The following is a 57,671-nucleotide window of genomic DNA, read 5'->3' as shown; positions in this document are numbered from 1 at the left end:
TATAGTTGACTCAGGGATTGTTATATGGAGACCAAGAGTGTGGATATAAATGCTTTTTTAGTAAAACACCAACTGCCGTTGAAATATCAGTATATTAGCGAGCAGTATTTTTCTGCTATTGCGCAGGACATTCTAACCAGTAAAAAAACAGCCCCTATATTTGTCGCGATTAATGGCTGCCAAGGCTCAGGAAAAACCACACTTGGTGATTATTTAGTAACTTGGTTTAGCCAAAATACCCACCTAAACTGTGTTGCGCTCTCTATTGATGACTTTTATTTATCAATTCAAAAACGCCAACAGTTAGCCCAAGATGTGCATTGTTTATTCGCCACTAGAGGTGTACCGGGTACACATGATGTTGCGCTGATGGATAACACCATTAGCCGTTTATTAAATGCAGAACTAAATGTACCGCTGCCGCGTTTTGATAAGCAACAAGATGAACCCGTAGCAAAAAACAAATGGTTAACCAATAGTCAGCCGGTCGATGTTGTTATTTTAGAAGGGTGGTGTGTAGCCAGTGAACCACAGCAGCCTTTTACGCTAGTTGAGCCTATTAACGAGCTAGAAAAATCATACGATCAACAAGGGTTATGGCGTCGCTGTATTAACAGCTGTTTAGCCAATGAATATAAAACCGTTTTTGATAAAATCGATTACACAATTATGCTCAAAGCCCCGAGTTTTGATGATGTGTTTGCGTGGCGCCAAGAGCAAGAACACAAGTTAATTGCCAAACAAGGGCAGGGCGCAGGCACTATGACCGATGAGCAGTTATTGTGGTTTATTTCTCATTTTGAACGCATCACGCGTGAAAACCTCAACACCCTTAGTGCTAAAGCAAATGCACTTATAGAGCTCGATAGTAATCGAGATGTAACTGCGATGGTGCTTACAAGCGATAGTATTGTACAACCTATCATTTTTACCGATTTAGATGGCACATTACTCAATCACAGAGATTACAACACCGATGCGGTAGATACCTTATTACAAGAGCTGCAATACAGCGGTGTACCTGTGGTATTTAATACCAGCAAAACATTTAGTGAAGTAGTGGCACTGCAACAAGCGCTTAATATTACACAGCCTTTCATTGTTGAAAATGGCTCGGCTGTTTATATTCCTAAAAATTATTTTAATCTCAGGCCAATTGGCTGCAGCGAATACCAAGGCTACTGGTGTTACTCGTTTGCTGCACCCATTAGCAATTTATGGACTGATTTAAAACGCTTAAAAAAAGACTACGGCGACCAATATAGTTTGTTTAGTGAGCTTACGAGTGAGCAGGTAATGAAAATGACAGGATTAAACCAGCTACAAGCAACGCAAGCACAAACCCGTCAATACTCAGATCCGCTCTACTGGCATGGCGATGAGCAGCAACTTAATGAATTTATCAATGCGATATCAGTATATGGCTACGAGGTTAAAGTAGGCGGGCGCTTTATTCACATTGGAAAGAATACCGATAAAAGCATGGCTCAGCAATGGTTAGTGCAGCAGTTTAATGCGCAGTTTTCTAAAGCGCTGAGCATTATTGCGCTCGGGGATAGCGATAACGATAAGCAAATGCTAGAAGAGGCTGATATCGCCATCATCATTACCAATCCAGAGAGTAAAAAGCCAGTTAAATTAACCTATAACAAAGCGCGCTATTCTCAATTGCCGGCACCGCTAGGCTGGGTTGAAGAAATTACAGCACTACCTTGTATTAACAGTATTTTACCCAGTTCTGAGGAGTATAGTTTGCATGGCTGATTTTTATCAAAATGGCATTATTACAACACTACATAACATTGCCAATAGACCCGTAGACGATTTAGAAAAAGAGTTACTTAGCTTTAGTAAACAGCGACCAATGGGGCTTATATTGCCTTCATTATTTAGTGAGTTAGAAGGCCCTGCTTTACAAAACATAGTTAAAGAGCTGCAACAAGTACCGTATTTATCGCAAATAACCATAGGCTTAGACAGAGCCGACGAAAGCCAGTATCGCTATGCATTGAACTTTTTTAAATCGCTTGATCAAAACCATAAAGTGTTGTGGAACGATGGCCCACGTTTGCAGGCGCTCGATAAAGAGCTTCAAGCTTTAGGTGTGGCGCCACGCGAGCTCGGTAAAGGCCGTAATGTGTGGTATTGCATGGGCTATAAACTCGCTACCGCGGAGGTTGAGTCAATAGCACTACATGATTGCGATATTTTAACTTATGACCGAGGCTTATTAGCGCGATTAATTTATCCAGTTGCACATCCTCGATTTAACTATGAGTTTTGTAAAGGCTTTTACCCGCGTACTGCCAATGGAAAAATAAATGGTCGAGTATCGCGTTTACTGGTTACTCCGTTATTACGCTCGTTTAAAACCATTTTAGGCAGCCGTGATTACCTTGAGTATATGGACTCGTTTCGTTACCCATTAGCCGGTGAATTTTCATTTAGACGCGATGTATTAAACGATATTCGTATTCCTAGTGACTGGGGATTAGAAATTGGCGTATTAAGCGAGATGTATCGTAATTATTCTCATAACCGCTTGTGCCAAGTTGATATTGCCGATAACTACGATCATAAACACCAAGAATTATCGTTGGACGACCAAACAGCTGGCCTTTCTAAAATGTCGATTGATATAACCAAAGCACTATTTAGAAAGTTAGCGACTCAGGGGGTTACTTTTACCAGCGAAACCATACGTTCATTAAAAGCGACTTATTACCGCATTGGTTTAGACTTTATTGAAACCTATCATAATGATGCGTTAATGAACGGCTTAACACTTGATATTCACCAAGAAGAAAAAGCGGTAGAAATGTTTGCACAAAATATTATGAATGCTGGCCAACACTTTTTAGAAAACCCAATGGAAGCGCCATTTGTGCCGAGTTGGAACCGTGTAGCTTCGGCGATGCCCGATGTACTAGATCGATTAAAAGAAGCCGTTGAGCTTGATAACGAACAATACAGTTAAATTGGTATACTTAAACGAGGCGCCTGTGGACATAGTTAGGGAACAGTTTTTTCAACGAGTCGAACAACATTTACATACTATTTATCAAGGGGTTGAGTTACCGATAGCAGTAATCGAATTGGCTGAGGAATTAATCACCTTGATATTGGGGAATAACCCACTTCGAGATCCTACGCCGCACACGAACCGCTGGGATGAACAAGATATTGTTTTAATTGCCTATGGCGATTCTATTATAAATCATGAAGACAGTGAGTTAGCAGTTGGAACTGCCTTAGAGGCGCCGTTAAAAACCTTGCACCGCTTTATAAAAGAGCAGTGCGATCATCAGCTTAATGCGCTGCACATTTTACCTTTTTATCCGTATAGCTCAGATGAAGGATTTGCGGTAATGAACTATGCGCAAGTTAATGAAGCGCTGGGCGATTGGCAAGACATTAACGCCATTGCCAACGATGTAAAGTTAATGGCTGATTTAGTGATTAATCATTGTTCTAGCCGAAGTCTTTGGTTTGAAAACTTTTTAACCGATACACACCCAGGGAAAGACTATTTTAAAACAGCTAGTTTAACTGACGATTTAAGCCAAGTCGTGCGCCCACGAACCTCGCCATTATTACATACGGTAGCCACAGCAAGCGGTGATAAGCATGTATGGTGTACATTTAGTCATGATCAGGTGGATTTTAATTTTGAAAACCCTGAGGTATTAAAAGAGTTTGTTGGCATTATTCGCCATTATTTAGATAACGGTATTCGCTTGTTTCGCCTTGATTCCGTGGCATTTTTATGGAAACAACTCAATACCAGTTGTATAAACTTACCGCAAACCCATGAAGTGGTACGTTTACTGCGAACGCTGATTGAGCATGCCGAGCCCAGTGTGGTGATTATTACTGAGACCAATATTCCTAATCAAGAAAACCTATCGTACTTTGGTAATGCCAACGAAGCCCATGCAATTTACAACTTTGCCTTGCCGCCGTTGTTATTGCATACCTTACTTAGCGGCGATAGTACCGCGCTTAAGCACTGGATGATGAGCATGCCGCCAGCGCAAAACGGTACCGCATATTTTAATTTTATTGCCTCTCATGATGGCATTGGTTTGAGACCAATTGAAGGGTTATTACAACCGAGTGAAGTTGCTTCGTTAGTAAGTACGACCATGCAATTTGGGGGTCGTGTTTCAATGCGCACCAGTCACGATGGTACACATACCCCCTATGAGCTAAATATTGCCTTGTTTGATGCCTTACAAGGGACGCATAACGGCGCAGATAAATATGGCCTTGAGCGTTTTTTGTGTGCTCATGCCATTATGTTTGCAATGGAAGGAATTCCAGGGCTATATATACACAGTTTACTTGGCACCACTAATGACTATGAGCGCTTTGAAAATTCGCAGCACAATCGTGCAATTAATCGTCATCGCTGGCAAGAGTCAAAATTATTAGCGGCAATTGAAGAAAAATACAGCCATCATCACCAGGTGTTCAAGGGAATAAAACAATTATTAGCAGTGCGTAAAAGGCAAGCTGCATTCCATCCTAATGCCACACAATTTACTTTGCACTTAGGAGAGGGGTTATTTGGTTTTTGGCGACAAAGTATAGACCGCCAACAAAGTATTTTTTGTGTTTATAATATTAGCAGTCAGCCACAAAGCTTAACCTTAGCCGACTTAAACTTAATAAATACCCAGCAATGGGTTGAGCTAATTTCTAAAACAACACTTGATGAATCCCAACAAACCATGCTGTTAGCACCCTATCAAACGCTTTGGTTATCCAATAAGGCATAGGGACATTTATTATGGTAGGCAAAATGCGTTCAGAGTTTTAAATAAGGGAATAGTACTGTAAAGGGGCTTTACAGTGCTACTTCTCAAGCGCTAACAGTAAATTCTCTATAGTAAATTCATGCCAGTCAGCGTGTGTTTTACTAAATTGCATAAAGTCTATTTCAGCTAGTCCTGCTTTATTTATCGCGTTGTATAACGGGATGTTCGCAGCGTTAAGCGGATCAAAAATATCAGCTGTACGATGAAGCAAAGGGCTATGTTTTGGTTGAGTATGGTTGTCGAACAAATTAACTAGGGCATAAGCGCCTAACAACACATGGCCTCCAATAGATACATCAAGCTCTGAACCATTATTAGGTGGAGCCTCCCAGTTAATACCACCCACAATAACTTGCGATTGCTTGTTTAGTTGCTTTAATGCCCTTTTTGCGCCAAACGCAATGGCGTCATTCGCACACCATATAATGTTAATTTCTGGGGCTTGCTGCATATACGCTAAGGTTTTTCTAAACCCTTCTTGCTCAGACCAATTGGCAACCTCTTTAGCGATTAACGTAACTTGCGGTGTTTGCGTTAAAAAGTCCATTAACCCTTGGGTACGCATAATAGAAGCAGGCGTTGCATAATCGCCTAATAACGCTAGGGTATGTGCTTGTGTTGTTGTTTTTTTAGAAAACGTATTATAAAGCTCTTGCATTAATAATTTGCCTGCAACGCGATTATTTGGGGTAATACTACCGACTATATTAGTGCCATTTTTGCGTAACTTATCAACTGACGCAGGCGAGGGGCGATTTAATAAAAAGTAAATAGGGACATGTTTACTGTCTATTATAGAGAGGTATTTACTGGTAACATTTTTTTCGTTTACGAGGATCAGGTAATCGGGTTTGTCATTTATAGCCTGCTGGATCAGCTCTTTCATTAAAATATGATTTCGGTTGGCGTATTTTATTGTTAATGTCACATCTAAATCAGTGGCTGCACTTTGCATGATTTTAGAAACATCAAACCAAAAATTTCCGGTGTTGTTATTTTTTGAATCAACAGAGTCGGAAAAACCCGGATTAATAAATCTGATCTCTAGAGCATGAGCATTATAACTAACTAATAGTAGGCAGGTAATCGTTAGTAGGCGGTATAATTTAAAAAAGGACATACATTTCTCTATAAACTTTTTAAAGCTCAATTTTATCCTTGCTAAAGTGCTCCTTGGTGACATCTAGGCGTTATGCTATATAATACCCCACTAAGTTTAGCATGTATGCAGCAATTATTTTTTAGGATGTATTAATGAAAGCAGTTTTGTTGTTAATGGTATTAATATTTAGCCAAACAGTTGCCGCTAATGAAATGAGCGACTTAGAAAAGACCATGAAAAACATTGGGCTTGCTTATAAACAAAGTGTTGAAGCAACCCAGTTAGCAGAATTTAATGGCGCTATCGATGAATTTATTAAATTGATAGAGCAAAGTAAGCAAGCCAAGTTTTATAAAGAAGCTGAAAAGTCGGTGCAAGGGTTAGATAAGGTGCTGATTCAAGCCCAGTTAGCCAAAAAAGTAGCGAACGAGCAGGGGCTTGAGTCGGCAAAAAAACCACTTAAGGCGATTGATAATTTGCGCAAAAAATATCACGAATTACACGAGCCTCCAGGCTTTTTTGAATTATTGTTTGGAAAATAAGGATTAGTAATGGAAATTTCGGTTTCAATGTTAGACGGTCAAAAATTAAGTGCTAAGTTTGGTGAGCATGAAGTTATAAGCGATCAAAGCATAAACGCCGGTGGTGATGCTGAGCATCCAGAACCGTTTGACTATTTTTTAGTAAGCATGGTGTTGTGTGCTGGTTTTTATGCGCGTAAATTTTGTCAGCAAAGAGAGATCTCGACTGAAGGGATGACACTGACACAAAATAACGAAAATGTAGATGAAAACGGTAAGAAGCTTTTTTCAATCGAAATTGGCTTGCCAGAAGGTTTCCCTGCTAAATATAAAAAAGCACTGATTGCTGCGGTAAATACATGTACTGTTAAAAAAGTAATTCAAGCAGTGCCTGAGTTTTCTGTTGTAGTTAAATAAACAGTTAAACAGACCTTAATAATGCCGGGTATAAACTCGGCATTATTATTTATCCCACTATTTTTTCTTCATACCCTGCACGGCTTTAAATCTAGGGTTGTTTTTACATATCACGAACACTCGCCCTTTGCGCTTTACAATTTGACAACCAGGTCGTTGTTTTGCACTTTTTAATGAACTTAATACTTTCATTTGCTTTCCTTATTAGCTGTAGAGAGGTTTTTAAAGCGACGATTAAATTGCGCAACGCGGCCATCAGTAGCGAGCGTTTTTTGTTTGCCGGTATAAAATGGATGTGAGTCACTTGAGACATCAATAGGAACATAAGGGTATGTTTTACCCTCAATTTCTATGGTGCGATTGGTTTTAATGGTTGAACCAATAATAAAGTAAGAATCAGCTGCAGTATCATGAAAAGCAACCACATGGTAATCAGGGTGAATATTGGGCTTCATAAAATGCCTTTAATGCTATGTGATAGTATATCATTTAATTTAACGTATTTATTTTCCCTTTGCAAATCATTTTAAATAGCCTTAAACGCAGCATAATTGCTGCGTATTTGCACAAACAAGTCAAAAAATAAGCACTTAGATCAAAAGTACTGGCTATTAGTATTTAGGCTGCTATAACTAGACTCAGCGAACAAAAATAATAAAAATTTAATAACGTTAATAGAGGTAGTTTTATGAGTGACGCTCAGGCACAACAAGACCAAATCGACCAAGGAGTCATGGACACTCTCAGAGAGCGCGATCATAGTGTATTGGCAAAACAAGTTGACCCACTCGCATGTTCTCATAACGATATCATTGAATTACTTGCTCATTATTTAGCATTAAGCGAACAAGAAGATGATGAATTATTTGATGATTGGTTTGACTCACTTTCAAAAGAACAACACACCGTATTAAAAGTATTTGAAGTTTATCGTGGGCAGTACGAGCACCAGAACTAATCCGTTTGGTTGTAATAGCCATTTTATCTAAGCTGATGCCGGCTGCTAAGGATGTAATTTAATGTTAACAAAAGTGTGTGTTTTTATCCCTAAGCAAAATAAATAATCACACTTTTTAATACAATAGTATGTACTTTTTCTCTTGATGATTTTTCATCTAACTAATTGATGTATAAAGCTTTGCAATGAGTTAAACTTATTTATATAAACAGTAGTCCTCACTATGTTTAATAAATATACTACTATTATTAGGTGAACAAAGAAAAGGATCATTCTAATGCCGCACTTAAATGAAATACGCAAAAGAAACAACGTCAAAATAATTGGCAAGGGTGATAAAACCTTGGTTTTGGCTCACGGATTTGGTTGTGACCAAAATATGTGGCGGTTTGTTACTCCAGTGCTTGAGCAACATTTTACTTTAGTGCTGTTTGATTATGTAGGCTCTGGTAAGTCTGATATTTCTCAATACAACAAAAAGCGTTATTCAACCCTTGATGGGTATGCCAAAGATGTACTTGAGATATGTGACGCACTTGATCTTAGCGATGTGACTTTTATAGGTCACTCTGTTAGCGCAACAATTGGGGCACTTGCCGCCATTGAGCAGCCAGAGTTATTTGCTCAGCTAGTTATGATTTGTCCTTCACCGTGCTTTTTAAATTTACCCCCTGATTATTTTGGCGGGTTTGAAAAACAAGACTTGCACGAACTACTTAACCTGATGGATAAAAATTACATTGGCTGGGCCAATTACTTAGCACCTTTGGTTATGGGGAGCTCTCACCCTGATGAATTTATAGCGGAACTATCGGGAAGCTTTTGTTCAACCGATCCACTGATTGCAAAAACCTTTGCAGAAGCCACTTTTTTATCTGATTATCGCGCTACGCTTAAACATATAAAACAGCCATCATTAGTTTTACAAAGTGAACACGATGCTTTAGCCGCGCCATCTGTAGGCGAATTTGTCGCAAATGAAATACCTAACGCGACGCTCCAAGTTATAAGCGCACATGGTCATTGTATTCATATGACTCATCCAGAAACAGTCGGCCGTTCGATTATTGATTTTGTGAGTTAGCCGTAATGCCACTGTATCAATTAGATAATAATAAGGTTGCGGATTTCTCTGCTGATTACTTTTTAAATGGCGTATTGGTGACCAATGCGGATAGCGTGATTGTTTATGTAAATGCTTATTTTAAAAAGGAACTACACTGGCATTGCAATGAACTTATTGGCAAGTATATTGACAAAATCCTAACTAAATCTTCAAAAATATTTTTACAAAGTTATGTGCTTCCTACCTTAATACACGAAAAAAAATGCCAAGAAATGCAGTTAATTATGCTCAGTGCTCAAGGGGAGCGGATTGCAGTTACCGTTAATGCACAGCTTGATGAAAAAGGGTATATATACTGGAGCTTTTTTAATGCTACGCAGCGAGATAAGCTCTACGATGAGCTGATAAAAACACGGGAAAAGTTAGAAGCACAAACCGAGCGCTTGCAATCTTTAGCGTCTACCGATGAGCTAACATCGCTATTAAACCGACGTGAAATGGATTACCGCAGTGTTTTATTACTCGAACAAGCAAAAAGAACACACCGTTCAGTTGCACTATTAGTGATTGATATTGATGATTTTAAACAGATCAACGATACCTATGGGCATTTACAGGGCGACAGGGTGCTAAAAGAGCTAGGTGAATGTCTTAAAAAAATAAGCAGACAAACAGATTTAGTTGCGCGTTATGGTGGGGAAGAGTTTTTAATTATGTTACCCGACACCCATAGCGCAGATACCTTAATATTTTGCCAAAGACTACACCAACTAATTGCTGAAATTAAAGTAGGTAGTGAAGGGCTAACAGTCAGTATTGGTGCATGTATGAGTGATAGTAACAGCACGTTTACTGAACTGTTTAAGCATGCTGATAACGCTGTTTATCAGGCTAAGGCAAACGGCAAAAACACTACTTACATGCATCCTTAATTCATTGTTGCTATTCGAGTGATTAAGCAACAATGTTGTTTGGCTCTTTATCTACAGACTGCGCTCGCTTAACCCTTAATTATGGCAGCGAGCAGTTATTTTTAGCCAATGGAGATGCCAGCGAGACGTCGGGTTGCCAAATTCGCTGCCAAATATTACTGGCATTGCTAAAACTAGGGCGCTGAGAGAGTCGCTCAAAACTACCCACCTTAATGCCTGACTCAGCTTGCTCACCCACCACAAAGTTAAATACATATTGGCATTCCATACCCATTCTTAAATCTGACAAAATCACGTTATCGGTTTGCTGGCGGATAGAGTAAAACCCTTTTGTAAACCATTGTAGCCTTTGAATGCCCCATTGGTTGTCAATAGGCTTAATTAAAGACGGTGTTGTATTGTAGGCATTTAAGGTCACATCACTGGGCGAGTCAAACACGGAGGCATAACCCTCGTAGTAGTGCCCGTCAGACATAACCACTACACGCCAAAGCAAAGTAGTGAGCGGGGCAGGCGTACTAATATAGCCGGTTGCGTCAATATCGCGATTGTTCAGTGCTGTTTTTACTGTGTCGTCAATATTGAGTTTAAACACAAAGGCAAGGCATAAATAGGCTGTGCTTAGGCTAAGTGTAATTGCATTGATTTTATAGGCTTTACTTGTGCTTATTTTAGGTAATAAAGTAAAAGCTAAGCCAATTAATAACGGCAAGGTGTAAAGGGGGTCAATAATAAACATGCTGGATACCGCAAAAGGGTATTCACTTAAGGGCCACATTAGCTGAGTACCATAAACGGTGAGTGAATCTAATAAAGCATGTGTTGATAAGCACAAAAAAACCAACCAAAACCAACGAACTTTATAAGCCTGCATGCCTGTGTGTATTTTTAATATTAGCCACACAATCAGCGGGCTTATTAATAAATGCACAAATAAAGAATGGCTAAAACCGCGATGATAGGTAAATGCCTCTACACTACCGCCATAGGGTAAAAATACATCTAGATCGGGTAAAGTGCCTAAAATAGCGCCCCACGCAACGGCTTTTCTACCTACTTTATTGCCTAGTACCGCGTAGCCTACGGCACTGCCTAATGCGACTTGTGTTAAAGAATCCATACTACCTCATCCAAATAATGCAACTGCAGTGTTTATACTCAGCTTAATCTTAAAACCGTCATTGTTATATTTTATTTCATTAAGTTACTTTTAAAATTGATGTAATAAATACCCTAATTTATAAATTTAGCTTTACTTGCATATAAAAAACTATGCAGTTCAGTATAAATAAAGCCGAACTCATATAGGTTAGTCTTGAAATAAAAATTAATGACCTCAGTATTCACATGAGGTCAAAATTTTAAATCAAAAAAGTAATAGGTGTATTTAGTAAACACATCGTTTGAATTTTAAACCTATTATTAAACAAGGATAAAGCTATGACACAACGTGTAATTGAAATGCCAGATTTAGGTATGGGTACTTTTCGTTTAGAAGGTAAAACAGCCTATGAATCAGTAAAAATGGCGTTAGAAGTTGGATTTCGCCACATTGATACCGCGCAAATATATGGCAATGAAGAGCAAGTTGGCCAAGCAATTAAAGACAGCAATATTCCTCGTGAAGAATTATTTATAACCACCAAAGTATGGAATAACAAGCTCAACAAAGCTGATTTTGTTGACAGTGTTAAAACATCTTTAGAGAAGCTACAGCTTGATTATGTCGACCTATTATTAATCCACTGGCCAGCACCCGCAAATAATGAACCCATGAGTGAATACTTAACCGAGCTGCTGTTGACTAAAAAGCTGGGTTTAACTAAACATATTGGTGTATCTAACTTCACCATTGCCAACTTAAATGAGGCAATGCAAACCTTAGATCCTCGCGAAATATTCACTAACCAAATTGAGGTTCATCCTTATTTAACTAACACTAAACTGCGCGCTTTTTGCGATCAACATAAAATTCATGTTACCGCCTATATGCCGTTTGTTGTAGGTAAGGTATTAACAGATCAAACCATTATTGATATTGCTAACAAGCACGATGCAACGCCAGCGCAAGTGGTTATTGCATGGGAAAATGCCAATGGCATGACCACCATTCCATCATCGACCAAGCGTAAAAACTTAGAAGATAACTTTAACGACAAAGTTAAACTTGATGATGAAGACATAGCGCGTATAGATGGCTTGACTGTAACGACCGCCAAGCATCGCCAGACTTTGCACCGCAGTGGGATCAATAACCAAAGAGCTAAAGCTAAAACAGGTGCAGTAAAGCTGCACCTTTATTTTTTAAACAAGGAACACCCATGTTAACGGTAATTGCCACACTATCGAGTGAAAATAGCGATGCAGAGCGCCTTTTAACCGAGCTCGAAAACTTACAACAGTCCTCTCGCCAAGAAGTAGGCTGCCTGCGTTACGAGCTATCAGTTAAAAACGATGCTGAGCAAACTAGCTATTTAGTGAGTGAGCAATGGGCGTCTAATGAGCATTTTGAAGCCCATAAAAACGCACCACACTTTAAAGCGTTTGGTGATGCAGTAGGTGAATTTATTACCTCTATTAATATTGATGTGTATAAAACTATTGGTTAAATGACACTCAGTTAATAGCAAAGCAGGAGCTGTAACTTACAGCTCTTTTTTTGAAATATCATCTCCAAATACCCCCTTCAAATATCATCCTTTCTCCGCTGTTCTTTTAAACCCAAAGCCGTTTATAAAGGCGATTTCATAATAGTTATCTTTAATAAGACACTGCTGTTTGCATCGGTAGTACAGGGTTGCCTGATATTACTGATTACACCCTTTTTGGTATAATTTTGCATAATCATAAACAGGTTAGGAGATAACTAGTTGTTTACAAATATTCTTTGATGGTTAATATAAATACAAAAGGAATGTATGGACATTTGACGGTTTATAAACCGATAGATGTCGTAGACTAAATTGTTATGTTCTACGGAGGAAAAATGATTAATATTGGTAGAAATGGCATCCAAATAGATCAAGAGCCAAACAGTTGTCCTGTTTGCAATCATTTAGTATCTCCAAACAGAACTGAGATATTTAAAGAAATTAATACAGAGAATTCGAATTGGAGTCGATATTTAGAGGGACTATACGAATGTCCATCACTTAAATGTGGGCATCTGTTTCTTGCTCACTTTGAGAGAAAGTCTAAAAGTAAAGGTGCAAGAGATGGCTATTTTACTTATACGCATTCGACACCTAATCTCTTTAAAACAGTTGAGTTTGATGAAAGAATAGCCACTATATCCCCAAGTTTTGTTGAAATATTCAACCAATCAACAAATGCAGAGCAAGCTGGGTTGAGTGAAGTTTGTGGTATGGGCTATCGAAAAGCACTTGAGTTCCTGATAAAAGATTACTGTGTATCATCACAAACTGATGATGCTGAAAAGATCAGGAAAATGATGTTGATGCAATGCATTAATCAATATATCACTGACATAAATGTCAAAGAATGTGCCACTCGTGCAGTTTGGTTGGGCAACGATGAAACACACTATCAACGCAAGTGGAAAGACAAAGATATTGGTGATCTTAAACTGTTGATCAACTTAGTAATTCACTGGGTCGTTAGCAGCCTAATGACTCAAGAGTATATGCAGTCGATGCAACGAACATAAAAAACGCATCAAAAATCGCCCTACGGGCTGGGCTTCGCTGACGCTCCGCCTTTTATGTGAGCGTTATAACAAAATTAACAAGACACCCATTTTTAATTTTGTACCTTCTATGTTTCAAACTAGATTTTGTTCAGTGCAGATAGGAAATTAACACATTAACAGGACTCCCATCTTTAATTTTAAGACAGAAGCAGAATGGTGGAAAATGAAGATTATCTCTAGATTTCTAAGCAAGACCGAAAGAGTAGAGTATTATTTTGCAATCATGTCAGACCATATGGAGCGTCCGTTTATTTTAGGTGCGCAAAGTGTTGATCCAAAGCTTCCTTCAATTGCTCAGTGGGGGGCATCTTCAAGATTTGGACTTGATAGTCTTGATACCATTGAAGGGAAACTATGGAAAGATTGGCGCTCTTCTTTAGAAATGCTTGGTGCCTCATGGGTAATACCAATTATTGAAGAGTCAGTAATAAAAGATGATGTATCTCATGCGGTTAATGAAATCATATCTAAATCGTAAATCTGCAATTAACAAGGCTTAGTTGTCGGACTGTTTGTCTCGTTGCACTAAAAAATAAGCCGCAAAGCACAGTGTTGGCATTGCTTAATAAAACCAACAATCCATACATAGCTAAATCCCCCAGCCAAACACTACCCTTTATTTAATCGATAAGTCGTATTTTAAAATAAGGGCATCAATATAGCGGCTACGTAATGTGAGTTGCTTTTCGTGATCGGCGCCATGGCTAAGGGCTTTATTTAAAAGCTTCATGGCAGGGTGAATACGGGTGCGCTCATCTTTATCTAAACTGGCTTTGCTGCGCAGTTCGGTTATATCGTCTACTAATAATCTGCCAATATCCACAGCCACAATTTCATCAATTAAGCCGTTTTGGGTGAGCACCCCATATTTACTGCATAAAAATTGTTGCCACACTTGCTGTAAATGCTCTTCTATTTCACAGCCAAACAATTCTTCGTTAAATATAAAGCCTTGCTGTGCAAGCTTTGCCAAACATTGGGTATAGTGCTGGGCAAACAGATTAAAAGCCTGGTTAGATGACTCAATTTTTTGCTTAACTAATCCTTGACCCCAGTTTACACAGCCACGGGGGTAATAATCGTCGTATTCTTCACATTCATATAACCCTGAATAAGAGCTGCAGCTCATTTGATTTTTAATACAATAACTGGGTTTAGGGAAAATGCTCTGTGCTTGCCAGTTTTCAAGGGTTTCAGTGTCTATGTTGAGAGCTTGGCATAACTCATCAGTGTGATAAAAGTGAGTGCTTAAATAGTCAGATAAACGCATAGTGGCTCGCTTAATAGTAAAAAATAAAATACTGTTTATTTATACAGTTATTTATTTTGTATCATCAAACTCAATAACACAAGCCATTTTATAATTAAATACTGGCTATCACTGCAAATAGCGCAGTAAATATGGTACAAATAGGCCAAGTATTAATAACAATGATTTTTTTATGCGCACCCTAGAACAAATTAAACAAGCAAGCCTTATTACTGCAATTAAAACACCTTACTTAGCCAATGGTGAAATCGATCTTGCGAAGTATGATGAACTCGTTGAAATACAAATTGCAGCGGGTGTTGACGGTATAGTTGTTGGTGGCACCACCGGTGAAGGCCAGTTAATGAACTGGGAAGAGCACTTAATGCTAATTGCGCACAGTGCCAATAAATTTGGTGATAAATTACTGATTGTAGGTAACACCGGCAGTAATAATACGCGCGAAGCAATTAAGGCAACTAAATATGGTTTTGCCAGCGGCATGCATGCTTCATTACAAATTAACCCTTACTACGGGCGCACATCAATTGCCGGTGTTAAAGAGCACTTTAAACGCGTGCTTGATATTGGTCCGGCGTTTATTTACAACGTAGCAGGGCGCACAGGCCAAGACCTCACTCCAGATATTATTGAACCACTGGCACAGCATGAGCACTTTATTGGTGTTAAAGAATGTGGTGGTAATGAGCGTATCGCGCACTATGAACAACAAGGTATTGCATGTTGGTCTGGTAATGATGACGAATCACACGATGCACGCCATACTCATAATGCACATGGCGTTATTTCTGTTACGTCTAACCTGATCCCAGGGTTGTTCCGTCAATTAATGGATAGTAAAAATGATGCGCTTAATAACTCATTACAACCATTAATGAACTGGCTGTTTTGCGAGCCAAACCCAATTGCGATTAACACCGCGATGATGATGACCGGCGCGGTAAAACCTGTGTTTAGAATGCCTTACGTGCCGCTTAACGATGAGCAACAGCAACAAGGTGAAACGCTAATTAATCAGCTTAATGAGCAAGACTTTGTCGGTAGCCGAGCGCAGTGTGTGGATATTAGTAAGGTTTTGATTTTATCTTAAACTATTAGACTATTTATTAACTACTAAATTTTCAAAGCAGCCTACTGTAAACACAGAGGCTGCTTTTTTATATCACTGCCAATAGTAGTTGAGTTTAAGCTGCCACATAGCTGAGTTGGCATGTGTTACCGCTAATCTAATATCAATATCTTGGTTAATAGGCACTGCCAGTTCTAGTTTGGTTTGCGCTGGGTTTTTAGCATTTAAGAATGACTTTTCATAGGATGCTCTGAGTTTAATACCTGAGTCAGTACCAGTAATAATACCCACCTCTACCGACGAATCATAAAATTGACTATTTTTAGCTAAATCACCCAAGTAACCATTAACTAAGCTATAGGCTAAGGTGTTGTTGCTAAATTGCCAAGCTTGTCCGGCTCCCCCCATAACAAAACTTCGTTTACAGGTTCTGCACAGTGCTGGTTGTCTGTCGAATCCAACATTGATTTTCCATGACCACTTAGATTCATTAGCCCAAGAAAATTGGTTTGGATTGAATGACTCCAAATCTAATAAATGAATTTTATTTATGTAAGTTTCGCCATTTGTAAACATCAGCTCGGTATCTAACATTTCTAAATTAGAAAATGGAATGCGAGCAATATCAGAGGCAAGGGTATCAAAATAGCTCAGCCTAAAACCCATAGTGTACTGTGTTTGCTCAGCCGTGTGCATCGCAGAAATTGAGCTGTTAGAGGGCTTTTGACCTTTATGTGGTGGCTGCTGGGTAAATTGAAATTTAACTTTGTTTTCGCCCATTGGTAGCTTTAAGCGCGCTTTGATTAGCGCATTTTTTAACTCACTTATTTTTACAGGAGTTTGCTTTTGAATTTGTTTCACTTGTACAAGTTCAAATAAAGCGCCAATAATGGCTTTTTGAGACTGCACTGGCAAAGCTAAAAACGATTCGTTTTTAAGTACTGCTGATTCGGCAAAGATTTGTTTAGCAAAGCTGAGCTCTTTTTCACTTAAAGATTGCACATATTTTGAAAATACAGTGTCGCGCGAGGGAGTAAATGTGATGTTTTTAACCGCTGGTTGCTCTTGGTAAGTGGCCGAGTTTAACCTTGAAAAAATAGTGGCAGGTATTACCCAAGGAGAGCTTTCGCTAGTTAGTTGATCGCCAATGATCAACTCAATAATTTGTGCGAGATGAAACGCGCAGTTTTCATCGGCAAAGTAATAATCAAATTCAGTGCCTAAAATTTCCCATAAATGATTAGCAATAAAAGCCACATCGCGCTCGTTTAGATTTAGGGTATATTCCCATAAGTCTCTTAACTCTATTTCGCCGTAATTATGCTGGTGGCGGTAAAATAGTTGATCTGAAAAACCAGCTTTATAACCACCAAATAAGCCTTTAAGAATATAAACTAAGCCGTTTTCATTGTCAGGAACATGTGCGCCATAGTTTATGCTGTAATCTAATAATTTGTTTTTTGATTCGGTTGAGCGATTAAGTTTAAGTAATAAATGACCATATAACGACGCTGGATTACTCATATAACCAGAGGCAAATACTAAACTAACAGAGTGAATGGCTTGTTGCTCTCGCCATTGCTGTAATTTTGGGCACTCTGCTTTAGGCATTGAAAAGGTTAAACCTTGCTCTTTGAGCCATTGATAACGGGCAGGGTAGCGACATTGCATTAAGGGTTGGCTATCAAAAGCGTGGATTGTTGCTTTTAACTCGGCAACGGGATCATTACGTCCGTTATCTGCAATAAAAAAGGATGCGTTAGTAATATAACTAATAGTAGTTGGTTGATTTTTGTAATGCCCTAATTTCAACCATATTGGATGCTTAGCTAAAACAGCGACAGATTGCGAGGCAGAACTTGAGAAAGAGGTGAATAAAAAAAAGCTAATTAAATAAAATAGAGGTTTCATTGTTTAACCAAAAAAAAGGGCTGTTAAGCCCTTTAATTATTAGATTGCAGCGCATTGAGATGAAAAGTTAGTGGTAATTTTACCTTCAACTAATTCATAAAATGCTTGAGCATTGTCTATTGGTGCGTTTGCGTAATCGCTGCGTACCGAAGTGATAATTTGCTGATGAGCAGTTACATCACAACCACGTACGTTAAGCATTGCAGAGATATACTCGCCTTCACCCTGTGCTATTTCTTGTTCTAATACAGGAAAAGTTTGTTGAATAAACTGCGCTGTTTTTACGTTAGCGCCTTCACAGCTCTCTACTGAAGAAATGTTAGACGATACAGCGGTTGTTCCTAAATCCCAAATAATATTAGAAATTGCTGCCGCAACGCCATTGTCTGGGAAAACCATTGCACCAATACCACATTGTTGCCATGGGTTGATGCCACTTTTTGCTTGTGACGGCATTGAAACGAACGCGCTTACTAATACCGCAGCAGTTAAACATCTTTTTATCATTATTAATTTCCTTTAATTTATATACACCCCACAAAACGGGCGAAGAAGTTTACCTGTTTTGGTTATTTAAATGCAAATAGTTATGTAACACAATGTAAAATAACGGTGTAAAATTTATAAAAGTGCAATAAAATCGCGAATTAACGGGAATAAATCTTGCGAGTTAATACCATTTAGCTAACTTAAACAACAGCTGATAATCGCTAATTATCCTGCATTTTATAAATTAGCGGTTTCTGGTGTTTAAAACTAACTGTTTAAGTGAATTTGCTGTATAATTTGCGACCCTTGATAATGTGGCCGCAGGTTATACAGCAATGAATTTTAAATCTTTTAGTTTTGCCCCTGAACTAATTCAGGCGTTAGACGAACTTAATTACCACACCCTTACGCCCATTCAGCGCGCAGCTATTCCGGCTGTTCGTAAAGGTAAAGACGTTTTAGCAAGTGCACAAACCGGTACAGGTAAAACCGCTGCCTTTGCACTCCCTATTATTCAAAAGTTATTTGAGTCAGATTGCAGTACTACGAATGCGCCAAGCGCCTTAGTCCTTGCGCCTACGCGTGAGCTTGCAGAGCAAATTGCGAATAACTTTAAAGACTTTGCTAAGTACACTCAGTTAAAAGTAGTGAGCTTATTTGGTGGTGTTAATACCGCAGGACAAGAAATTGCACTTAAAGAAGGTGTGGATGTTGTCGTAGCAACACCTGGACGTTTACTTGATCATATTCGTTTAGGTAACTTAAGCCTTGCTCAAGTAAAACATTTAGTCCTTGATGAAGCTGATCGTATGCTTGATATGGGCTTTATTAATGACATGCAAAGCGTAATAAAAAGCTGTGCAGATGAGCGTCAAATTTTATTGTTTTCAGCTACTTTCCCAGCAGCAATTAAACAGTTTGCCTCTAAAGTGTTAAAGCAGCCTGAAATTGTTCGTGTTGATCAAACTAACAGCACTGCAAGTACAGTACAACACGTGGTTTACCCAGTAGAAGAGCGCCGTAAGCAAGAGTTGCTTTCTGAGCTGATTGGTAAGAAAAACTGGCAGCAAGTGCTAGTGTTTGTAAACATGAAAGAAACCGCAGATGAGTTAGTGACTGAACTTAACCTTGACGGTATCCCAGCGGCAGTATGTCATGGCGATAAATCGCAAGGTAACCGTCGTCGTGCGTTGCGTGAATTTAAAGAAGGCAAAGTACGCGTGCTAGTTGCAACAGAAGTGGCAGCCCGTGGTATCGATATTGACGGTTTACCGCGCGTTATTAATATTGATTTACCTTGGCTTGCTGAAGATTATGTTCACCGTATTGGCCGTACAGGCCGTGCTGGTAACCAAGGACAAGCAATTTCATTTGTTAGCCGCGAAGAAGAAAACATGTTGTTTGAAATTGAAACCTTAATTGGTCAAAAAATTAAACGTGTTTACTTAGAAGGTTACGAAGTAAGTAATCGTGAAGTACTGATTGATAAAATTGGTAAAAAGCCAGCGCATTTACGCCGTACCCGTGCTAATAAGCCATCAGGCCAAGCTACCGGTGAAGCGAGAGCGAAAAACCGTTCGCGTATTTCTAATGTACGTAAAAGCTTAAAAGGCGAAAAGCTGTCACTTAAAAAGTAAGACAGCTAAGCCATTAAAAAAAGCCTGAGTTTACTCAGGTTTTTTTGTGCCTAATACATTATCGATAATTGCAGCGTACGCATACGCAGCCGCTTCATCGTTCTGATTAGCTATAACTGATAAGCCAACCGGTAAGTGGCTTACTTTACCAACCGGTAAAGTAATATGGGTCGTCCCTGCAATGGCAGGTAATGAACTACTACTGCCTTTAAAGTTATCGCCGTTAATTAAATCGGTTTTCCACGCCGGTGAAACGGTGGGGGCAATTACAATATCGAGCTTATTATTGCGGTATAAATTGCTGATAGCGCGCTTTGCAAGTGCGTGATATCGCGCTTTGGTGTTTTGATATTGTTGTTTTTCACTCAAATCAACCGCATTGGCTTGTTGTAAAATATCTTGCTCAAAGTAGGGCATTTCCTGCTGTTTATTTGCGCTATTAAATGCGATTAACTCATCTAAACTTTTTACGGTTACCTGCGCTGGTGTTTTGCTTAAGTAGTGGTTAATTTCGGCTTTAAAGTCGTAAAGTAGGATGGCGTATTCATCAACGTAAAGCGTGCTTAAGTCATCTTTTACTGCAACATTGACAACGGTATGACCTGCGTCTTTTAATGTTTGTAACTGCTTAGCGTAAAGCTTTTGTGTTGCCACAGTAAACTTACTGGCTGGAAGCGCGCCTATCCTCAGTGATGGCTTAGGCGCTATGCTATCAAGCGTTCTATTTATGTTGAGTGTCGATACATCGTCTGAGTCTTCACCTTGAATGACTGATAATACCGCGAGTGCATCTTTCAAAGAATGCGCCATTGGGCCTACCGAATCTTGGCTACTAGAAAGGGGGATCACGCCTGCGCGCGAAACTTGCCCCATACTGGGTTTAATGGCGTACACCCCATTAACCGAAGCAGGGCAGGTAATTGAACCATCGGTTTCTGTGCCAAGTGCAATAGGCGCAAAATTTAAAGCAACCGCCACAGCAGAGCCCGAACTTGAACCACACGGATTACGAGTTACATCATGGGCGTTATGGGTTTGTCCGCCAATGGCACTCCAGCCAGATGATGAATACGATGAGCGAAAATTAGCCCATTCACTTAAGTTCGCTTTGCCTAAAATAATCGCCCCTGCTTGGCGTAATTGTTTAACCACAAAGGCATCGTTATTAGTAACGTTATTTTTAAGTGCTAATGAGCCCGCTGTGGTGGGTAATGTACCTGTTGTTTCAATGTTATCTTTTAGTAATACCGCAATACCATGTAAAGGGCCTGCCCATTTTCCGGCTTTAAACAGAGTATCGAGTTGTTTGGCTTGTTCAATTGCAGTGGGCTCAATACTAATTACCGCATTATATTTAGGATTGAGCGCGTTTATTCTGTTGATATAAGTGCGGGTAAGCTGTTCAGCCGTGGTGGTGTTATTTTTATAGGCATTGTGAATGTCACTAATGGTTTTAAGCTCTGTATTGTTATCCGCTGCGTGTAAATTCGGTATCGTACACACACATAAGGTTAAAAGTAGTCGTTTTATACTCATTGTTATTATCTATTTTGTGCAAACATAGGTTATTTTTAGCACAAAAAAACCTCACGTTGTGAGGTTTTTCGATAAAGGGTGATTAAATAGAGTTAAGCGTTTTCTAACATCGATAACGCAACCGCCTCAGCGGCTTTAATACCATCAATACCCGCTGATAAAATACCGCCTGCATAACCTGCACCTTCACCTGCAGGGTAAAGCCCTTTAGTATTAATGCTTTGGAAGGTTTTATCGCGCTTGATACTGATAGGTGAAGAGGTACGTGTCTCTACTCCCGTGAGCAAACCATCGTTAGTTGAAAAGCCACGAATTTGTTTATTAAAGGCAGGAATTGCTTCACGCAGGGCTTCAATTGCAAAAGGAGGTAATACGTTGCTCAAATCAGTCAATTTTATGCCTGGCGTATACGAAGGCTGTACATCCCCTAAGTTAGCTGATGATTTACCTTTTAAAAAGTCGCCAATCAGCTGAGCTGGGGCATCGTAATTTTTACCACCAAGTTCGTAGGCTTGCTCTTCTAGCTTACGCTGTAAATCGATACCAGCTAAAGGGTGTCCAGGGAAATCTTTTTCTGGCGAAATCCCCACTACAATGGCACTGTTCGCATTTCGCTCACTACGAGAATATTGACTCATACCGTTGGTAACCACACGGCCTTCTTCAGAGGTTGCGGCAACTACAGTGCCGCCAGGGCACATACAAAAGCTGTATACAGTTCGGCCATTATTACAATGGTGTACCAATTTGTAATCTGCAGAGCCTAAAATAGGGTTACCCGCGTTATCGCCAAAGCGGCACTCATCAATCATTGATTGTTTATGTTCTATTCTAAAGCCCACTGAAAAGGGTTTTGCTTCAACATAAATGCCTTTATCGTGGATCATTTTAAATGTATCACGGGCACTGTGACCAACTGCTAATACCACATGGCGAGTGTTAAGCTGTTCACCATTAGAAAGTGTCAGCCCTGTAACTTGGCCGTTGTCTAAATGGATATCATCAACGCGTGTGCTAAAACGAATTTCGCCACCGAGTTCAATAATACGGGCGCGCATTTTTTCAATCATGGTCACCAGTTTAAAGGTGCCAATGTGCGGCTTACTAACGTATAAAATTTCTTCAGGAGCACCAGCCTCTACAAATTCAGTGATCACTTTACGACCATAATGTTTAGGATCTTTTACTTGGCTGTAGAGCTTACCGTCTGAGAACGTGCCTGCACCACCTTCACCAAACTGAACGTTTGATTCGGTATTGAGGGCTTTTTTGCGCCAAAAGCCAAAGGTGTCTTTGGTGCGTTCACGCACTTCTTTGCCGCGTTCTAAAATTATTGGTTTAAAGCCCATTTGTGCCAGCACTAAACCGGCAAATAAGCCACAAGGGCCAAAGCCAATTACCACAGGGCGCTCTTTAATGCTGCTATTAGTGTGTGCTACAAATTTGTAGTTGGTGTCAGGAGAGACTTTAACGTGTTGATCTTTTTCAAACGAGGCTAACAGTTGTGCTTCGTTATCTACCTCAATATCAAGCGTATAAATCAGTAAAATGGCGCTTTTTTTACGTGCATCGTAACCGCGTTTAAACACATTGTAGCTGTGTAGCTGCTCTGGGCTTATATTTAATTTATTGATGATGGCTTGGCCAATAGCATTTTCGTCATGGTCAAGTGGCAGCTTTATTTCGGTTAAACGTATCATTAATATCTCTTTTGGTGTCATAGCGGAAAGTAAATACCGCTCACAATAAGGGGAGTGCACAAAGCGCTAATTTATAAGCGCGATATATTACGTTAAATTGCCCGCTTTTGGCACTTATTTATTGTGTTTTGGTAAGGGTTGGGTATGATCCGCAGCTGGTAAAGTTAAACATTAGGTATTAAACCATTATGGCGTTTGTAGTCACCGAAAACTGTATAAAATGTAAGTACACTGATTGCGTATCGGTGTGCCCAGCAGATGCATTTTTTGAAGGTCCTAATTTTTTGGCTATTAGCCCAATAGACTGTATTGACTGTGGTTTATGCGTGCCTGAGTGTGCTGCTGATGCTATTTATCAAGAAGATGAATTACCTGAATCACAAAAAGAATTCACCCAACTTAATGCCGAATTAGCAGAAATATGGCCACGCATAACGCAAGTTAAACCCGCTCCCGAAGATGCCGATAGCTGGAATGGTGTGGCTAATAAATTAAAACTTCTCGACACATAACCACCTCCCAACGCTTATTATTAGTTTTTTGTTAATTTTATTGCAAATATTAGCCTGTAAGTATTAACAAATGTACCTGTATAATTTACACTCCTGAACAAAGTTTACTTTTAACAAGTAAATCAACTTAAATGGATGTTTATGCAGTACTTTATACCTACAAAAATAATAAAATGGCTGTTGTTGTTCAGCTTCAGCCTTGTTTTAACTCTTAGCCCTAATGCACTTGCCGATAAGCTTAATTATCAACTCGCACACATTAATAAAAACATTGATGTGGATGGCGTGCTTAATGAGCCGCATTGGCAACAAGCAACCCGTGTTGCGGTAAATTATCAAGATGAGCCGAATGAAAAGGGCACACCACCGGTAAAAACCGATGCGTATATTTATGATGATGGTCATAATTTGTATGTAGCTTTTGTCGCTTATGACCCCGAGCCGAGTAAAATTCGCGCTGCGCTTCGTGACAGAGACACGCTTTGGCAAGATGACAACGTCGGCTTGGTGATTGATACCTTTAACGATGAGCGTACCGGCTATGAGTTTTATGTAAACCCACTGGGTGCTCAAGGCGACATTCGCATGACAGATACCGATGAGTGGGTATCTGATTTATCGTGGGATGCTATTTGGGATAGTGCCGGTACCATAAACGAGCAAGGTTACGTGGTTGAAATGCGTATCCCGTTTAAAGCTCTGCGCTTTGCACAAAACCAAGCCGACTCTACTTGGGGCTTTTCGATGATGCGAAACTATCAGCGTGATGTGTTGTATCAATTATCAAGTACAGGCTTTGACCGTGATATTAAATGTAGTTTGTGTCAGTTTGACAAAATAACCGGATTTAATAATTTAGCACCGAGTAAAAACCTGCAACTAACGCCAACATTAACCGCATTAAGAAACGATCAAAAAACACAGGTGCCTGGTGCGTGGGATAACGGCGATGTTGACACTGAAATAGGGCTTGATCTTCGTTGGGGTATTACTAAAGATGCAGTAATTAATGCAACCATAAACCCTGACTTTTCTCAGGTAGAAACCGATTCGTTAGAACTGGATGTAAACACCACATATTCTATTTATTACGCTGAAAAACGCCCGTTTTTCTTGGATGGCGCGTCTTACTTTAAAAGTAATTTATTTGAGCTGCTCTATACCCGCACCATAGCTGAGCCTAATATTGGCGCCAAGCTCACCGGTAAAACCGACAGCCATAGCTATGCGGTTATGTTTGCTGATGACGACAACAGTAATGTTTTACTGCCTAGTAACCAAGGGTCTGGTTTTGCTAGCCTAAATGATAAAACCAAGGCGGCAGTGGCTCGATACCAATATGATATTGGCCAACAAGGCACTATTGGTGTTACTTCAACACATCGCGAAAGTAGCGACTACCACAATACAGTGTTATCGGTTGATGGCAGCTATTGGTTTAATCAGTCAGATACACTTAATTATCAAGTAGCCAATGCTGACACCAACAACTCTAAATTTTTAGTAGATAACTACAATTTGGCAGAGTCTCAGTCTGATATGGCCTATGCATTAAAGCTTACTCGCGATAAGCGCGATTATAAGCTTTACGCTACCTATGACAATATTGGTGAGGATTACCGCACCGATTTAGGTTATCAAGAAAAAGTAGACTATGAAAAAGTAGGCTTTGGTGGTGGACAAACTTGGTATGGTGATGAACATGACATGCTAACAACTTGGTCATACACCGCCGATTGGGATAAAACGTGGGCTCAAAATGGCGACTTGCTTGAAGAAGAATATGAAGGTTACATGACCTTTCAAGGTCAAAAGCAGTCTGTATTTGAGCTTGGTTTGTTAAATCGCTATGAAAACTACAATGGCAATTTTTATAACCAAAATATTGGTTATTTATATACGGCTTTTAGGCCGACTAAAGATCTAAGATTATCGTTATACGCTGAATACGCAAGCCGTATAGATTACACTAATGAGCAGCTAGGTGATGTTTTAACTACACAATCGCAGGCTGTTTGGGATATTAATAATCATTGGCAGGTGGATGTTAGACACAACTATAGTCATTTAGATGATTACCAAGGGCGACGAGTTTTTACCGCAAACCTTGTTGATTTTAGGCTTTATTATAAGTTTAGTATGCGCGCTATGCTTAAGCTGATTTTACAGTTTGAAGATATAGACAGAAATGAAGATGCTTACTTTTATCAGGTTAGCGAAATCAACAAAGATTATGGTAGTCAGCTGGTTTACTCATACAAAATTAACGCACAAACGCTATTTTATTTAGGTTATTCAGATAAAGGCTATCAGGATGACTCGTTAAAAAGCATTGAGCGTGACCAACGTACTTTCTTTACTAAAGTCAGTTATGCGTGGCAGTTATAACGCTATAAATACTATAAAAGCAAGGTTTTGCTAGGCAATAAAAAACACGCTACTGGGTAGCGTGTTTTTTGTTTTACTAAATGGTAAACCTAGTTATTACAAGTCAAAAGTACGTGATATAGCAAGTACAATTCGCTCATCGGCGTAATCGTAATCCAAGCTAGTATTCTCAGCTGCTACTTCAATACCAAATCCTTCATAGCTTGTTTGGTAAGCTAAGCGGTAATGATGATACGATTTATCGCCCTTAGCTTCATCCCACTGAAATTTATTGCCATCGAGTGAGTTTGAAATATCAAAGCTGGCACGAATTGCATGATTTGGCGCAAGCTCGTAAGTGTGCGCAATCATCGAGATCACATGGCCAGTATCGTAGCCAAAGTAATCCCAGCTGTACCAAAAATTAAGCTCTGTTTGGCCGTAGTCACCGGCGTAACCAAATTTAGTATACGCTTCTGCGTAGTTACCATCACTGTTATTACCTTGATAGGTGTAATAAGCAATACCGTAGTCAAGGCTTACTTGTTGGTTTAACTGAATGTATCGGCCTACATAAGCATCTAGTTCGAAGTCGGTGTCATCACCAAAATCTACGTTTGATGCCCATACACCGGCATAAACACCGTTATCATAAGCGTAGTCAAGGCTTGCTTGTAGCGCAGGATCGTTATCTGTTTGAGTAACACCATTAAAGGTGTAATCAGATGCAGCGGTAATAGTTGTTGACCAATTAGCTGCTGCCGTTGTTGATAAAACAGTTAATGGTAAAGCGATAAAAAGGTGTTTTAATTTATTGTTCATGTGATTTCCTAGCTGATGGTTTCTATTTTTGTGTAATCAATTTTATTCGCTTTAGGCGATCCTTCGATATTGCTGACCGTTTTAAGTTTGCTGTAGGCAATAAAACCAATGCAAATAAAGAATAACCCTATAACTAAAGCACCAACCCATTGAATTTGCAAAAACTCAAGTTTAAATAGCAATGTTAGTAACGATAGAGCGATAACATTCATGGCAATATATTTAAATTTACCTAAGCGTTTTACTGTTAAATTTAAATTATCTGTGTATAAGCGGATCAGTGAATCAAGCGAGTTAATAACAAACACGATACCTACAAACACCATGGCAAAGTTTTTAATACCTGCGGTTGGAATACCCGCTTCGTGGTAGTGATATAACACACTAAACCAGATAGCGATTGGAATTGACGGGAAAATTAACATAGCGCCCAGTACTTGGTATGTTTTTAAACCACCCACAAAGCGTGATGTAAATTGACCAATCATGATGCTCCACGCAAACCACCAAAATAGGTAAAACTCATGGTAATCATTCAGTGGTAATACAAACTCATTGATGTTGGCAAAGTAATTACCAATTAATCCGATGTTCTTGGTAAATGCAGAGAGTTCACTGTCGCCAAATAAGAAGGCATCAGCCCACATAAAGCCAATTAGGGCTATAAACAGCCAAGTAGTGGCAATGCTTAAAAAGCGTACGTATTTAATATCGGTGCTTGAATACACCGCAAAACAAATAGCGGCAAGCACGATTAAGTAAAACGTTGGAATAACACTTGAGCCATCCCCAAGCTCAGGTAAATACCACGGTAGGTTGCTCAGTAGTAAGTAAGCAGTAAACGCACAGGTACCAATAATGACCACGTTGTTTAAAAATTTAACCCATGGAATTTCAAAAAACTTCACTTTGGGTTCTATTACACAGAAATAAAAGCACGTAAGAAAATAAAATCCCCAAATTAAAAATCCCCAATAACCAAACTCAATAGAGAGAGGATTGGCAAATGCATATTCTGGGCTTGCTTTTATGTCTGCATAACCGGCAAATTCGGTTAAAGGAAACATAATAAGGCCAACGTCTAGGCCTGAGGTAAACAGGATTGCTATAAAGGTGAATGTTCTCACTGGTGTGACGCCTACTACGCGTACGTTGCCCCATTTAACTAAAATAGCAACAATCGCAAGTAAGGTGAAAATAATGCCAGCATTAAGCCAAATAGTCATTATCGCCCTCCCAGAATGAATAAAAGTAACACATATATACTCCGTTTTTTATTGTGCTTGCATTAACACAGGCATAACCTATTTATGCTTGTGAGCCACTGCAAGGCGCATAAAGGCACTCCTTGAAGCATTTTGCTTAAAAGAGTGGCCTTTATGGCAGGCTAAATTAAAGGGTTTTATTTCGTTGTGTAGTTTGCCAATCAGTGGCATTCACAACATCAACTCCTGTATGAGCTAAGGGCTTATTACCTAAAATAATATCCGCGGCTTTTTCGGCAACCATAATGGTAGGCGCATTCAAATTACCGTTAGGTATGGTTGGAAAAATTGATGAATCAACCACACGTAAGCTTTGTATGCCATGCACTTGGGTGTTTGAGTTAACCACCGCCATGTCGTCTTCACCCATTTTACAAGAGCAAGAAGGGTGGTAAGCACTTTCTACTGCTTGGCGGACAAAGGCATCAATTTGCTCATCAGTTTGAACTTGTTGCCCTGGTTGAATTTCTTCACCACGGAAGTCGTCAAAGGCAGGTTGTTCAATGATTTCACGCGTTAAACGTACGCACGCTCTAAAGCCTTCAATATCATCTTGATGCTCAAGATAATTAAACACAATTTTTGGTGGTTGTGTTGGGTCTGCTGATGAAATAGTGACACTGCCACGGCTTTTAGGCTTGTTATGACCTACATGCACTTGAAAACCATGCCCTGCAAAAGCACTGCGTCCATCGTAACGCATCGCTGCCGGTAAAAAGTGATACTGAATATCTGGCCATTCCACACCAGGTTTTGAGCGAATAAAGGCACATGATTCAAAGTGATTAGTTGAGCCTAAACCTTTACGGGTAAGCAGCCATTTTGCACCAATCAAGCCTTTAGAAAACAAACCTAACTTACCATTTAAGGTAATTGGTTGTTTACACTTATATTGAAAGTAAAACTCTAAATGATCTTGCAGGTTTTGGCCTACACCTGGTAAGTGGTGATTTACTTCAACACCTGCATTTTCAAGTGCTTGCGTATCACCAATACCTGAAAGCTGTAGTAGGTGTGGCGAACCAATAGAGCCCGCACTTAAAATAACCTCTTTACTTGCTTGCGCTGTTTTAACTGCGCCATTGAGTTTGTATTCAACACCGGTTGCTTTTTTACCGTCTAAAATAACGCGCTGAGCAAGTGCACCGGTAACGATTGTTAAGTTGCTACGATGCTTAATTGGGTCTAAGTACTCGCGAGAGGCTGAGCTACGCACACCGTTTTTAACGGTCATGTGCATGGGGCCAAAGCCTTCTTGCTGAGCACTATTGTAATCATTTGTCGTGGCATAACCTGCCTCAGCACCTGCTTCAACAAAAGCAGTGTATAACGGGTTTTCCATGTTATTGCCGTTATTAACACCTAGCGGGCCTTTACCACCACGATGATCATTTTCACCTAAATAAAAGCTTTCTGCTTTTTTAAAATACGGTAAACACGCTTGGTAATCCCAGCCGTTAGCGCCGTGCTGTTGCCATTCATCAAAATCTTTAGCGTGGCCACGTACATACACCATGCCATTAATCGATGAAGAGCCGCCAAGTACTTTACCGCGAGGGCAATGCATTTCACGGTTATCTAAGTGTGGCTCTGGTTGCGTATGAAATTGCCACGCAAACTTATCGGTATTCATTGGAATAGACAATGCGGTAGGCATTTTTATAAAGATGCTTTTATCGCTGCCGCCGGTTTCAAGTAACAATACCTTGTTACTTGAATCTTCAGACAAGCGATTTGCTAACACACATCCAGCTGAGCCCGCGCCTACAATAATATAATCAAAAGAGTGGTTCATAATGATTCCTTAAAACGGGCTTTCTATGTCGGCCATACCAACATAAACAGACTTAGTTTGCGTGTAATGATCAAGTGTTTCTATACCATTTTCACGACCAATACCCGATTGCTTATAGCCACCCACTGGCATTTCTGCTGGCGAGTTACCGTAAGCATTAATCCAACAAATACCGGCTTGAAGTTGATGAATTACGCGATGAGCGCGTTTAATATCGCTAGTGAAAACGCCTGCAGCTAAACCTAAGTGAGTGCCGTTAGCGCGGGCAATTACATCATCTTCATCATCAAAGACTAAAACGCTCATTACTGGGCCAAAAATTTCTTCTTTAACGATGGTCATTTCATCGTTGCAATCAACAAACACGGTTGGCGCTACAAAATAGCCATCTGGTGCAGATGCTGGAGAAAGCGTTGAACCACCCGTTAATAATGTTGCACCTTCTTCAAGGCCTTTATTGATGTAGCTCATTACTAAATCTTGATGCTTTTTAGAAATAAGCGCGCCAAAGTTAGTGTTTAGATCTTGCGGGTCACCGGCAATAATATTTTTTTCGGTCCGAGCTTTAAGTTCATCGATAAATTGTTGGTACACATTTTTGTGCACGTATATACGAGTACAGTTCGTGCAAATTTCACCTTGGGTATAAAAGTTACCTAGCATGGCAGCACTTACTGCTTGTTCTATATTGGCATCGTCAAATACTAATAATGGCGATTTACCACCTAGCTCCATAGTCACATCTTTTAATGTACCTGCAGCACTGGAGACGACTTTCTTACCGGTACCTACTTCACCAGTAAACGATACTTTATCAATATCTTGGTGTGCAGTAAGCCATTGGCCTACTTCACTCGCGCCTTGAACTACATTGAATACGCCAGCGGGTACACCTGCTTCAATAAACACCTCTGCTAATTTAATTGCGCCAAGCGGGGTTTCTTCTGAAGGTTTAAAAATAAATGCATTACCCGCTGCAAGGGCAGGGCCTGATTTCCAACATGCAATTTGTAATGGGTAGTTCCATGCACCAATACCGGCACAAATACCTAAAGGCTCTTTGCGTGTGTAGTAAAAGTCATCGCCAACCATTTGTTGTTGACCAACTTGTGCAGGGGCAAGACCTGCAAAATATTCAATTACATCTGCGCCTGTTTCAACATCTACGCAGTTAGCTTCTTGCATTGGTTTACCAGTATCGAGCACTTCAACCAGTGCAAGCTCATCATTGCGCTCGCGTAAAATAGCAACGGCGTTTAGTAAAATACGGCTGCGCTCAATAGGGGTCATCGCTGACCAAACTTTAAAGCCTTGCTTTGCACTTTCTATCGCTGCGTTTTGAACATGCTTGTCAGCGACTTCAACGGCATAAATTACCTGGCCGGTTGCAGGATTTACTACATCAAATGTTTCGCCGCTTTTATTTGCAAGGAATTGGCCGTTGATAAAGTTTTGATAGATAGGTGTAGTCACGTTAGGCTCCATATTGCTTGATAAGTGAATGCACATAGTTTTTAGCCAGTGATTCACTGTGTTTAAACTGATTTTCGTCTGATTGGCTTAATACGGCACGAAGCCATAAGCCATCAATCATTGCTGCGGTTAATTCAGCCGCGAGATTTGCTTGCGCTAAAGGCATTAATTGCTTAAATGAAACGGTTAAATTGCTTTGCAAGCGTTTGCTGTTTACATTTTGTAAACGATGAAGTTCCTTATCGTGCATTGATTGCGCCCAAAAACTTAACCACGTCCGAGTGGTGTCTTTTCGTTGTTGTACTAGCGCAAAGTTTGATTCAACAATAAACATTAACCTTTGAGTTGCTGTGGTATTTTCATCAACCTTACTAATTAAGTCGTTTTTCAAGTTAGACAGTAAGTAACGCACAGTTGCTTCAATTAGCCCCTGTTTCCCACCAAAGTAATGGCTAATTATGCCTGATGACATTCCTGCATTTTTACTAATACTATTGATCGTGGTTGCCTGTAATCCTTTCTGAGCAACTGACTCTATGGTCGCGTCAATTAGCTGCTGACGCCTTACAGGTTCCATTCCAACTTTAGGCATAATTTTTATTAATTGATCGTTCAATAAACATAAGCTTAAGGTAATAACTCTAACAATTCAAGGCTTGTGCGAATGGTAAGAAAGTAAAATGTGGATAAAAAATTAACAAAATGAGTCCTGAATGATGCAAAATTAACAACTTGGTAATTCATAAAAAGTCATTAAATAACAATGCATTGCATGTTTTATTGGTATTGGTATATATAGTGTAATTAATTGTTTACGAGGTGAGTGAAACTTTTAGTGATTTATTTGTTAGTGCGTTAACTATTAGAGTACTAATTGTATTTTTTGCAGTCAGGTAGCATATATCAAGGCAAAGCGAGTGCGCGGATTGTTGTGATAAAAAACTGAATATATAGAAAGGTATGGGGGGGGAATTTAAATAAAGGTTAATGCGAGATAGGGTAAGTAAGGCGCTGTTTAGGTTTTAACAACACCTTTAAATAATAAGGGATAACGTCTTAAGCGATTGCCAATATAATCATCGGCCATGATCTGCTCACAGATTTCGTCGATGTTATCAGTGGCTTCAAACACCCAATCAAAGCGTTCTATTGCCAGCAAAAAGCCGCGCTTTAAGTGTGTTTGTGCACGGTAATAAGCAAGGTTATTTTTTATCAATTGCAGCTTTTCAGGCTCTGCTTTTAATTGCGCAATAACCTGGTTAATAAACTGCAAGTTACGTGAGCTGGTTGGCCTATTTCGTCTGTTTGTTTGTCGCATTACTCTTCATTGGCTATGTTGTATAGTTTTTGCAAAAAGTCGTCTTTGTGTTTGTCATGTTCGTAATCTAAGTGGTAAGTGTTATGAAATCCAAAGCGCAATAATACGCCACTGCCTTGTAAATAAACGGTATAGCCGTCTATGTCTGAAAATGCAGTAACGCCTTGATAAAACTTACCTTCTTCTGTGGTTTCACCACGTTGTTGAATACGTTCGTAAACCGCTAAAATTTGTTTGTTGTCGATTTCATTTTTCATTATCTAAACCTTGTATTTACTCTCTCATACGCTATAGAGAATCGGGTCGATCATCATAAAAATAATAGTCAAAAATGTGTGATATTGCTTTGTTATTTTTAATTTATAAATTATGCTCAAAGTTCACTTTATGTTGAGCTTTTACCATGATAGACAAGGCGTTACTTCTAAAAACTCGTGAATTATCTGAGCAACTCATTGCGCTGCAAACCCCCATTAGAATACTCGATGCAATTAATTGGGATAAACAGACTAAAGAAGAGTTTTTTAGGCAAAAATGTCAAAAAAACCCTTTAATTGACCGTGCTTATTATCAACAGCGCGATTTAGGGTTTGTACCTAGCGAGTTGCGCCAAGCATTTTCCACACTACACCGTAATATAATTAACCAATTGGGGCAATTAAATCCAATTACTCAATATATGGGTAAAATGTGTAGTGAATATAAAACAGTGCTTAATATGCTGGAGTACCGAGGTACTGCTGAGTTTCATGACTTGTCGGTAGAGCTTTTTGGTCATCCAAAAGATCTTTTTCATGCCGGTGAACCTTCGTTATCTGAACTGGCTAATATGCTTGAGCAGCCATTAAAAAGTTTGCTTGATGCGAATATTTTGCCTGAAGATCCAAAAAACATTGATGCCAGTGATGCAGTGCGTATTTTGTCTGAGCAGGTCAATGCCAGTATGCAAGGGATTAATGTTGAAGTAATGCTTAGCGATGGTATTGTCAGTGATGCTGCCGCAGGCGCTAATAATATAAAGCTTAATCAGGATGTTAAGTTTTCTCAGCGCGAATTAGATATTTTAGAGGTACACGAGGGCTGGATCCATGTAGGCACCACTCAAAATGGCTTAGCGCAACCTTATTTAACTTGCTTGAGTAAAGGCACACCAAGCTCTACCGTTACCCAGGAGGGGCTTGCAGTACTGACTGAAATTATTACTTTAAAGTCAACGCCTAGGCGCTTATCAAAATTAGTAAACCGTATTCAAGCCGTCACCAAAGTGATTGATGGTGCAGAGTTTGTAGATATATACCGAGATTATGTGGCACAAGGGTTATCGAAAGACGACAGCTATACCCTTGCACAGCGGGTATTTAGAGGTAGCACGGCAACCGGCTTACCGTTTACCAAAGACATTGCTTATATAAAAGGCTTTGTATTGGTTTATAACTTAATTCGGGTGGCGATACAGCTTGGCAGAATTGACCAATTACCGCTATTGCTGGTGGGTAAAATATCAATTGATGACTTTAGGTTAATATCGCAACTACATGATTTAGGTGTGATTGAAAACCCGCAATTTGTGCCGCCCCATTTTAAAGATTTAAGAGGTCTTGCTACGTGGCTGAGCTTTGGTCGTTTTATTGGTAATTTGTCATTTGAACAATTAGAAAACGACTACAAGCCGTTGTTTTTATAATTTATAAGTGAGCTTTTTCTCAGAGACAAAAAAAGCCCAAAAACGGGCTTTTTTTAATTTAGCACAACACAGTTAACGTGCGTTGGTGCTCTCGAAAATTTTATCTGCAGAGGCTGCAACAAATCCAGTGTAAATTTCACCATCTGGTTTTGGGTAACGAATAGCAAACTCGTAAAAACAGCTAGGAATGCGCATATCGCCATCACTAAAGGTTACGGCGCATTCATCAGCTAATGTTGATGATTGCTCTAATAGCACCTCTGGCGAGCCTTTTACTTCGCCTCCTGAGGTATTCAGTGCAAAGCCTGCATCTTTAAGAGCTTGGTTTACATCATGGATGTTATCAAACTTAGCTAAGGTGTTAATGTTCACAGTAAAGTGATTAGCACGGTAACCCCACGCAGACATCCACGCCGCATATTCGCTCTCAGCTAATAACTTTTTGTATGTATCGGTGCTTACTTGCCAATGCGTGCCTGAATATAAAAAGTTATCGGCAGTCACTGCGCTTCCGTCAATTTGTGCCACCATATCAGTAACAATTGCTTGTAGTTCAGGCGAGCATTTTTCAACTAATAACTCAGAGATAAAAACTTTAGGCTGTGTCGGGTCGCTATGCTCATAATGTTTGGCGTAGAGTTTTTTTGCTTCAAAGTGGTACTCACCACATTCTTTATAACCAATCGCTAAAAAGTGCGCAGCCAGCTTTTCAAGGCCTACTTTTTCAATATTAAAAGTACGCAAAGCAATATGGTCGTTAATAATGTCGTCTTTTTGAGTTGAGCCTAATAAGTCATGAATTTTATCAGCTGATGGCGTTACGCTTAGGTAGTTTTGCCATAAGTTATCAAATAATGTGTTTACATTGGTATGCATGGTAAATCCTTAAATTTTTCTAAAATTGTTATTCAATTATTAAGCCCGGCGCGAGGGTTTGCGGTAAATTAACTTTCTCTGACTCTACTGAGGCCACTGGGTATGCGCAGTAATCTGCAGCATAGTATGCACTGGCTCTGTGGTTACCACTGGCACCTATGCCACCAAATGGCGCTGCGCTTGATGCGCCTGTAATAGGGCGGTTCCAGTTAACAATACCGGCACGAATACGCTTTAAAAAGTGGCTGTAATCATCTTCGCTGTCTGCAAGTAAACCTGCAGATAAACCAAAGCTGGTGTTGTTCGCTTCTGCTATGGCGCTATCAAAGTCAGTGTAGCGGTATACTTTAATTAGCGGACCAAAGTGTTCTTCATCGGCGATTTCATCGATATTAGTGACATCAATAATCCCTGGGCTGACAAAGCCAGTGCCTGGTTTTAATTGTTTAAGCTCAACGAGTACTTCAGCACCTTGTTTAACTAGGTCAGCTTGCGCTGCAACCATGCCTAACGCGGCTTTTTCACTGATCATGGCGCCCATAAATGGTTGATCGTCAGCAAAGCTATCATCGACAAGGATATTTTTGGTTGCACTGATCAGCTTTTCTAAAATCGCATCGCCATTGGCTGATTTTTCAATAAATAATCGACGTGAACAAGTACAACGCTGACCCGAAGTAATAAAGCCCGATTGAATAATATCGTGCACGGCGGCGCTCACATCAGCAACATCTTTAACCACTAGCGGATTGTTACCGCCCATTTCAAGCGCTAAGATTTTACCTGGATGACCAGCAAATTGTTTATGTAATAAATGCCCTGTGTTTGAGCTACCAGTAAAAAATAAGCCATCGATATCTTGATGTGAGGCAAGCGCTTTACCTGTTTCTAGTTCACCTTGAACAAGGTTTATAACCCCAGCAGGTAAGCCTGCTTTTAGCCACAGCTCTAAAGTAAACTGGGCTACGTGAGGAGTTAGTTCTGATGGTTTAAACACCACGGTATTACCCGCTAATATAGCAGGGACTATATGACCGTTGGGTAAGTGACCTGGAAAATTATACGGGCCAAAAATAGCCACTACACCATGTGGTTTGTGGCGAATAAAGGCTTTTGCGCCAGGCATTGGGTTTTCGGTTGTGCCAGTACGTTCATTGTAAGCACGGATAGCAATAGCCACCTTGCCTGTCATCGCGCCGACTTCTGTACGCGTTTCCCATAGTGGCTTACCTGTTTCACGGGCAATAATGCTGGCAAACTCTTCGCTGTGTTCTTTTAATTGGCCAACGAAGCTTTCTAAAATGGTAATACGTTGTTCAATTGGCATATCGGCCCATTGCACTTGTGCGGCTCTTGCCGCTTCAATTGCACTGCTAACTTGTTCTGGGCTGGCACCATTACCTTGCCAAACAATTTCGCCATTACTTGGGTTAACAGAATTAAACGCTGGGCCTTGGCCTGCGTGCCATTGGTTATTAATTAGTTGTGTGTTCATAAATAGTGTTACAGGCGGAAAAATCGCGCTGCATCTCCTTGATTTAAATGAAGTGCATCAGCTACTTCTTGGCTGATAACTAAGGTGTGCTTTGCTTGATTATAATGAGCGTGTTTAGTGAACGTGGCTCTAAAGTCGCTAACCCCTTGATTACAAATAGCAAGGGTATCTGAGCTTTGCTCATTAATATGCTCAAGCTCACCAATGGTAATTGGGCACACTTGTGAATCACGAATACTGCGAATATTACCGAGCTTTGCCTCTACCGTGGGACCTGCGTCAAATAAATCAACGTAGCCACGATGTTCAAACCCTTCTTTTTCAAGCAACTTAAGTGCAGGCTTGGTTTTATCATGAACATGACCAATCACCGCTTGTGCCTTTTTACTTAGCAAGTTTACATAGATAGGGTATTTAGGCATAAGCTCGCTAATAAATACTTTATCGCCTAAACCAACTAAGTGATCAGCTTGTGGAAATTCAATACTAAAAAAGTGTTCTTGTAACCATTGCCAAAATGGAGAGTGCCCCTGTTCATCACTCACGCCACGCATTTCAGCAATTACAGTGTCGGCAAAGCGTTCACTATGTTGTGCCATAAATAAAAAGCGTGAACGTGATAAAAACCGGCCTGTTAAGCCTTTTCTGCTGTCTTCACGTAAAAATAAAGTACATATTTCTGAGCAGCCTGTGTAGTCATTACACATACTTAAAATATCAACGGTATTGTAAACGTTTAAGGTGGGTGAATGATGGACAGTTTTACCTAAATGGTAGTGATACAAAGGCACAGACAAACCGACGGCCGCTTCTATGGCGGTAGTACCAATTACTTTGCCAGTGTCACTGTCTTCTAAAACAAATAAATAGCTTTCATCGATAGGCTTATTTACATTTTTAGTAAAGCTGTTTTGTGCACGGTCTATTTTTTCTTGTAGTTGCCCGTCATCGACAGGTAAAGAGGTGAAACCATGACCTGATTCAATGGCAATCTCTTTAAGTGCTGCAAAATCATTGACAGTAATAGGACGTAATACTTGCATTAACTACTTACTCCAATAAAGCCCTGAGATAAATATTTATCTCAGGGCTTTATTTGTTTTACTTAGTGATTAACCGTTTACAACTTCACTCACTGCTTTTTCAAAGCGAGCTAAGCCTTCTTTAATATCCTCAAATGGGATCACTAATGAAGGCGTAAAGCGGATAACGTTCATTCCGGCTACTAAATTCATTAAACCGTTGTTAGCACTTGCGACTAAAAAGTCGCGAGCACGGCCTTCAAATTTCTCATTTAATACCGCACCAATCAGTAAGCCTTTACCGCGGACTTCACTAAATACATGGTATTTTTCGTTAATGGCATTTAGACCATCACGGAACATTTGCTCACGCTCTTTTACACCATTTAAAACCACAGGAGTATTTACTGTATCAAATGCCGCTTCTGCAACAGCACATGCTAATGGGTTACCACCGTAGGTAGAACCATGAGTCCCTATTTTTAGGTGTGCTGCAATTTCAGTCGTGGTGATCATAGCGCCAATTGGGAACCCGCCACCTAATGCTTTAGCCGTTGTTAAAATGTCAGGAATAACATCTAGGCCTTCGTATGCGTATAAATGACCTGTACGGCCAACGCCAGTTTGCACTTCATCAAAAATAAGCAGTGCGTTGTGTTTAGTACACAGCTCACGTACTTTTTGTGCAAATTCATTGGTTGGTGGCACAATACCACCTTCACCTTGTAATGGCTCCATCATTACCGCACAAGTATCATCACCAATTAAGGCTTCAAAAGCGGCAATATCATTGTAATCACAATGAACGATATCAGCAGGTTTTGGCCCAAAACCATCAGAGTAAGCGGCTTGGCCACCCACTGTTACAGTGAAAAAAGTACGGCCATGAAAGCCTTTATTAAAAGCGATAATTTTAGATTTTTCAGCGCCAAATTTGTCCAGTGCAAAGCGACGCGCTAATTTTAAAGCTGCTTCGTTTGCTTCAGCCCCTGAGTTTGCAAAGTAAACTTTTTCAGCAAAGGTCGCATCAACCATTTTTTTAGCTAAGCGAAGAGCTGGCTCATTGGTCATTACATTTGCTAAGTGCCAAATTTTCTCACCTTGCTCTTTAAGTGCTGCTACTAATGCAGGGTGGCAATGACCTAAACAATTAACCGCAATACCACCGGCAAAATCGATAAACTCGTTATTATTTTGATCCCACACGCGTGAGCCTTCACCACGAACGGGAATAACTGCTGATGGGTTGTAGTTAGGGACCATTACGTCGTTAAATAAATCTCTGGTTACTTGCATTTTTACACCTAAATTAATCACTTAAAAAATACGTTGCTGAAAAAAAACGATAAGCGCAGGCTTATTCAGCAATACAATGCGTTTTACTTGTTAAAAAAGTCATTATCAAAGGTTATGAATTAAATTTGCAGTGCTATTTTGTGAAAAATGATTAGAATAATAGCCAAATTAACGAAATTTATTAGCATTATGATAACTCCCCAAGACGAAAAGCTACTGTCTGTACTAAAAACGAACGCTCGTGCGAGTATTTCTGACTTGGCAAGGCATTTAAATTTATCCCGCTCAACAGTGCAAAGCCGTATGCTTAAGTTAGAGCAAAGTGGGGTAATTAAAGGATATAGCGTTGACTTTGGAGATGACTTTTTAAATAGCTTAGTTTCTGCACATGTTTCTATAAAGGTTAAACAAAAGCTAACCACTAAAACCAACGTGGAGTTAAAGCAAATAGATGCTATATCTCAGTTGTATGCAATTAGTGGTGAGTTTGATTTAATTGCCATTGTTGAGGCTCAAAATCTTGAGCAGTTGAGCCATTTACTGGACGATATAGGTAATTTAGATGGGGTAGAGCGCACTCGCTCATCGGTTATTTTAGAAACCAAATTTAAGCGTTAATTCGATTTATTTTTCTACATTCAGTGAGTATTAACTATTTGCATTTAAGCTCACTTAATTGTAATCTGTTCGATATTAGGAACAAGGATTGTTATAAGCTAACCCATCGGCTTTTCTACCCGTATATTGCAACCTTCTTCACTAAAAAATCTGACACACAGTGTTATCACTCTTTAGAGCATTCGTAGATAAAAAGTACGCTTAAAATAGGACGTTTTTAAGAACTACTGCTCAAAGACATTACAAGGAAATGTTATGAAATACACAACAATCGCTGCTGTAGCCCTATTAATAGGTGGTTCATATTTAAGTGCAAAAGCCACTTTATTTAGCCCAACCGATAGCATAACGGTTGAAACTTATAGCGATATATTCTTCAAATTAGAATCCTCCTCCATCAGCATTGATGAGATTATTACTGGCGCAAGCCAGTTTGCCGATAGCTTATGCGATGAAAGCATTTATCAAGAAGTTATTGGTGAGTCAGTGAACTCATGCAAGCAAAAATTTAAACAATCACAAGCACAATGTGCTGACTTTACAAGAAAAAACAGTGAGGCTATGTACACTGATAAAGTGGCCATCACGCTGGTATCTGAAAAGTTTATAAATTGTATGTCTAATAGTTAGATTATTTTGTATTTGAGATTTGAAGTTAGTTAAAAAGAGATTCCTGAGCTGGTCAGCATTGATAAAATTTAGCATATTCCATTGTGTGGTCTATGCTAGGTTTTATTAGTTGTTAACGCCCAGTTTGCTTTAGGGAATCGAATGCAAGAAAATTTACTAAACTCAGTTATTAAAATAACAAAAAACAGAGACGTAGACTCACTTGAATACAGCTTAATATCGACCATCCAAGAGTTTATTGGCTGTAAAGAAATCTCAGTTTATAAAGATATAGAAGTTCAGGGCCAACTTAGCATTGAGCAAAGCCTTTCTTTGAAAGTCACTGGTGAAAAACAATTCGAGTGGACTCAACGACAGCTTGTTACTCACCCCGAGGATGAACTTCTATCCTGCTTACGTTCTGCTTGTATTATTACGGTGCAATCAACGGATGGCATAGAACGCCGTTGGCTACCCATTACCCGCCAAGAAAAAACAGTTGCCGCAATTTCTGTTGTTTCAAATAGTTTAGATAGTTCAGCTCAGGTAATGTTGAACGCTTTTTGTCGTATTTTTGAAAACTATTTAGTGATTCTTCATGAAAATGAAAGAGATAAATTAACAGGGCTGTTAAATAGACAAACATTTGAGAAAAAAATAAAACAGCTGATTGAAAAGCAAGTATTAAAAGTACATGGGTCAGTTCGAGAGGAAGAAAAAAGACGGCCAAAACAGGCATCAACATCTTGGCTAGCTATTTTAGATATCGATCACTTTAAAAATATAAACGACAAGTATGGTCATATCTGTGGCGATGAAGTACTGCTGATATTAGCGCAAAAAATGCGTCATTTTTTTCGTTCAACAGATTTAATTTTTCGCTTTGGTGGGGAAGAGTTTGTGATTGTTTTTGAGCCCACAGATGCAGAGTCTATTAGTAATAAAATGGCTGAATTTCTTCAGCTTGTCAGAAATACATCGTTTCCTTTTGTTGAAAATATGACCATCAGTGCTGGTTTAGCACGTATCAGTCCTTATGATTTTCCCATCACTGTGCTAGAGAGCGCTGATAAAGCACTTTATTATGCGAAAAATAATGGCCGAGATAAATATTGTGTCTATGAAGATTTGCTTGCCGAGAACTTAATAAATGTACAAGTTAATTCTTCAGAGATAGATCTATTTTAAGTTACTGCGGTTGAGTATGATTTCGCTGCACTTTTACTTTAGACACTTGGTCGAGTTTTAAAAAATAAACATTACCACCAATGCCTTTAAATTCCTCATCAGTAAAGGCGATTGTATTATCATCATAAAAGGTGATCGCTTCTTTTTGAGTCACAATACCAAGATCGATTTTATAAACATCGCCAGAGAAAAATTTATCCCCTTTAAAGTTTTCAAACAGCCAAATACTGGTTGAATCTAGTAGTGCTAGTTTTTTTCTATCTGGGCTGAGCGCTGCAGAGGTGATCCAGCATAGCTTTTCCATAGTGGTGCAGGTTTTAAACGAGTCTATCAGCTGGGCGTCAAAATTTGCTGCGTGATCGCCTACTTTATAAACGTTAGTAATACCATCGAATGGCTCTGTGCGATTTTTAGTAAATAAATATAAATGCCGACCATAAGCCACAAAAGCTTCTAAGTCGTAATTACGTTGTTCAGGCTGTATTGGGCTGCCGTCTAATTCTGGATAAGTGAACTTGATAATTTCAGCTTCGGTGGTATTTGTTTTGATATCAATAGGGTTTTCTATTTTATAAATGGTTAGCCACTTACGTTCATTTTTATTATTGCCAAAGTCGCCTAAGAAAAAATGACCAAATTTATTTTGCGTCATGTCCTCCCAATCAATGTTTTTTGCGTTGCTGACTAAAATTTCTTTAGCAATAGAGCCGTCTTTATTTAGACGATAAAGCTTTGGCTCATCACCGCTGTCGTTAATAGCCCACAGACGTTTATATTTATCAAACTCAATGCCTGAAATTTCTTTTAGCTTTGGGTCTACAGAAACTAGTTTTTTACTATATAGTGTATAAATTGAACTGCCAACAACAGCGATGATGGTAATAAAAACAATAACAGAGGTAATAAGAATGCTTTTTTTAATCATAGTCTTTAAATATTCATCGCATTGGCTAGTTAGATAATTATTATCGCTGATGATGTTGTTAAGCTAAAGGTTTTTATAACCTCAGTGCAGTAATAAAAATAATAACGCGTGTATTGTAGTTAAAGTAATGTAATTGGGTGTAGTTGGTTTAATAATTGCTCAGTAGAGTAGCTTACCTAAAAACCTGTTTAAATGGTTAAAAACTGCACCAATCTGGTGCGGTAAAATAAATACCGCACTGTAATAATGCGTAAATAAAGTTTTGCTTAACTTTAAGCTTGTTTTTATGTGAATGAATGGATTCCACATCGCCTATTTAAGCTGTTTGGCCTGTGGCAAAGATGAATAACCCTTACGGTTTAGTTGGAGCCTGTTATGTTGAATAAACGCTTTTTTAAAACAAAAAATGAAGCAGAGGTCACGTTTGAATTTTCTCACCCTGATGCTGATAACGTCTGTTTGCTTGGGGAATTTAATGATTGGCAGCCCGTGCCTATGAAACTTAATAAGAAGCTGGGTGTGTTTAAATGTAAACAACGTTTGCCTGTTGATAAAGAGTTTCATTTTCGTTATTTAATTAATGGTAAACAGTGGGATAACGATCATCAGGCTGATGGCTACAGCGCCAATAATTTTGGTACAGAAAATAGTATAGTAAATACACAGCGCATTAATTAAGGTTGGTGAATGGACGCACTATCGCAATTATTTTATTTGCATGGAATAGGCTATGAGTACACTAAATATACGGGTGAACACGTTGTTTTTAGTGAACAAACTCGCAAGTTAGCGCTGCAGTGCTGTGGCGTTGACACCAATGATACTGGGCTCATAGAACAGTTAAATTATCAATTAGATGCGGCTACTTGGTTAACGCTTACACCGGCTATTAGCTTAGTAAATCAGCTGAGCAATGTGCTAAAAGTACGTATTAAAGAAACCGACGCGCACCATAAAATTACGCTCAATATAGCGGCATTAAATATAAAGCTGCAATTTGATCAAATAGCTCACTATGCACCATTAGGTGAATATTTTTTAAATGGCTGCCGTTATATAGAAATAGCACTGCCACTTACCCATTTACCTACGGGTTATTATGATGCGTTGCTAATCATGGGTGAACAATCAGCAAGTACACAAATTTGGTCTATCCCAGAAAAGGTGTATCAAATTGCGGATAAAAAACGCTTTGGCTTATCAATTCAGTTATATACATTAAAAAACCAAGCTGGAATGGGGATTGGCGACTTTAATGATTTACTAGAATTAACCACGCTGTGTGCAAAACAAAAAATGGATTATATTTTACTTAATCCACTGCACTTATTATTTGCAGATAATCCAGAGTGCGCTAGTCCCTATAATCCAAGTAACCGCGCCTTACTTAACCCATTATATATAGCAATCAACTTATCGCCCGATAGTATTAACAACCCCGCATTAAACGATTATTTATCCTCTTGCTGCTTAACGTCGCAAAGCGAGCAAGATGTAACATTTATTGAATATAAATCGGTTACTGAGCATAAATATAATGCCTTTAAATTACTTTTTGTGCATTTTCAACAACAGGGTAGTCAAGCTCGGCAAGACGAGTTTACTGCCTTTTGTAAGCAGCACAGTGATGAACTTGCTATTTTGGAAGCAACACAGCCGTCATTCGAATATTACCTACAATGGCAGGCACACAGCCAACTCGAGCGATGCCAACAGCATTGTATTGACCAAGGCATGGCGATTGGTTTGATTAACGACTTAGCGGTGGGTTGTGCCAAAGAGGGCAGTGAATTTAAACACCAACAGGCGTTGTTTAGCCAAGATGCGACTGTGGGAGCTCCTCCGGACCCTTGGGCCGAGAGTGGTCAAAATTGGGGGTTGCCAGCAATAAATCCTCAGCGACTTGCTGACAATAACTATCAGTTTTACCGCTCACTGATACGCTCCAATATGAAGTCTGTGGGTGGATTACGCATAGATCATGTTATGGCAATTAGGCGTTTATGGTGGTGTTTTAACAATAATAATAACCAAGATGGTTGCTATGTTTACTACCCATTCGAGCATTTGTTAGCTATTTTGAAAGTTGAATCTCACCTTAACCAGGCCGTCGTGATAGGTGAAGATTTAGGAGTTGTGCCGCCGGAGGTAAAAGAAGCGCTGGTGAGCAGCGGTATTTTTTCAAACAGCTTATTTTATTTTGAAAAACAACAAAATGATGAATTTGTTCATCGCGATGATCTTAGCGAACAATGCCTGCTGATGATTGCCAATCATGATGTACCACCATTTGTTGGCTGGTGGCAGCATAGCGATTTGAACCTCAAACAACAGTACCAACTGATTGACGCTGTTGAATATCAGCAACTAGTGCAGCAACGTCAACAAGAGCAGCAGCGACTTCTCGGTTTTATTAATACACAAAACACACATTCTGATATGTCATTAAGCACCGATGCTTTTGCTGTTTATAGTGCGCTGGCTTTGTGTTTAGCAAAGTCGCCGTCGCGATTATTTGCTTTACAAATTGATGACTTAGACAAGCAACGCTACCCAGTTAATATTCCGGGCACAGATAAAGAGTACCCCAATTGGCGACGGGTGTTAACACATACTTGCAAGGATATTTTTACTGATAATGCGTCACTTTTGGCTGCAATACATTCAATAAGGAATGCGTAAATGGGCAGTATTAAAAATAGGGTATCAACGCAATTAGTTGATTATGACGCACAGGTAAACGCATTAACTGCAGGGCGATTTAAAGACCCGTTTAGTTTTTTAGGCGCGCACAACACCCAAAGTGGCACTGAAATACGCGTGTATTTGCCAGCGGCATTACGCGTCGAACTGTTAATTGATGGTCAAGTTATTAGCGCGTTACGCTATAAACACAGTGATTTATTTATCGCTGAGTTATCAAGCATGCCTAGCAGTGTTTACCAATGCCAGGTTAGTTATGAAAATAGCGATGTTACATTTTATGATGAATACAGCTTCAGCAGTACATTGGATGAACAGGCTATGTACTTGTTTAACGAAGGTAGCCTTGAGCATGCTTATACTCACCTAGGTGCGCAATTTACTACACAACAAGGGGTAGATGGTGTTCGTTTTTGTGTCTGGGCACCAAATGCCGCCAGTGTATCGGTTATTGGTGAGTTTAATTTTTGGCAAGCGAATCGCCATTTTATGCGATTTCATCCGGCAAGTGGGGTATGGGAATTATTTATCCCAGACTTAAGTGCAGACATGTGCTACAAATTTGCCATCACCACACTTAGTGGTGAAGTTTTAGATAAAGCCGATCCATTTGCGTTCAAAATGCAGCAAGCGCCCGGCACGGCAAGTATATTACAGTACAAGCCTGCCCCTATTAAGCTCAGTGAACAAGCGATTATAAATAGACAACAGCGCAATCATATTGATGCCGCTATTAGTATTTATGAAGTGCACTTAGGCTCATGGCAACGCGCTGAACATAATCGTTACTTAAACTACACTGAGCTGGCCGATAAGCTTGTAAGTTACGTGACTGATATGGGGTTTACTCACTTACAACTTATGCCTATTAGTGAATACCCGTTTGATGGCTCATGGGGGTATCAGCCGGTAGGCTTGTTTGCACCAACAAGTCGTTTTGGTGATTACAACAGCTTTAAATACTTAGTTGAGCAATGCCATAAAGCCAATATCGGTATTTTACTCGATTGGGTGCCAGGGCACTTTCCAAGCGACCCTCATGGGTTACATTGTTTTGATGGCACCCATTTATATGAACATGCTGATATGCGTCAAGGGTTTCACCCTGATTGGAATACCTATATTTATAATTATGATCGCCCTGAAGTTAAAAGCTTTTTAATATCGAATGCGATGTATTGGCTTAGTCAATTTGGCATAGATGGACTGCGAGTAGATGCAGTGGCGTCTATGTTGTATCTTGATTACAGCCGAAAAGAAGGGCAATGGGTGGCTAATTGCTATGGCGGCAGAGAAAATTTAGGGGCGATAGAGTGCCTTAAACAAGTGAACATGCGCAGTTATAAAAATAACCCCGGTATTATGATGGTGGCAGAAGAGTCAACGGCGTGGCCAGGGGTGACGCAAAGTGTTGAGCACAATGGTTTGGGCTTTGGTTATAAATGGAATATGGGCTGGATGAACGACAGCCTGCATTACATGCAGCAAGACCCACTATTTAGGAAATACCACCACCATAAAATGACATTTTCTATGGTGTATGCCTTTAGTGAAAATTACATTTTACCGCTCAGTCATGATGAAGTCGTTCACGGCAAAGGCTCACTACTAAACAAAATGCCTGGTGACGACTGGCAACAATTTGCTAATTTACGGGCTTATTATGCGTTTATGTGGGCGCATCCAGGAAAAAAACTACTGTTTATGGGCGCCGAAATAGCACAGCGAAAAGAGTGGGATCATGACCATTCAATAGATTGGCACTTGCTTGAACACCAAAGCCATCAAGGTGTTCAAGATACGGTTAAACGCCTTAATCATGTGTATCAAGCCCATCCAGCACTTTATGAGCTTGATAGTTGCTCTACTGGTTTTTCATGGATAGATAATAATAACAATCAGCAAAGTATATTTAGCTTTATTCGTTATGCCAAAAGTGCTGACGATTTTATGGTTATTGTCGCTAATTTTACCCCTACAGCATATCAACACTTTACTTTAGGCGTGCCTGCTAAAGGCAGCTATAAGGTGATATTTAATACTGATGAGTCATGTTTTTTTGGCTCAGGCTGCAATGTCACTGATGAACCAAATCAACTTATTCATTCAATTGAACAACCAAGTCATGGCTTTGATCACAGTATTACATTACACATGGGTGGCTTAACCACGATTTATTTGCAAAAGGTGAATGATGAGTAATTGCTTTGAGGTTACCCATGGTGCACCTTTGCCACTGGGTTCGACTGTACAAAACAACGGTGTCAACTTTGCCTTATACGCTCCAAATGCAAGCCAAGCTTTTGTTTGTTTATTCGATAAAAGTGGCCATACAGAAATATTAAAAATAGCGATGAATATTAACGAAGGCGGGGTGTGGAGTATTCATGTTGCACCACTTAGCACTGGCGCACTATATGGCTTTAGGGTTGATGGGGAATATAACCATGAAAAGGGCATGTTATTCAACGAACATAAGTTGCTGATTGACCCATATGCAAAAGACTTATTTAACGAATTTACTTGGAGCGAGCGCCATTACGGGCAAATGCCAATAGGCACTAAAAGCATGGTTAATAATGCGATAGATATGCCTAAATCTAAAGTAACGACACCGGTTGCCTATACTAATAATAAGCCGCAGCACAGCTGGGCCAATACGGTTATTTATGAGTGCCATGTAAAAGGTGCTACGTGTCGCCACCCGGATATTCCAAAAACACAGCAAGGTACGTTTTTAGGCTTAAGCCATCCACGCTTTATTGAGCATTTAAAAAGTTTAGGGGTGACCGCTATTGAACTTTTGCCTGTACATGCGTTTATAAGTGAACAGTTTTTAATTACTAAAGGCCTGCAAAATTACTGGGGCTACAATAGCATCAATTTTTTTACTCCCCACAAAGACTATTTGGTTAATGACGATATAAACGAATTTAAACAGATGGTTAGCGAATTACATCGCGCCAATATTGAAGTTATTTTAGATGTTGTATACAACCATACTGCTGAGGGCGGCAGTGATGGACCAATATTGTCTTTACGTGGCTTCGATAATCTCACTTATTATCGCACTATCAATGGGCAACCCAATGTATACATAAACGATACTGGCTGTGGTAACACCTTAAATATTGACCATCCAAAAACCTTGCAACTGGTTCTAGATAGCTTGCGTTATTGGGTGGAAGTTATGGGCGTTGATGGCTTTCGATTTGATTTAGCCACCATTTTAGGGCGTTCAAGCACGGGCTTTAGTGCGTCTCATACGTTTTTACAAACCGTTGCACAAGACCCTGTGTTGAATAAAGTGAAGCTGATTAGTGAGCCTTGGGATATAGGCCCTGGTGGGTATCAGTTAGGTGCTTTTCCTGCTCCTTGGCGTGAGTGGAATGATCAATACCGTGATGTGATTAAACGCTTTTGGCAAAGTGAAAAAGGCATTATTAGTGATGTGGCTAAGCGTTTACATGGCTCGTTTGATATTTTTGAACACAGTAACCGCGGCCCGCTTAATAGTATTAATTTTATTACCAGTCATGATGGTTTTACCCTTGCCGATTTAGTCAGTTATGAGCAAAAGTATAACCAAGCGAATGGTGAAAATAATCAAGATGGCCACAGCGCTAACTACTCATCCAACTGCGGAGTTGAGGGATTTAGTAGCGACCCTGAAATAATGAGCTTGCGCCTGCAACAACAAAAAAACTTTTTACTTACCTTACTGCTTTCTAAAGGGGTGCCAATGATAGCCTCAGGGAGTGAAATGGCGCACTCTCAAGGCGGTAATAATAACGCCTATTGTCAAAATAATCGTACTAGTTGGCTTGCATGGAAAGACTCACAACTGAATCATTGTTTGATTCAGTTTATAGATGATGCATTAAAAATTAGGCGCGCGCATAGTGCGTTTAAACACAGTGTGTTTTTAGATGATATTGATGAACGTTTTACCGTTAAGTGGTTTACCGAACAAGGTAAAAAAATGGATGAAACACATTGGCATGAAGATACGCGACAATTTTTAATGTACAGCCTGCTTGATAAGCAAAATAAGCATGCGTTATTAATTATTTTAAACGCCAGTAAACAGCCTGTGGTCTGCCAATTACCACAATCGCCCATTATCGCGCCATGGACGTTAGTGTTATCAAGCGTAAATAACGCATCATCAGTTGTTCAAGATGATGCAACCGTGAATATTTCAGCACAAAGTAGTTGGGTTTTTAGTGCCAATTTAGAAGGCGATGATTATGACTAAGCAAGACGAGCAAGTGTGTGTGGTAAAAGGCTGGCAAGAAGGCCCGGTGATTGACGAAAGTACCTTAAGTGATGATTTAACTCGTCACTTTTATTACACCTTAGGGCGTGATGTGGTGGGTGAGTCGCAGTTGTATTTGTATCATGCATTGGCGCTGACAATAAGAGATAGGCTAGTCGCACGCTGTAGAGAAACTAATCAGCAAATTAAACAACAAAAACGCCGTAAAACAGCGTACTTATCGCTAGAGTTTTTAATGGGCAGAGCGCTGGGCAATGCGGTACTCAACCTTGACTTAGAGTCGCAGGTAACCACGGCACTGCAAGCTTACTGTACTGAGCTGGAAAATGTGGAGCAAGCAGAGCATGATGCCGGCTTAGGTAATGGTGGCTTAGGGCGTTTAGCTGCTTGTTTTTTAGATAGTTGCGCGAGTTTAGCGCTGCCAGTAGTCGGGTATGGAATTCGTTATGAATACGGCATGTTTAATCAATCAATCAAAGAAGGCAACCAAATTGAGCAACCAGATAACTGGCTACGCGAAGGTCACCCTTGGGAATTGAGCGCACCAGAGCAAGCTAAACGAGTTAAGTTCTCGGGTTATGTACAAAGTTATACCGATAAATTTGGTCGTGAACACCGCCAGTGGGTAAGTTCTCAAGATGTGCTAGCGGTTCCTTACGATGTGCCCATTCCTGGCTATAAAAATAATATTGTTAATACGCTTAGGCTTTGGAAGTCTGAAGCAACCGATGAATTTAATTTAGCCGAGTTTAATGCCGGTAGTTATTCAGAAGCGGTGGCACAAAAAAATCTCGCAGAGCAAATAACCATGGTGTTGTACCCTAACGACAGCAGTGAAAATGGTAAAGAGCTGCGTTTACGCCAGCAATACTTTTTATCATCGGCAAGCATACAAGATGTGCTTAGTCAGTGGATTGACCAATATGGGGATAATTTTACTGAGTTTGCTCAGCATCATGTTTTTCAGCTTAACGACACCCACCCAAGTATTGCTGTGGCAGAGCTGATGCGAATTTTAGTTGACGACCACGAGCTCGATTGGGATCAAGCATGGAGCATCACAACCAAAACCATGGCTTATACAAACCACACCTTATTGCCGGAGGCGTTAGAGAAGTGGTCAGTGTCGTTATTTGCTAAATTATTACCACGTATTTTAGAGATTATTTATGAGATCAATGCCCGCTTTTTAGCAGAGGTTGCAAGACATTGGCCGGGTGATGTGCAAAAACAACGAGATTTATCATTAATTGAAGAGGGTGGGGAGCCGCAAATACGCATGGCTTTTTTAGCCATTGTGGGCAGTTATTCAGTCAATGGCGTGGCCGCGCTCCACACTAAGTTATTAACCGCGGGTTTGTTTAAAGACTTTTACGCATTATGGCCTGAAAAGTTTAATAACAAAACCAATGGGGTGACACCGAGGCGTTGGCTGGCTTATTGTAATCCGAGTCTTAGTCATATCATTAGCGAGAAGATAGGAAAAGACTGGGTAGGCGATTTTGCACAAATAGCTCAATTACGCCGTTTCTATGATGATCCGCAGTTTCATGTAACGTGGCAGCAAGCAAAACGAGAAAACAAACAACGTTTAGTTGATTTAGTAAAACAAAGATGCGGCGTAGAGTTTGATATCAACATGCTGTTTGATGTGCAAGTAAAACGCATTCACGAATATAAGCGCCAGTTACTCAATGTGCTCCATGTTATTCACTTATACGACCGTATTCGTCGTGGCGATACACAAGGCATGGTTCCCCGTTGTGTATTACTTGGTGGTAAAGCCGCACCAGGTTATATGATGGCGAAGAAAATTATTAAACTAATTAATAATGTTGCAGAGGTTATCAACAAAGACCCTGAAGTGTCACAGTATTTAAGGGTCGCATTTTTACCAAATTATAATGTAACCGCCATGGAAACTATCTGCCCAGCAACAGATTTGTCAGAGCAAGTTTCAACAGCAGGCAAAGAAGCATCGGGTACCGGCAACATGAAGTTTATGATGAATGGTGCTCTCACAATAGGCACCCTAGATGGCGCAAATATTGAAATACGCGATGCAGTGGGGGCTGAAAACTTCTTTTTATTTGGCGCCCAAGCCGAGCATGTTGACGAAATTAAAGCGCATTATAACCCCTGCGAAATCATTGCCAATAACCCAGATCTAAACAGCGTGATGCACCTACTTGAAAGTGGCCATTTTAATCTATTTGAACCAGGCTTATTTGACGATGTGATTAGCAGTATTAAGAGTAAAGACGATGCGTGGTTAACCGCACATGACTTTACCAGTTACATTGCTGCGCAGCGTGAAGTGGATAAAGCCTATGCTGATCAAACCTACTGGACTCAAATGAGTATTTTAAATACCGCGGCCAGTGGCTTATTTTCTAGTGACAGAACGATTGGTCAATATTGTGATGACATATGGCATTTAACCCCACTAGATACCACACACCAAACAGTTAAAACGAACACTGACACTAACAGCTGACACTAAACGGAGAGAGTAATATGCCCAGTTATGCAAATCGCTATATAAGTAATTTAACCAGAGACACCTATGCACTCATTCTAGCTGGAGGGCGAGGTTCTCGGCTGCATGAGCTAACAGACTGGCGTGCAAAACCAGCCGTTTATTTTGGCGGTAAGCACCGTATTATTGATTTTCCACTATCAAATTGTATTAACTCTGGTGTCAGACGAGTAGGGATTGCAACGCAATATAAATCTCACTCGCTGATACGCCATGTGAATCGTGCATGGGGACACTTTAAAAAGGAGTTAGGCGAGTCAGTTGAGATTTTACCTGCATCACAGCGTCATGGTGATGAATGGTATTGCGGTACTGCCGATGCGGTATTTCAAAATATGGATATTATTCGTCATGAACTACCTAAATATGTAATGATTTTGTCAGGCGATCATGTGTATCGTATGGATTACGGCGGTTTATTAGCAAAGCATGTAGAAAATGGTGCCGATATGACCGTATGTTGTTTAGAAGTTGCGGTTGAAGAAGCCGCAGGCACCTTTGGTGTAATGACCGTAGATCAAGAGAACCGAGTGAGAAGATTCGACGAAAAACCAGCCGAACCTACCTCTGTTCCTGGTAAACCTGGTACATGCTTAGCGTCAATGGGTAATTACGTATTCAATACTGAGTTTTTATTTGAGCAATTACAAAAAGATTCACAAACCGAAGGCTCAGGACGTGATTTTGGTCATGACATTATTCCTGCCATTATCGAAGAGCATAATGTATTTGCCTACCCGTTTAGAGATCCTGCACAAGCTGGACAGCCGTATTGGCGCGATGTAGGAACCTTAGATTCGTTTTGGGAAGCGAATATGGAACTGGTTATGCCTGAGCCACAACTAGATTTATACGACCCTACTTGGCCAATTTGGACATACCAAGAGCAGCTTCCTCCGGCTAAGTTTATTTTTGATGACGACGATCGCCGGGGTATGGCTGTTGATTCAACCGTATCGGGCGGGTGTATTATTTCAGGTTCATTAGTCAGAAAGTCATTACTGTTTTCTAATGTACATATCCGCTCATATTGTACTATTGAAGAGTCGGTGGTTTTACCGGGTGTTATTGTTAATCGCGGGTGTAAAATAAAGCGCGCTATTATTGATAGAAGCTGTGAGATCCCAGCGGGATTAGAAATTGGTTATGATCGTAAAACCGACGAAGCCAATGGCTTTAGAGTCTCTAAAAAGGGAATTGTTTTGGTGACCCGCGAGATGCTGACAAAGTTAGAGAATAAGTTAAATCAATAATTAAATAGCAAGGTGAAAGCCTTGCTGCTAACCATAAGAGTAAATAAATGCATGTATTAATGGTTGCCGCAGAAAATGATGCGTTACCTAATGCCAAAGTCGGTGGTGTTGCCGATGTCATTCGTGATGTACCAAAAGCCTTAGCTGCGCAGAGTTTAACGGTCGATGTGGTGATCCCAGACTATGGATTTGAGTTAGGGGAGCGCTGTTTTATTGGTGAAGTAAACGTTGCGTTTAACTCAGCCTCGCACGTTTTATCTCTGTTTGAAATTCCACAGGCGCAAAAAGGGGTGAGACAAATAGTAATAAGCCACCCTTTGTTTAGCCAATCACATAGTGTGTATTGCAACGATGATGACAATCGTCCATTCGCTACTGATGCAAGTAAGTTTGCACTGTTTAATGCCGCTATTTGTGAAGCCCTTTTGCAAGGGATATTAAAACAACCAAACACGTTACATTTACACGACTGGCACAGTGCGTGTGTGGCCGTGTTACTTAAGTTTGACCTTCGCTATCGCAAACTTGCTAAGCTGCGTTTAGTATACACGGTTCATAATTTAGCCTTACAAGGTATTCGCCCTTTTAAAGGCGATGTTTCTAGCTTAGAAGCATGGTTTCCCTCATTAAGTTATGACGGGCAATTGCTTTGTGATCCTCGTTATCCCCATTGTTTTAACCCGATGCGCAGTGCCATTAATCTAGCTGATAAAGTACATGTGGTTTCACCAAGTTATAGCCAAGAAGTGCAAATAGCGAGTAATGACGCAGGGGGCTTTTTTGGTGGCGAAGGTCTTGAGCGTGATTTACAACAAGCGGCTGAGCAGGGCAAACTGATTGGGATACTTAACGGCTGTGATTACACAGCTCTGCATCCGCATCAGACAACGCTTAGCCAGCTTTTAGAGCAGATAGAAGCTACGCTCTTTAGCTGGATGGCAAAAAATGTACACTTAGACAGCAGCCACTATATTGCTCACCAACGCGTTTTACAATTTATGGCATCTGAGCAAAAAGGACCTTTACTGACCAGTGTAGGGCGGCTCACCGAGCAAAAAGTATTATTGCTGTGCCAGCAACACAATGATGGTTTGACTATCGATGCGGTATGCAGGGTTATAAATCAATTTAGTGGTCGTTTGATTGTATTAGGCTCGGGTGATAGGAAACTGGAGCAATTATTTACTAGTGCAATGGCACGTAATAACAACTTATTGTTTTTAAAAGGCTATGGTCAAAGCATAGGCGATTTAATGTATCAACTAGGGGATTTATTTTTAATGCCCAGTTCTTTTGAGCCATGCGGTATTAGCCAAATGTTAGCAATGCGATCAGGTCAGCCGTGTTTGGTCCATAGTGTGGGCGGTTTAAAAGATACGGTTGAGCATAATGTGACTGGATTTTGTTTTACTGGTGATACCTTAATGACTCAGGCAGAAGCTCTTTTGGTTAGTTTATCTGAGGCTTTGCGTGTAAAACAAACTAATCCTAAGCAATGGCAAGCAATAAAAAATAGCGCTAAAAATACCCGCTTTGGTTGGGATAGCGTTGTAACTGATTATATTACATACTTATATTAAAAAATTTATTAAAGTTCAGTGACATCCGTTCCTATTTGAGCTTTAATTACTTAGTCTGGTGGAAATAATTAAAAGTAGGTAATGTGTCTGTATTTGTGGCAAGGCAAGCAATCCTTAATCGTAATCAAAATGTAGTTGCATATGAACTACTTTTTCGCGATAGCCCAGAAAATTGCTTTCCTGGTGTATCTGATGGTCAAGCAACAGCTCGGCTTATCATGGAAAACCAGCTTAACTTAGGTACTCGACACATTACTTCGGGAAAAAAAGCGTTGATCAATATTGGTCCTGAATCGTTAAAACTCGATTTATGCGAATTTTTACCCTGCAAAGATGTAGTTATCGAATTACTCGAAACCATAGAGCCCAGCGACGACACTTATGAGTTATGCCGTAAACTTTTTCACAGTAACTATAAATTAGCCCTCGACGACTTTGTTTACTCTCCACAGTGGGAACGCTTCTTAAAGCTGGTTAATTTAATTAAATTTGATATTCGGCTTACGCCACTGGCTGAAATTCCGCTGGTGGTCAATAAGCTTAAAAAATACAAAAATATTAAACTGTTAGCCGAAAAAATAGAAACCGATGAAGAATATAAATTAGCGCGAAAAATGGGGTTTGATTATTTCCAAGGGTACTACTTTGCGCGACCCGCAATGATAGAACAAAAGGATATCCATTATAATTATGGCCTTGTCATCGCTATTTACTCAGAAGTAATGAAGCCAGATCCTGATGTTAAAGTGATCACCGGTTTATTTGAGCTTGATGCGGCATTGGCCTATAAGCTATTACGATTATTAAACAGCGGTGTATTTCCGCTGCAAAGCCAAATATCATCATTAAAACAAGCGCTGGTATACTTAGGCCAAGCCCGTTTGAAAAAGTTTGTGAGTCTAATTGTTACGGCACACACCGCGCGTGATAAACCGATAGAGCTTATGCAAATGTGTGTTATTCGCGCTCGTTTTTGTGAGCTAATAGCCAGCAAAGTCGCAAAACAAGTGCAGGGTGAGGCATTTTTAACTGGGCTGTTTTCTTTGCTTGATGCTATCTTAGATCAGCCAATGGCGTTGTTGGTTGATAAACTGCCATTCCCGGATGAAATTAAAGCGGCATTAACTGGCGAAAAAAATAACTTATATTATATTCTGGAAACAGTAAAAGCGTATGAAACAGGAAGTTGGTGGGCACTTGAGAAAGCAGTCTTATTGATTAATTTAGACAGTGCTTTTTTGCCAAAACTCTATAAACAAGCAGTACAATGGGCCGATAGCTACAAAGATAATATTTAAAGGGATAGGGTTTGCGCAATTATAATATGGACTTTATAAGGGGCCTAGCAGTACTCGGCCTAGTATTTATTAACTGCTATTCCTTCGCAATTTTTGAACTCAATTACACGCCACTCACCACACCACCCCTAACTGATAAGATTTTACAGACCTTAAGCCTTATATTTGTTGAAGGGCGGTTTCGCACATTATTTACGTTATTATTTGGTGCTGGTCTTTATATTCAATTTCAGCGACAGCAATGCATCGAGCCATTAAAAAAACGCCTATATTGGCTTATTGTGTTTGGCTTAATACATGGTTTTTTACTGTGGGCGGGTGACATTTTGTTTTTATATGCAGTGTCAGCATTACTGGTATTACGCTATTTAAATTACACGGATGAAGAGCTTAAAAACAAAGCGGCCTTTTTTACTTTTATTGCTTTACTCGCCACAGCTCTGTTCATGTTAGGGCTTGATGAGGAACCACTCTATAGAGATTCTCCCGAATTTTACCAGATATATAATAGTTATTATCAAAGTATTGGTGCTCATTTTAGCCAAAATATAACAATGAGTATTTATATGTTGCTAACAGTGCCTATTTTATTACTGTGGGCAAGTGCTGGCTTTATGCTAATTGGTATCGTTGCTTACAAATGTAATGTGTTTAGTAATGGATTTAGCAGGTCGGGGCTAATTAAGTTAGTTGTGTTAAGTGTGTTACTGACTAGCTTACGATTAGTGTTAACGCCATATGATCAAGGTATTGGTTATGCGTTACAAGAGCCTGTTAATGAACTGGCTGCTTTATGTGTGGCGCTGCTTTATATTCATTTAATCGTTAAACTATGCAACAACAGCGCGCAAATAGGGGGGCTAATCCAACAAGTAGGGCGATTAGCGTTTACTTTATACATAAGCCAAACCATTGTGCAGTTGTTATTGTTTAAAGTGTTTTTCCCTCAGTGGGCGCTTAGTTTTAACCGCATTGATTATTGGCTTGTTGCTATTTGCTTAGTGGTTGTACAGCTTATGTTTACTGCTCTCTACTGTCGTTATTTTAAGCAAGGACCTCTTGAATACCTATGGCGTAAATTAGCGCAAATTAAGCGCGAAAAAATAGCTTGAGTAGTTTAAACTATGCGCCTTTATATTTAAGAAGATTTGCCATATGACAGACTTAAAGCGTTTAAATAAATTTATTAGTGAAACAGGGTTTTGCTCACGCCGCGAAGCCGATAAATATATTGAGCAAGGTCGTGTTACTGTTAATGGCGAATTACCCGAAATGGGTGTTAAAGTCGCGCACAGCGATGTGGTATTGGTTGATGGTGAGCCATTAAAAGCGCCACCAAAACGGGTTTACATTGCTTACAATAAACCAGTCGGTATTACCTGTACCACAGAACGAAAAATTCAAAGTAATATTGTAAAAGCGGTTAATTATCCTGACCGTATCTTTCCTATCGGTCGTCTTGATCGCCCCTCTGAAGGGCTGATTTTTTTAACCAACGAAGGCGACATCGTTAATAAGATTTTACGTGCAGGCAATAACCATGAAAAAGAATACGTGGTTACCGTCGATAAACCACTTAATCGTCAGTTTGTGAATAAAATGGCCAACGGTATTCCT

At 39.8% G+C, this 57,671-nt stretch carries 50 protein-coding genes and 1 pseudogene (1 of these 51 running past the window's edge); 30 read left to right on the top strand and 21 right to left on the bottom strand.

What is annotated here, in order from left to right:
* The first annotated feature begins 24 nt into the window (after nucleotides 1-24).
* Genes B1F84_RS16375 through B1F84_RS16365 form a run of 3 tightly spaced genes read left to right on the top strand, consistent with a single transcriptional unit; the run spans nucleotide 25 to nucleotide 4,781 of the window.
* Complete coding sequence (locus B1F84_RS16375; protein WP_131692101.1) at nucleotides 25-1,764, top strand: HAD-IIB family hydrolase; 1,740 nt, start codon at nucleotides 25-27, stop codon at nucleotides 1,762-1,764.
* Nucleotides 1,757-2,977: a glycosyl transferase gene (locus B1F84_RS16370; RefSeq protein ID WP_075170245.1), complete on the top strand. Its 1,221-nt coding sequence runs from the start codon at nucleotides 1,757-1,759 to the stop codon at nucleotides 2,975-2,977. Before B1F84_RS16375 ends, B1F84_RS16370 begins: the two co-directional genes overlap by 8 nt.
* Nucleotides 2,978-3,002: 25 nt before the next feature.
* Nucleotides 3,003-4,781 carry an alpha-amylase family glycosyl hydrolase gene (locus B1F84_RS16365; protein WP_131692100.1) on the top strand — a complete coding sequence of 593 codons (1,779 nt, stop codon included), beginning with the start codon at nucleotides 3,003-3,005 and terminating at the stop codon, nucleotides 4,779-4,781.
* A 76-nt stretch (nucleotides 4,782-4,857) separates the two neighbouring features.
* Here the strand turns inward: B1F84_RS16365 and B1F84_RS16360 are convergent, their stop codons facing one another.
* Nucleotides 4,858-5,940 (bottom strand): ABC transporter substrate-binding protein, encoded by a 1,083-nt coding sequence (locus B1F84_RS16360; protein WP_131692099.1) that lies wholly within the window; start codon nucleotides 5,938-5,940, stop codon nucleotides 4,858-4,860.
* 134 nt (nucleotides 5,941-6,074) lie between these two features.
* Here B1F84_RS16360 and B1F84_RS16355 point away from each other — a divergent pair, with 134 nt between their 5' ends.
* Entirely contained in the window at nucleotides 6,075-6,464 is a 390-nt protein-coding gene (locus B1F84_RS16355; RefSeq protein WP_054201221.1) for a cytochrome b562, read from the top strand.
* 9 nt (nucleotides 6,465-6,473) lie between these two features.
* Nucleotides 6,474-6,860: an OsmC family protein gene (locus B1F84_RS16350; RefSeq protein ID WP_008463841.1), complete on the top strand. Its 387-nt coding sequence runs from the start codon at nucleotides 6,474-6,476 to the stop codon at nucleotides 6,858-6,860.
* A gap of 57 nt (nucleotides 6,861-6,917) precedes the next feature.
* On the opposite strand, the gene ykgO is transcribed toward B1F84_RS16350, so the two are convergent.
* The gene (ykgO, locus tag B1F84_RS16345; RefSeq protein ID WP_002958669.1) at nucleotides 6,918-7,052 is read right to left on the bottom strand and encodes a type B 50S ribosomal protein L36; all 135 of its coding nucleotides are present in this window, start codon (nucleotides 7,050-7,052) and stop codon (nucleotides 6,918-6,920) included.
* Nucleotides 7,049-7,315, bottom strand: a complete 267-nt coding sequence (locus tag B1F84_RS16340) for a type B 50S ribosomal protein L31 (protein WP_131692098.1) — start codon at nucleotides 7,313-7,315, stop codon at nucleotides 7,049-7,051. Before B1F84_RS16340 ends, ykgO begins: the two co-directional genes overlap by 4 nt.
* Nucleotides 7,316-7,548: 233 nt before the next feature.
* Between B1F84_RS16340 and B1F84_RS16335 the strand changes: the two genes are divergently transcribed.
* From B1F84_RS16335 to B1F84_RS16325, 3 genes are all read left to right on the top strand, one after another.
* Complete coding sequence (locus tag B1F84_RS16335; protein ID WP_131692097.1) at nucleotides 7,549-7,818, top strand: hypothetical protein; 270 nt, start codon at nucleotides 7,549-7,551, stop codon at nucleotides 7,816-7,818.
* Nucleotides 7,819-8,095: 277 nt separating this feature from the next.
* Entirely contained in the window at nucleotides 8,096-8,902 is an 807-nt protein-coding gene (locus B1F84_RS16330) for an alpha/beta hydrolase (protein ID WP_131692096.1), read from the top strand.
* A 5-nt stretch (nucleotides 8,903-8,907) separates the two neighbouring features.
* Entirely contained in the window at nucleotides 8,908-9,816 is a 909-nt protein-coding gene (locus B1F84_RS16325; protein ID WP_131692095.1) for a sensor domain-containing diguanylate cyclase, read from the top strand.
* A gap of 79 nt (nucleotides 9,817-9,895) precedes the next feature.
* Here B1F84_RS16325 and B1F84_RS16320 read toward each other — a convergent pair whose 3' ends face one another.
* Entirely contained in the window at nucleotides 9,896-10,936 is a 1,041-nt protein-coding gene (locus tag B1F84_RS16320; protein WP_131692094.1) for a metal-dependent hydrolase, read from the bottom strand.
* 320 nt (nucleotides 10,937-11,256) lie between these two features.
* On the opposite strand from B1F84_RS16320, the pseudogene dkgB reads away from it, so the two are divergent.
* The 4 genes and pseudogenes from dkgB to B1F84_RS16300 all read left to right on the top strand — a co-directional run bounded on the left by dkgB (nucleotide 11,257) and on the right by B1F84_RS16300 (nucleotide 14,003).
* Nucleotides 11,257-12,071: pseudogene (gene dkgB, locus B1F84_RS16315) on the top strand (2,5-didehydrogluconate reductase DkgB).
* 66 nt (nucleotides 12,072-12,137) lie between these two features.
* Nucleotides 12,138-12,425, top strand: a complete 288-nt coding sequence (locus B1F84_RS16310) for a putative quinol monooxygenase (protein WP_010388969.1) — start codon at nucleotides 12,138-12,140, stop codon at nucleotides 12,423-12,425.
* Between the two features lie 377 nt (nucleotides 12,426-12,802).
* Nucleotides 12,803-13,483 (top strand): DUF4145 domain-containing protein, encoded by a 681-nt coding sequence (locus B1F84_RS16305; protein WP_010388967.1) that lies wholly within the window; start codon nucleotides 12,803-12,805, stop codon nucleotides 13,481-13,483.
* Between the two features lie 265 nt (nucleotides 13,484-13,748).
* Nucleotides 13,749-14,003 carry a hypothetical protein gene (locus B1F84_RS16300; protein ID WP_010388966.1) on the top strand — a complete coding sequence of 85 codons (255 nt, stop codon included), beginning with the start codon at nucleotides 13,749-13,751 and terminating at the stop codon, nucleotides 14,001-14,003.
* Between the two features lie 138 nt (nucleotides 14,004-14,141).
* On the opposite strand, the gene B1F84_RS16295 is transcribed toward B1F84_RS16300, so the two are convergent.
* Nucleotides 14,142-14,795 (bottom strand): DUF6058 family natural product biosynthesis protein, encoded by a 654-nt coding sequence (locus B1F84_RS16295; RefSeq protein ID WP_008115283.1) that lies wholly within the window; start codon nucleotides 14,793-14,795, stop codon nucleotides 14,142-14,144.
* Nucleotides 14,796-14,967: 172 nt separating this feature from the next.
* On the opposite strand from B1F84_RS16295, the gene dapA reads away from it, so the two are divergent.
* Nucleotides 14,968-15,885 (top strand): 4-hydroxy-tetrahydrodipicolinate synthase, encoded by a 918-nt coding sequence (dapA, locus tag B1F84_RS16290; protein ID WP_131692093.1) that lies wholly within the window; start codon nucleotides 14,968-14,970, stop codon nucleotides 15,883-15,885.
* A gap of 72 nt (nucleotides 15,886-15,957) precedes the next feature.
* Here dapA and B1F84_RS16285 read toward each other — a convergent pair whose 3' ends face one another.
* Nucleotides 15,958-17,775: a DUF4105 domain-containing protein gene (locus tag B1F84_RS16285; protein WP_131692092.1), complete on the bottom strand. Its 1,818-nt coding sequence runs from the start codon at nucleotides 17,773-17,775 to the stop codon at nucleotides 15,958-15,960.
* A gap of 39 nt (nucleotides 17,776-17,814) precedes the next feature.
* Entirely contained in the window at nucleotides 17,815-18,282 is a 468-nt protein-coding gene (locus B1F84_RS16280; protein WP_010388962.1) for a DUF3015 family protein, read from the bottom strand.
* A gap of 317 nt (nucleotides 18,283-18,599) precedes the next feature.
* Here B1F84_RS16280 and B1F84_RS16275 point away from each other — a divergent pair, with 317 nt between their 5' ends.
* Nucleotides 18,600-19,901, top strand: coding sequence for a DEAD/DEAH box helicase (locus B1F84_RS16275; protein WP_054201651.1), 1,302 nt, complete (start codon nucleotides 18,600-18,602; stop codon nucleotides 19,899-19,901).
* Between the two features lie 30 nt (nucleotides 19,902-19,931).
* Here B1F84_RS16275 and B1F84_RS16270 read toward each other — a convergent pair whose 3' ends face one another.
* Together B1F84_RS16270 and B1F84_RS16265 are read right to left on the bottom strand one after the other, a co-directional pair.
* The gene (locus B1F84_RS16270) at nucleotides 19,932-21,437 is read right to left on the bottom strand and encodes an amidase family protein (RefSeq protein WP_131692091.1); all 1,506 of its coding nucleotides are present in this window, start codon (nucleotides 21,435-21,437) and stop codon (nucleotides 19,932-19,934) included.
* Between the two features lie 92 nt (nucleotides 21,438-21,529).
* Complete coding sequence (locus B1F84_RS16265; protein WP_131692090.1) at nucleotides 21,530-23,137, bottom strand: NAD(P)/FAD-dependent oxidoreductase; 1,608 nt, start codon at nucleotides 23,135-23,137, stop codon at nucleotides 21,530-21,532.
* A 188-nt stretch (nucleotides 23,138-23,325) separates the two neighbouring features.
* Here B1F84_RS16265 and fdxA point away from each other — a divergent pair, with 188 nt between their 5' ends.
* Complete coding sequence (gene fdxA, locus B1F84_RS16260; protein ID WP_010388957.1) at nucleotides 23,326-23,649, top strand: ferredoxin FdxA; 324 nt, start codon at nucleotides 23,326-23,328, stop codon at nucleotides 23,647-23,649.
* 141 nt (nucleotides 23,650-23,790) lie between these two features.
* Nucleotides 23,791-26,037: a carbohydrate binding family 9 domain-containing protein gene (locus B1F84_RS16255; protein WP_131692089.1), complete on the top strand. Its 2,247-nt coding sequence runs from the start codon at nucleotides 23,791-23,793 to the stop codon at nucleotides 26,035-26,037.
* A 96-nt stretch (nucleotides 26,038-26,133) separates the two neighbouring features.
* Here the strand turns inward: B1F84_RS16255 and B1F84_RS16250 are convergent, their stop codons facing one another.
* The 7 genes from B1F84_RS16250 to B1F84_RS16220 all read right to left on the bottom strand — a co-directional run bounded on the left by B1F84_RS16250 (nucleotide 26,134) and on the right by B1F84_RS16220 (nucleotide 32,946).
* Nucleotides 26,134-26,838, bottom strand: coding sequence for a TorF family putative porin (locus B1F84_RS16250; RefSeq protein WP_131692088.1), 705 nt, complete (start codon nucleotides 26,836-26,838; stop codon nucleotides 26,134-26,136).
* A gap of 8 nt (nucleotides 26,839-26,846) precedes the next feature.
* The gene (locus B1F84_RS16245; protein ID WP_131692087.1) at nucleotides 26,847-28,064 is read right to left on the bottom strand and encodes a BCCT family transporter; all 1,218 of its coding nucleotides are present in this window, start codon (nucleotides 28,062-28,064) and stop codon (nucleotides 26,847-26,849) included.
* A gap of 166 nt (nucleotides 28,065-28,230) precedes the next feature.
* Complete coding sequence (gene betA / locus B1F84_RS16240) at nucleotides 28,231-29,898, bottom strand: choline dehydrogenase (RefSeq protein ID WP_131692086.1); 1,668 nt, start codon at nucleotides 29,896-29,898, stop codon at nucleotides 28,231-28,233.
* A gap of 9 nt (nucleotides 29,899-29,907) precedes the next feature.
* The gene (betB, locus tag B1F84_RS16235; RefSeq protein ID WP_131692085.1) at nucleotides 29,908-31,371 is read right to left on the bottom strand and encodes a betaine-aldehyde dehydrogenase; all 1,464 of its coding nucleotides are present in this window, start codon (nucleotides 31,369-31,371) and stop codon (nucleotides 29,908-29,910) included.
* A 1-nt stretch (nucleotide 31,372) separates the two neighbouring features.
* Nucleotides 31,373-31,948, bottom strand: a complete 576-nt coding sequence (gene betI / locus B1F84_RS16230; RefSeq protein ID WP_131692084.1) for a transcriptional regulator BetI — start codon at nucleotides 31,946-31,948, stop codon at nucleotides 31,373-31,375.
* A gap of 438 nt (nucleotides 31,949-32,386) precedes the next feature.
* Complete coding sequence (locus B1F84_RS16225; protein WP_205988869.1) at nucleotides 32,387-32,689, bottom strand: hypothetical protein; 303 nt, start codon at nucleotides 32,687-32,689, stop codon at nucleotides 32,387-32,389.
* Entirely contained in the window at nucleotides 32,689-32,946 is a 258-nt protein-coding gene (locus B1F84_RS16220; protein ID WP_131692083.1) for a DUF3081 domain-containing protein, read from the bottom strand. The genes B1F84_RS16225 and B1F84_RS16220 overlap by 1 nt, the downstream gene beginning before the upstream one ends.
* 146 nt (nucleotides 32,947-33,092) lie before the next feature.
* Here B1F84_RS16220 and B1F84_RS16215 point away from each other — a divergent pair, with 146 nt between their 5' ends.
* The gene (locus B1F84_RS16215; RefSeq protein ID WP_131692082.1) at nucleotides 33,093-34,373 is read left to right on the top strand and encodes a flavohemoglobin expression-modulating QEGLA motif protein; all 1,281 of its coding nucleotides are present in this window, start codon (nucleotides 33,093-33,095) and stop codon (nucleotides 34,371-34,373) included.
* Nucleotides 34,374-34,445: 72 nt separating this feature from the next.
* Here the strand turns inward: B1F84_RS16215 and B1F84_RS16210 are convergent, their stop codons facing one another.
* From B1F84_RS16210 to B1F84_RS16195, 4 genes are all read right to left on the bottom strand, one after another.
* A complete protein-coding gene (locus tag B1F84_RS16210) occupies nucleotides 34,446-35,249 on the bottom strand; it encodes a DUF1338 domain-containing protein (RefSeq protein WP_131692081.1) in 804 nt (267 codons plus the stop codon).
* Nucleotides 35,250-35,277: 28 nt separating this feature from the next.
* The gene (astD, locus tag B1F84_RS16205; RefSeq protein ID WP_131692080.1) at nucleotides 35,278-36,744 is read right to left on the bottom strand and encodes a succinylglutamate-semialdehyde dehydrogenase; all 1,467 of its coding nucleotides are present in this window, start codon (nucleotides 36,742-36,744) and stop codon (nucleotides 35,278-35,280) included.
* Nucleotides 36,745-36,752: 8 nt separating this feature from the next.
* Nucleotides 36,753-37,787 carry an arginine N-succinyltransferase gene (astA, locus tag B1F84_RS16200; protein ID WP_010388944.1) on the bottom strand — a complete coding sequence of 345 codons (1,035 nt, stop codon included), beginning with the start codon at nucleotides 37,785-37,787 and terminating at the stop codon, nucleotides 36,753-36,755.
* A 69-nt stretch (nucleotides 37,788-37,856) separates the two neighbouring features.
* Nucleotides 37,857-39,062 (bottom strand): aspartate aminotransferase family protein, encoded by a 1,206-nt coding sequence (locus B1F84_RS16195; RefSeq protein WP_131692079.1) that lies wholly within the window; start codon nucleotides 39,060-39,062, stop codon nucleotides 37,857-37,859.
* A 189-nt stretch (nucleotides 39,063-39,251) separates the two neighbouring features.
* Between B1F84_RS16195 and B1F84_RS16190 the strand changes: the two genes are divergently transcribed.
* From B1F84_RS16190 to B1F84_RS16180, 3 genes are all read left to right on the top strand, one after another.
* Nucleotides 39,252-39,680 carry an Lrp/AsnC family transcriptional regulator gene (locus B1F84_RS16190; protein ID WP_131692078.1) on the top strand — a complete coding sequence of 143 codons (429 nt, stop codon included), beginning with the start codon at nucleotides 39,252-39,254 and terminating at the stop codon, nucleotides 39,678-39,680.
* A gap of 255 nt (nucleotides 39,681-39,935) precedes the next feature.
* Nucleotides 39,936-40,310, top strand: coding sequence for a hypothetical protein (locus B1F84_RS16185; RefSeq protein ID WP_131692077.1), 375 nt, complete (start codon nucleotides 39,936-39,938; stop codon nucleotides 40,308-40,310).
* A 141-nt stretch (nucleotides 40,311-40,451) separates the two neighbouring features.
* Complete coding sequence (locus tag B1F84_RS16180) at nucleotides 40,452-41,477, top strand: GGDEF domain-containing protein (protein ID WP_131692076.1); 1,026 nt, start codon at nucleotides 40,452-40,454, stop codon at nucleotides 41,475-41,477.
* A 1-nt stretch (nucleotide 41,478) separates the two neighbouring features.
* On the opposite strand, the gene B1F84_RS16175 is transcribed toward B1F84_RS16180, so the two are convergent.
* Entirely contained in the window at nucleotides 41,479-42,402 is a 924-nt protein-coding gene (locus B1F84_RS16175; RefSeq protein WP_008112504.1) for a hypothetical protein, read from the bottom strand.
* A 375-nt stretch (nucleotides 42,403-42,777) separates the two neighbouring features.
* Here B1F84_RS16175 and B1F84_RS16170 point away from each other — a divergent pair, with 375 nt between their 5' ends.
* The 10 genes from B1F84_RS16170 to rluF form a co-directional block, all read left to right on the top strand.
* Nucleotides 42,778-43,080: an isoamylase early set domain-containing protein gene (locus B1F84_RS16170; protein ID WP_131692075.1), complete on the top strand. Its 303-nt coding sequence runs from the start codon at nucleotides 42,778-42,780 to the stop codon at nucleotides 43,078-43,080.
* 9 nt (nucleotides 43,081-43,089) lie between these two features.
* The gene (gene malQ, locus B1F84_RS16165; protein ID WP_131692074.1) at nucleotides 43,090-45,084 is read left to right on the top strand and encodes a 4-alpha-glucanotransferase; all 1,995 of its coding nucleotides are present in this window, start codon (nucleotides 43,090-43,092) and stop codon (nucleotides 45,082-45,084) included.
* Entirely contained in the window at nucleotides 45,085-47,307 is a 2,223-nt protein-coding gene (glgB, locus tag B1F84_RS16160; protein WP_131692073.1) for a 1,4-alpha-glucan branching protein GlgB, read from the top strand.
* A complete protein-coding gene (glgX, locus tag B1F84_RS16155; RefSeq protein ID WP_131692072.1) occupies nucleotides 47,300-49,363 on the top strand; it encodes a glycogen debranching protein GlgX in 2,064 nt (687 codons plus the stop codon). The genes glgB and glgX overlap by 8 nt, the downstream gene beginning before the upstream one ends.
* Entirely contained in the window at nucleotides 49,356-51,881 is a 2,526-nt protein-coding gene (locus tag B1F84_RS16150; protein WP_076919751.1) for a glycogen/starch/alpha-glucan phosphorylase, read from the top strand. Before glgX ends, B1F84_RS16150 begins: the two co-directional genes overlap by 8 nt.
* A gap of 20 nt (nucleotides 51,882-51,901) precedes the next feature.
* Nucleotides 51,902-53,176: a glucose-1-phosphate adenylyltransferase gene (glgC, locus tag B1F84_RS16145; RefSeq protein ID WP_131692071.1), complete on the top strand. Its 1,275-nt coding sequence runs from the start codon at nucleotides 51,902-51,904 to the stop codon at nucleotides 53,174-53,176.
* Between the two features lie 47 nt (nucleotides 53,177-53,223).
* Nucleotides 53,224-54,756, top strand: a complete 1,533-nt coding sequence (locus tag B1F84_RS16140) for a glycogen/starch synthase (protein ID WP_131692070.1) — start codon at nucleotides 53,224-53,226, stop codon at nucleotides 54,754-54,756.
* Between the two features lie 83 nt (nucleotides 54,757-54,839).
* A complete protein-coding gene (locus B1F84_RS16135; protein ID WP_131692069.1) occupies nucleotides 54,840-56,054 on the top strand; it encodes an HDOD domain-containing protein in 1,215 nt (404 codons plus the stop codon).
* Nucleotides 56,055-56,080: 26 nt separating this feature from the next.
* On the top strand, nucleotides 56,081-57,166 hold the full coding sequence (locus B1F84_RS16130; protein WP_131692313.1) for a DUF418 domain-containing protein: 1,086 nt from the start codon (nucleotides 56,081-56,083) through the stop codon (nucleotides 57,164-57,166).
* 43 nt (nucleotides 57,167-57,209) lie between these two features.
* Nucleotides 57,210-57,671, top strand: partial view of a 23S rRNA pseudouridine(2604) synthase RluF gene (rluF, locus tag B1F84_RS16125; protein ID WP_131692068.1) — the 5' portion only. Its footprint extends 528 nt past the window's final position; only the first 462 of its 990 coding nucleotides appear in the window; its start codon is at nucleotides 57,210-57,212; the stop codon falls past the right edge of the window.

The sequence above is a fragment of the Pseudoalteromonas sp. DL-6 genome (genome assembly GCF_004328665.1).
Classification (GTDB): domain Bacteria; phylum Pseudomonadota; class Gammaproteobacteria; order Enterobacterales; family Alteromonadaceae; genus Pseudoalteromonas.
The sequence above is the reverse complement of the archived record's forward strand: the minus strand, read 5'-3'. Positions and strand labels throughout refer to the sequence as shown.

Bases quoted from the DNA above. Each gene is read 5' to 3' on its own strand.
- B1F84_RS16245 (WP_131692087.1), bottom strand. From the start codon at position 28,064: ATGACTATTTGGCTTAATGCTGGCATTATTTTCACCTTACTTGCGATT.
- B1F84_RS16190 (WP_131692078.1), top strand. From the start codon at position 39,252: ATGATAACTCCCCAAGACGAAAAGCTACTGTCTGTACTAAAAACGAAC.
- B1F84_RS16215 (WP_131692082.1), top strand. From the start codon at position 33,093: ATGATAGACAAGGCGTTACTTCTAAAAACTCGTGAATTATCTGAGCAA.
- B1F84_RS16285 (WP_131692092.1), bottom strand. From the start codon at position 17,775: ATGAAACCTCTATTTTATTTAATTAGCTTTTTTTTATTCACCTCTTTC.
- B1F84_RS16375 (WP_131692101.1), top strand. From the start codon at position 25: ATGGAGACCAAGAGTGTGGATATAAATGCTTTTTTAGTAAAACACCAA.
- glgC (WP_131692071.1), top strand. From the start codon at position 51,902: ATGCCCAGTTATGCAAATCGCTATATAAGTAATTTAACCAGAGACACC.
- B1F84_RS16295 (WP_008115283.1), bottom strand. From the start codon at position 14,795: ATGCGTTTATCTGACTATTTAAGCACTCACTTTTATCACACTGATGAG.
- B1F84_RS16130 (WP_131692313.1), top strand. From the start codon at position 56,081: ATGGACTTTATAAGGGGCCTAGCAGTACTCGGCCTAGTATTTATTAAC.
- B1F84_RS16330 (WP_131692096.1), top strand. From the start codon at position 8,096: ATGCCGCACTTAAATGAAATACGCAAAAGAAACAACGTCAAAATAATT.
- B1F84_RS16225 (WP_205988869.1), bottom strand. From the start codon at position 32,689: ATGCGACAAACAAACAGACGAAATAGGCCAACCAGCTCACGTAACTTG.
- B1F84_RS16360 (WP_131692099.1), bottom strand. From the start codon at position 5,940: ATGTCCTTTTTTAAATTATACCGCCTACTAACGATTACCTGCCTACTA.
- B1F84_RS16335 (WP_131692097.1), top strand. From the start codon at position 7,549: ATGAGTGACGCTCAGGCACAACAAGACCAAATCGACCAAGGAGTCATG.
- B1F84_RS16220 (WP_131692083.1), bottom strand. From the start codon at position 32,946: ATGAAAAATGAAATCGACAACAAACAAATTTTAGCGGTTTACGAACGT.
- B1F84_RS16305 (WP_010388967.1), top strand. From the start codon at position 12,803: ATGATTAATATTGGTAGAAATGGCATCCAAATAGATCAAGAGCCAAAC.
- astD (WP_131692080.1), bottom strand. From the start codon at position 36,744: ATGAACACACAACTAATTAATAACCAATGGCACGCAGGCCAAGGCCCA.
- B1F84_RS16175 (WP_008112504.1), bottom strand. From the start codon at position 42,402: ATGATTAAAAAAAGCATTCTTATTACCTCTGTTATTGTTTTTATTACC.
- ykgO (WP_002958669.1), bottom strand. From the start codon at position 7,052: ATGAAAGTATTAAGTTCATTAAAAAGTGCAAAACAACGACCTGGTTGT.
- glgX (WP_131692072.1), top strand. From the start codon at position 47,300: ATGAGTAATTGCTTTGAGGTTACCCATGGTGCACCTTTGCCACTGGGT.
- B1F84_RS16340 (WP_131692098.1), bottom strand. From the start codon at position 7,315: ATGAAGCCCAATATTCACCCTGATTACCATGTGGTTGCTTTTCATGAT.
- B1F84_RS16150 (WP_076919751.1), top strand. From the start codon at position 49,356: ATGACTAAGCAAGACGAGCAAGTGTGTGTGGTAAAAGGCTGGCAAGAA.
- B1F84_RS16280 (WP_010388962.1), bottom strand. From the start codon at position 18,282: ATGATAAAAAGATGTTTAACTGCTGCGGTATTAGTAAGCGCGTTCGTT.
- malQ (WP_131692074.1), top strand. From the start codon at position 43,090: ATGGACGCACTATCGCAATTATTTTATTTGCATGGAATAGGCTATGAG.
- glgB (WP_131692073.1), top strand. From the start codon at position 45,085: ATGGGCAGTATTAAAAATAGGGTATCAACGCAATTAGTTGATTATGAC.
- B1F84_RS16250 (WP_131692088.1), bottom strand. From the start codon at position 26,838: ATGAACAATAAATTAAAACACCTTTTTATCGCTTTACCATTAACTGTT.
- B1F84_RS16170 (WP_131692075.1), top strand. From the start codon at position 42,778: ATGTTGAATAAACGCTTTTTTAAAACAAAAAATGAAGCAGAGGTCACG.
- betI (WP_131692084.1), bottom strand. From the start codon at position 31,948: ATGGAACCTGTAAGGCGTCAGCAGCTAATTGACGCGACCATAGAGTCA.
- fdxA (WP_010388957.1), top strand. From the start codon at position 23,326: ATGGCGTTTGTAGTCACCGAAAACTGTATAAAATGTAAGTACACTGAT.
- B1F84_RS16185 (WP_131692077.1), top strand. From the start codon at position 39,936: ATGAAATACACAACAATCGCTGCTGTAGCCCTATTAATAGGTGGTTCA.
- B1F84_RS16310 (WP_010388969.1), top strand. From the start codon at position 12,138: ATGTTAACGGTAATTGCCACACTATCGAGTGAAAATAGCGATGCAGAG.
- B1F84_RS16300 (WP_010388966.1), top strand. From the start codon at position 13,749: ATGTCAGACCATATGGAGCGTCCGTTTATTTTAGGTGCGCAAAGTGTT.
- B1F84_RS16140 (WP_131692070.1), top strand. From the start codon at position 53,224: ATGCATGTATTAATGGTTGCCGCAGAAAATGATGCGTTACCTAATGCC.
- B1F84_RS16355 (WP_054201221.1), top strand. From the start codon at position 6,075: ATGAAAGCAGTTTTGTTGTTAATGGTATTAATATTTAGCCAAACAGTT.
- B1F84_RS16320 (WP_131692094.1), bottom strand. From the start codon at position 10,936: ATGGATTCTTTAACACAAGTCGCATTAGGCAGTGCCGTAGGCTACGCG.
- B1F84_RS16265 (WP_131692090.1), bottom strand. From the start codon at position 23,137: ATGATACGTTTAACCGAAATAAAGCTGCCACTTGACCATGACGAAAAT.
- B1F84_RS16370 (WP_075170245.1), top strand. From the start codon at position 1,757: ATGGCTGATTTTTATCAAAATGGCATTATTACAACACTACATAACATT.
- B1F84_RS16180 (WP_131692076.1), top strand. From the start codon at position 40,452: ATGCAAGAAAATTTACTAAACTCAGTTATTAAAATAACAAAAAACAGA.
- dapA (WP_131692093.1), top strand. From the start codon at position 14,968: ATGCGCACCCTAGAACAAATTAAACAAGCAAGCCTTATTACTGCAATT.
- B1F84_RS16350 (WP_008463841.1), top strand. From the start codon at position 6,474: ATGGAAATTTCGGTTTCAATGTTAGACGGTCAAAAATTAAGTGCTAAG.
- B1F84_RS16325 (WP_131692095.1), top strand. From the start codon at position 8,908: ATGCCACTGTATCAATTAGATAATAATAAGGTTGCGGATTTCTCTGCT.
- B1F84_RS16275 (WP_054201651.1), top strand. From the start codon at position 18,600: ATGAATTTTAAATCTTTTAGTTTTGCCCCTGAACTAATTCAGGCGTTA.
- astA (WP_010388944.1), bottom strand. From the start codon at position 37,787: ATGCAAGTATTACGTCCTATTACTGTCAATGATTTTGCAGCACTTAAA.
- B1F84_RS16255 (WP_131692089.1), top strand. From the start codon at position 23,791: ATGCAGTACTTTATACCTACAAAAATAATAAAATGGCTGTTGTTGTTC.
- betA (WP_131692086.1), bottom strand. From the start codon at position 29,898: ATGAACCACTCTTTTGATTATATTATTGTAGGCGCGGGCTCAGCTGGA.
- B1F84_RS16270 (WP_131692091.1), bottom strand. From the start codon at position 21,437: ATGAGTATAAAACGACTACTTTTAACCTTATGTGTGTGTACGATACCG.
- B1F84_RS16195 (WP_131692079.1), bottom strand. From the start codon at position 39,062: ATGCAAGTAACCAGAGATTTATTTAACGACGTAATGGTCCCTAACTAC.
- B1F84_RS16210 (WP_131692081.1), bottom strand. From the start codon at position 35,249: ATGCATACCAATGTAAACACATTATTTGATAACTTATGGCAAAACTAC.